Origin of the sequence: Ruminococcus sp. OM04-4AA, from assembly GCF_003462585.1 — a bacterium.
GTDB lineage: Bacteria > Bacillota > Clostridia > Lachnospirales > Lachnospiraceae > Mediterraneibacter > Mediterraneibacter faecis.
On record NZ_QTZH01000019.1, the window covers coordinates 1 to 52,392 of the forward strand.

The window sequence follows — 52,392 nt, forward strand, 5'->3', positions numbered from 1 at the left end:
CTTCAACTGCTACAATATCATCAGCAACTAATACATAATCGGTATGTCCCATATCCCCGATTGCGTAACCTCTGCCGTATAACTTCGGATTGACAAGTTTTACTTTCTGTTCATACTTGAAATGCTTTTCGCCAGCCTGCACAGGAATTTCCACCACAACATTTTCGCCTTTCTGTATGTCAGAATAAAGGTTATAGCTTCGTCTGGCTAAGACCCTGCGGTTATTTTTATCTCTTTCAAAGACTGGCTCGCTTTCGCCTGCAAATTCAAGAGTTCCAAAAGACTGTGTCATATCTGGCACGACATATTTCATTTCCATATTGTTTTACCTCGTTTCTTTCTATATTTGATAAGTTTTTTAATTGTGATTTCTTATTCTGGCGGTTTGGGAAGTACCAGCAATCCCCCAGATAGTAAAGGGTAAAATCAATGCTTACGCACCCTTGACTATCCGTGTTCTTGCAGGTTGTAGGCAGACAAGCCAGAATAAGCAAAAATCTGCCGTTTGACAGCTTCGGCGGAGAGCGTGATTTTTCTTTCCTCATACCGTTACCGCCTTATGATTTCTTCATTTTACGGCGTTTGTAAAGATATGTTCCAGCCAGTCCACCAGCAGACGCAAGCAACATCACGATAAATGCCATTACATTTGTACTGTCGCCCGTTTTGGGACTGTCGCTAGGTCTGCTAGGCTTTTCTGGTGTCGGTGGTGTTTCGGGTTTCTCTGGTTCTTCTGGCTTTTCCTTAAAGGTAATCGTCTGTCCCTTATCCTCAATATTCTTATGTTCGGTAACTTTCTTCGGTTCGTCTGGATTGCTTAAATCGTACAATTCCTCAAAAGTTACAAGCTGTTTGCTGTCAAGAGAAGTAGCGTCAAAGGTAAAGGCAACTTCCACTTTCATAGCTTCGCTGTCAGCGGTAAAGGTATAATCACTTTCCACACGCTTTCCATTGATAAGAAGTTCTGCATTTTCTTCTTTCAACATCTGCCAGCCCACAAGTTTGTACTGTGTACCGATTTCTAAGCCCTCTAAGGTTACGGTATCAATGATTGTTACCTCTTTTTCAGCTTCAAGCTCTTTGTTGCCGTCTTTATCGGTAGCGGTTGTATGTATCTTGATGATACGCTCTGTGATAAGTACCGTCTGCCCGTCGTCCTTAATGTCTTTATGCTCCGCAACTTTTACGGGTTCGTCTGAATTGCTCAAATCGTATAATTCCTCGAATGTTACCAGATTTTTACCGCCAAGCTCGGACGCATTGAATGTATATGTAATTTCTATTTTCATTTCCTCATCATCAGCGACAAAGGTATAGTCATTTTCTACACGCTTTCCGTCAATGACAAGCTCGGCGTTTTCTTCCTTTAACATCTGCCAACCTTTGAGCTGATATTTTGAGCCTTTTGTAAGTCCGTCTAATTTGACCGTATCAACGATTGTTACCTCTTTTCCTGCAAGGATAGTCTTTTCGCCGTCCTTGCTGGTCGCTGTGGTATGGATAGAGATTTCTTTTTCGTATTCATCAGTCAGCGTCCCTAAATCAATCACAAGGTTATTTCTTGATACCACGATTTCAAAAGGTGGGATAAGTTCAAAGCCTTTGTTACTATCACAACGCATTTCTTCAATGATGTAGGTATCATAAGGTAATGCACCCTTGCTGTCGTCTGGTTCAGAAGTTCCAAACCACACACCGTCCTCGCTGGTCTTTCCTGCGTTGGTATTATGCTTATGAGAAGCCCATTCAGCAGAAGTGGAGAATTGCCCGTTATCATCAGTTACCACGACGTGATTTTCGCCCGTTGTCTTGCTTGTGATCCTAAAAGGAACATCAGCAAGACGCTTGTGTGTGCCTGCACCGATTTTTACACCCTCAATATCTCCACGCTTAATCTGATTATAGATAGAATGGGCTTTTTCGGTTAAGTCCACGATTTTTCCATTTTCTGTGATTGTAAAATCAATCGGCTTTGCACCGTCAGTTAAGTAACCGTCGGGAGCTTCACTCTCAACGATACGGAATTTTCCATAAGGTAAGAGGTCAGAAGAAGTAGAAGCGACACCCTCAATATCTGTACGAATTGTCTTTACCACTTCATTTTTCTTGTATAACTTGCCCTCAACCAATACTGCATTATCATTTAAGGAAATGATGTCAAAGGCAGTATCTTTCAAAGTGGCACTTCCTTGTGGCTTTGTATCGCCCGTTTCTAAATCTCGTTTCTGAATTTTGACACCGCCACGGATAACCTTGTCTGATACGGAAAACTGGTTACTTCCAGATAATACGGCAAGGTCGCCGTCCTCGGTAATCTGTGTTGCATATAAGCCTTTTATCTGTTCGGACTTATCGCCAGCCTGCATATATGCACCCTCTAACAAGTAGCCGTTTGGAGCTTTTGTTTCTTCTACGGTTAGTGTTCCAAGTGGAAGAACCGCCTTGCCGTCCTGCATATAGAAGCTGTCGCCAGATACTTTGTATGTGTCCGCTAATTTTGTGATGTAATGAGTTGTCCCGTCGCTGTCTGTTTCAGCGATTGTCTTTGTAACCCATGTACGAGTAGCTTCGGCAGGGAGATTGTCTTTATTGTAGAAGCCAGCATAATACTTCCATGTAAATTCCGCACCTGCTAAAGAAGCGTTCCCTTGCGGATTGTCTTTCTGTGTTTCCATATCAATCTTGAAAAGCTCAATCAAAGTGTCCGTTACTTTTGGCGTATCTGATACTTTCAAAATTGCTGTCTTTCCAACTTCAACCTTTAAGGAATATACAGTTTTATCCACTTTATATCCTGCTGGTGCGTATAATTCCTTGATATAGACTGTGCCTGCTTTTACCTCTGCAATATCTGTGTTTCCGTTTTCATCAGTCGTAAGGGTGGCAAGCTGTTTTGTGCAGTCTTTATCAGAAAAGACACCGTATGTTGCACCAGCGATTGAGTAATTCCCGTTACCGTCTGTGATGCTGGCATTACTGGAAACCTTTTGCAGTTTCGTATTTCCGACATTCAGTTTCGCCCAGAATTGTCCCAATTCCTGCCCCTCGCCAGATAGATATAACCGCCACATTCATAGCGTCCTTTATTTTCTTTGACAAAGGCTTTCGCACCAGAGAAAACTTCGTCCTGCGTAGCCTTTGGAATTTCATCATAAGAAGCTCGCACGTTATCACATTGCCAGCCAAGATGTACGCTCAATCTCTGCCAGACTACAAGCTGTCTTAAAAGATAAGCGTGATTTTTGCTTATTCCGCTGTGGCTGTCTGTGTACTGTTTTACATATTCGATAGATAAGGCAACGTCGCTTATCTGGTCGGCACTCATACGGGTGCTTACGTCAGCTCTGGTCTTGTAACCATTCTTAAAGTCTGTGTTGATGTCAATACAGTAAGCGTCCTCGCCCTCAACGGTCAAATGTCCCTCATTAAAGGTAGAACCAATTGAACCGTCATTCATTACTTTTTCAACGATACCGACACGCTCTTTTGACTCCGTCCAGTATTGCTTACTTTCTGCATGAACGGGTGTAGTCGGTAAAGCAGTAACGACAGTTGCAAGAGCTAAGAAGCCCGTACACAATCGTTTCCATGTCTTTTTCATAAATCTAATGCTCCTTTCATTTTGGGTATAAAAATAGACGCTCATTTCTGAACGTCTACATTACTGAAAGGCTTGTCCTCTCACACATATTCTATTTTAATAGGTACAACAGTTGCCTTTCTCCTTGTATTTTCGTTGTTTTCATCACTTGCGTTATCTACAACCCCCATGGCCTGCATCAAGCATGATAGAATAAGACATATAATCACCTCATTATTTTGTGCTTCTATATATTATATGAAAGCGTGCATTGCCTGTGAAACGTCAAAAAATGCCGGCTGCGATAATACAGCCGACATTTCAAAAAGTTCTATTCATGTGAGTGTTTATCAGTTTCAGAAGAATCAGAAGTTTCTCCATCCGCTTCTTCTGTATCTGTTCTTTCAGGAAGATAAACATGTACCGTTTCTACGCGGTTCTTATCCAACTTCTCGACCACCAGACGAATTCCATCTTCAGTGACAACTTCATCACCCATCTGAGGTAAACGGTCCAGATGTTCGATGATCAGTCCTCCGAGAGAATCATAATCCTCAGAGTCAAGTTCTGTATGTAAGTGATCGTTCACATCATCCAGACTCATGGAGCCTTCGATAATATATTCATGATCAGAAATCTCTTTGATCAGTTCATCTTCATTCTCATCATATTCATCATGGATCTCACCAACAATCTCTTCCAGAATATCCTCCAAAGTGATGAGTCCTGCCATCTCACCGTATTCATCCAGAACAATTGCAATATTAAAAGTAGAATCTCTCATCTCTACAAGAAGTTCAGAGATATCTTTGAACTCATAAGTGAAATGAGGTTTTCTTAAGAATCCCGGATATTGAACGGTGTATCATGATCATAAAGAAGCAGATCCTTCATGTTAATAATACCGACAACGTTATCCTGTGTCTCTTCGTAAACAGGAAGTCTTGTGAATTTGTCTTCACGGAAAATATCAATCAATTCATCGAAGGTACTATTGACATCAGCAAATGTAACATGTACGCGAGGAACCATAATATCTTTCGCCTTGGCATCGCCGAGATCGAATACATTGTAGATCATCTCTTTTTCATCAGACTCGATTACACCATCCTCATGGCTGACATCCACAATTGTACGAAGTTCTTCTTCTGTCATAGCTTTGTTCGCTGCATCTGGATCTACGCGAAGGATCAGCATGATTCCGCGGGAAAACAAGTTAATGATGAAAATAACCGGAGTCATGACCGTCATAAAAAACTTGATGACCGGAATATAACGAAGCGTAAGTTTCTCAGCGTTGATCGTTGCATAATTCTTCGGTGTAATCTCTCCAAATACAAGGATTGCCACTGTCAGAATCAGTGTAGCGATGCTGACCATGTATCCGCCAAATGAATAAGCAAGGGTTGTGGCAAGAGAAGATGCTGAAACATTCACAATATTATTACCGATCAGAATTGCACTGAGCATCTTTGCTGTGTGATTCTCTGTGATATCAAGAGCCAGAGCCGCCCGTTTGTTCCCACCGTCTGCGAGAGAACGGAGTTTAATCTTATTCACTGACATCAGCGCAGTCTCGGTTGATGAAAAAAATGATGAAAACAATAGTAAAATTAACAGTATAATTAATAGGTACGTGTCACCTGCGTCCACTTTAAATATTCACTCCTTTGATTAAAAAATGTGCCTCTAAAGAGGCTTGGTTAATTTTAGATATACGCATTCATTATACATGGTTTATTAGTGTTTGGCAAGGCAATATACTTTACTTTATGAAGTGGGTGGTGTATGATGTTGATGACTGATAAGAATATTTAATACTATTATATAGAAGAAACGGAGTATAGATATGGAATTATACAATAGATTGTGCACTATTACAAAACAGGAAAATGTAATGAAAGATGAGCCGATGAAGAAACATACAACATTTCGTATTGGTGGTCCGGCAGATTATTTCGTGACACCTGAATCAAAGGAAGAGATCCAGGCAATTGTTGAGTTATGCAAAAAGGAGAAAATCCCATATTCAGTGATTGGAAACGGAAGTAATCTTCTTGTTGGAGATAAGGGATATCGTGGCGTAATTCTTCAGATTTTTAAGAAAATGAATCAGATCAGGGTAGAAGAGAACAAGATTTATGCCGGTGCGGGCGCACTTCTGTCGAAGATCGCGGCAACAGCACTGTCAGAATCTCTGACAGGTTTTGAATTTGCTGCCGGGATTCCGGGAACATTAGGCGGAGCCGTTCGCATGAATGCGGGTGCATACGGTGGAGAGATGAAGCAGGTTCTTGAGAGCGTGAAAGTGATGACAGCAGATGGCGGATTCCTTACGATTCCTGTAGAAGAGATGGGACTTGCTTACCGGACAAGTGTGGTAGAACAGAAGAATTATATTGTTCTTGAAGCAGTGATTTCTCTTGAAAAAGGAAATCCGGAGAAAATTAAAGAAGTGATGGATGATCTGAAAGAAAAAAGAGTGACAAAGCAGCCATTAGAGTATGCAAGTGCAGGAAGTACATTTAAGCGTCCAGAAGGATATTTCGCAGGAAAACTGATCGGAGATGCAGGACTTCGCGGATTCAGGGTCGGAGATGCACAGGTCTCTGAAAAGCATTGCGGTTTCGTGATCAACAGAGGAAATGCAAGCGCAGCAGAGATTATGGAACTGATGCGTCAGGTAGAAGATAAAGTAGAAGAAAATTCAGGAGTCCGCCTGGAAGCGGAAGTAAGAAGAATAGGAGAGTTTTGATATGCGTTTTGTTATCGTAACAGGGATGTCAGGAGCCGGAAAAACAACAGCACTTAAGATGCTTGAGGATATGGGATATTTCTGTGTGGATAATCTGCCAATCGCAATGTTTCCTGGATTTGTGCAGATGATCGAGAATTCAGAAACTCCAATGAAGAAAGTGGCATTGGGAGTCGATGTGCGAAGCGGACAGGATATTTCCGGATTAGAGAAAGATCTTGAGCAGATGGATCAAAAGGGGATCAAATATGAGATTCTGTTTCTGGACGCAAAGGATTCTGTACTTGTAAAGCGATACAAAGAAACGAGAAGACAGCACCCTCTGAGCGGATCGGGACGTGTGGATACCGGTATTGCGAAAGAACGTGAGAAGACCGCATTTTTGAAAATGAAGGCAACGTATATTCTTGATACAAGTAAGATGCTGACGAGAGAACTGAAGATTGAACTTGAGAAGATTTTTGTGAAAGGTGAGAGCTTTTGCAACCTCTATATCACAGTAATGTCCTTTGGTTTTAAATACGGAATTCCGCAGGACGCAGACCTTGTATTCGATGTGCGTTTTCTTCCGAATCCGTACTATATTGATACATTGAAAGAAAAAACAGGAAATGATCCGGAAGTCCAGGATTATGTCATGCAGAATGATAAGGGACCGATTTTCCTTGAAAAATTAAAAGACATGGTTGAATTTCTGATTCCAAATTATATTTTGGAGGGAAAAAACCAGCTTGTGATCGCAATTGGATGTACCGGCGGAAAGCATAGATCTGTAACGCTGGCGAATGCGTTATATCACACGCTTGAGACCGAGGAAAGTTATGGTGTCCGTATTGAACATCGTGATATTGGGAAGGATAGTATCACAAAGAGAAAGTAAAAGGTGGAAAATATGTCATTTTCTGGAAAAGTGAAGGAAGAGCTTGCAAGGAACATCAGTTCAGCCAGACATTGCCAGATTGCGGAACTGACGGCTTTTATTGGCATGTGCGGGACTGTTGTAATCAATAGTTTTGACCGGTGCAGTATCAAGATTCGTACAGAAAACATTTTAGTTGCAAGAAAGGTCTTTACATTAATAGAAAAAACATTTAATATAAGGAGTGATATTTCCGTTCGGAGGAATATAAAGAAGCAGACAGAGAACTATTCCGTTATCGTAAAAAAACATGAAGATGCGATACGTATCTTACAGGCTACGAAGATGATGGGGGAACAGCAGGAGAATGCGGAAGAGTTGCATGCCGTGAATCCGATGATTGTTCAACAGGTTTGTTGTCGAAGAGCATTTCTCCGCGGAGCGTTTCAGGCGTCCGGATCTATGAGTGATCCGAACAAGGCATATCATTTTGAGATTGTCTGTTCCACAGAAGAGATGGCACATCAGATCTGTGACCTGATCTGCAGTTTTTCTATGGACGCAAAGATCGTGCTCAGAAAGAAGTCGTATGTTGTTTACCTGAAAGAAGGAGCACAGATAGTAGATATTTTGAATATCATGGAGGCACATGTCTCATTAATGGAACTTGAGAATGTAAGAATTCTCAAAGAGATGAGAAATTCTGTGAACAGAAAAGTGAATTGTGAAACTGCCAATATTAATAAAACAGTATCAGCAGCAGTGAAACAGCTGGAAGATATTACATATTTGAGAGATCAGATAGGATTTGAGAATATACCGAAAGGATTAGTCGAGGCTGCTCTTGCCCGTCTCGAGCATCCGGAAGCAACACTGAAGGAACTGGGAGAATCCCTGAATCCTCCGGTTGGAAAATCGGGTATCAACCACAGGCTGCGTAAGCTGAGTGAGATGGCAGACAAAGTTCGGCAAGAACAAGGAGGATTATTATGATTAAGACATCTGTTGTAGTGAAAGCGGACCCAGGGTTTGATGGACGGCCGATCGCCCTTCTCGTACAGGAAGCCAGCCAGTATGCAAGCAAAGTGTACATTCAGGTAGCCGAGAAGAACATCAATGCAAAGAGTATTATGGGTATGATGAGTCTGAATCTGATCGGAGGCGAGGAGATTACCGTTGTGACAGACGGCGAGGACGAGCAGAAAGCAGCTGAAGGCATTAAGACATTTTTTGCTAACGTATAATAACAATAAGATGGTAATTGAAGTCACAGAGAGATAACCAAGTGATTACAAATGAATATAGAGGGGCTGTACTTTGAAGAGGAGTACAGCCATCTTTTTCTATGGGGGAGAGTTTGCAGCTGATGTGAACACAAATGATTTTTGAATAAGGAGGTATTTGTTTATGAAAAGAATGCTATTTGTTTACAATCCGAATTCAGGAATGGGACTTCTGAAGCCGAAACTTTCAGATGTGATTGACACTTTTGTGAAGGGCGGATATGAGGTGACGGTTTATCCTACACAGAGAAGTCAGGATGCTGTAAGAAAAGTCAGTGAGTACACAGAAGAATATGATCTCGTGACATGTAGTGGCGGAGATGGTACATTGGATGAAGTCGTGACCGGTATGATGATGCGAGAAAATAAGACGCCGATCGGATATATTCCGGCCGGAACGACGAATGATTTTGCAAGTAGTCTGCATATTTCCAAGAATATGCTGGAGGCCGCAGATACAATTGTAACAGGAACACCATTTTCTTTTGATATCGGTCAGTTTAACGATGACTACTTCGTATATATTGCAGCCTTCGGCATTTTCACAGACGTGTCATATGAGACGAAGCAGAGCATGAAGAATATTCTTGGTCATATGGCTTATATTCTGGAAGGAACCAAGAGACTGTTCAATATTCCGTCTTATAAGATCAAAGTCATACATGACGGAGAGACGATTGAAGATGAGTTTATCTTTGGAATGGTGACAAATTCACGCTCTGTAGGAGGATTCAAAAGAATCACAGGAGAAAATGTTATTTTTGATGATGGTGTTTTTGAGGTGACACTCTTTAAAACACCAAAGAATCCAGTCGAGTTGAACGAACTGCTTGGGGCAATTGTGATGCGTCAGATTAATTCAGACAGAATATACTCCTTCAAGAGTGGTGAAGTCCGTTTTGAATCTGTTGAGGCAATTCCATGGACGCTGGATGGAGAATACGGCGGTACTCATGAAGAAGTTGTAATTAAGAATAAAAATCAGGCACTTCAGATTATGGTCAAGGAAGAAGCCGTAGAAGATCTGAGTGAACAGTTGGTGGAAGCAGAGGAAGTCTGAACACATAATCTGAAATATTTTCAGTGATATTTTAGAAAATCACCCCTTTTTTGAATTTGAAGCTTGTTGAACAATCGCCGCAAACCGCGTAAAATCAAGGGAAAACGGCAATTTGAAAGAAAAATAATAATTTTTTGAAAAAATTAAAAAAAGGGGTTGCATTTTCTGAAAGCCTGGTATATAATAACTATTGTCTTGTGGCGGTAACAAAAAAGACACAGACGAAAATGAATAAGGCTCCGTGGTCAAGCGGTCAAGACGCTAGCCTCTCACGCTGGAATCAGGGGTTCGATTCCCCTCGGAGTCACTGAAAGAAGCTCGTATTTACGAGCTTTTTTTGTGCTTTGAAAATCTTTTAGCAAATTAAAAAGTGGGTGATATTATGCAAGTAACTTATATTGATCACAGTGGATTCATGGTTGAGTCTGGATCGTGCTATTACATTTTTGACTATTATAAAGGTGAACTGCCAAAGCTTGATAAAGACAAGGAAGTAATTGCCTTTTGCAGTCATTTTCATCAGGATCATTTTAATCCGCAGATTTTTCAAATCCTTAAAGATATGGGGCTGAATTATCAGGCGGTTCTGGCGAAGGATATCAACAAAAGAAAGTATCCGACAGGTGTGAAGATCACAACTGCTTATCATGATGAAAGTTATACTCTTGATAACGGCACACAAGTCAGTACGCTGCTCTCTACCGATAGTGGAGTTGCTTTTATTGTAAAAACAAAGGACAGTACAATTTATCATGCTGGTGATCTGAATGACTGGTATTGGGAGGGGGAACCGGATGCGGATAATCGCCAAATGACATCCAGGTATCGCGCAGAGATTGATAAGTTGAAAGGCATTCATTTCGATGCTGCGTTTGTTCCGCTTGATCCAAGACAGGAAGACCACTATGCGGATGGGATGATTTATTTTCTGGAAAATGTAGAGTGTGAAGCTGTTTTTCCGATGCATTATTGGGATGATCCGAAAGTCATTGACAGATTTATTGCGGAATATCCAAAATATAAATCACGAATCAGAAATACAGAGTTAGCAAAAGGAGAAAAGTGCGGTTATACCGAATAAATAATTATTGGTTATATTGTACAAAAATAAGAACAATCCACAGAGGGCAGAAGAAACCCTTGTGAAAATGTTAACGATAATTGTAACTGCGTACTGTTTTTTATGCAAAACATAAGATTGTCATTTATAAATTAATACGCTATAATATAGAAGAATTCTAAATAAATAATTCCTGATGGTTTTCACGGACGTCAGGATCTTTAAGAATTGGAGGAAAGAAATATGTTAGTATCAGCTACAGAAATGCTTCAGAAAGCAAAAGCAGGCCACTACGCAGTAGGACAGTTCAATATCAACAATCTTGAGTGGACAAAGGCTATTCTTACAACAGCACAGGAACTCAACTCACCAGTTATCCTTGGTGTATCTGAGGGTGCAGGAAAATATATGACAGGATATAAGACTGTTGTAGGTATGGTAAACGGAATGATGGAAGAACTTGGAATTACAGTTCCGGTTGCTCTTCACCTTGACCACGGCAGCTATGAAGGATGCCTGAAATGTGTAGAAGCAGGATTTTCATCTATCATGTTCGACGGATCTCATTATCCGATCGAAGAGAATGTTGAGAAGACAAAAGAACTCGTTAAGATCGCTCATGACAAAGGAATGTCAATCGAGGCAGAGGTTGGATCCATCGGTGGAGAAGAAGATGGAGTTATCGGAAGAGGCGAGTGTGCTGATCCGGAAGAGTGTAAGAGAGTAGCTGATCTGGGAATCGATTTCCTGGCAGCAGGTATCGGTAACATTCATGGTAAATATCCGGCAAACTGGGAAGGATTAAGCTTCGAGACTCTGGACGCTATTCAGCAGCGTACAGGAGATATGCCACTCGTACTTCACGGTGGTACAGGTATCCCGGAAGATATGATCAAGAAAGCAATCTCTCTTGGAGTTGCTAAGATCAACGTTAATACAGAGTGTCAGCTTTCTTTTGCAGCAGCTACACGTAAGTATGTTGAAGAAGGAAAAGATCTTGAGGGTAAAGGATTTGACCCACGTAAACTTCTCAAACCAGGCGCAGACGCAATCATGGAAACAGTAAAAGAGAAGATGGAGTTATTCGGATCTGTCGGAAAAGCCTGAGAAGAACTTTTTTAAAAAGCACTTGCGTTTTAAAGCAAGTTGAGGTATACTGACTCACGTAGACAGAACAAGGGCGTTCCAATTATAATTGGAGTGCCCTTTTTTATGTATTAGGAAAGTCCTTTCCTAATACATAAAAAACGCTCCGCTAAGGATGCGCACTGTGGCGTACAAGGTAGATGTCGCAAGCGACCGCCGCAGGCGCCAAAATGTGCCAAGGCACATTCTTTGTTATCCCTTGGGAAATGATCCGCATGATTGAATCAGATTGAATTTAATGAAATTAGATTTCATCCGACTGGATCAGACGGATGATTTCCTGAGAGGTGATCTATCAAAAGGGTTCCCGTAGTGAAATCGAGTTATTGCTCATTGCAGTGGGCGGTAATCGGAGGATTAAGAGAAAAGGAAGGTATAGGATATGAGCACAGAATTATTCAATGTAGCTGACATCTTTGGAGAGAACGTATTTAACGATACTGTTATGCAGGAGCGTCTGCCAAAGAAAGTTTACAAGAATCTGAGAAAGACAATTGAAGAAGGAAAAGACCTGGATCTCGAGACAGCAGATGTTATTGCTCACGAGATGAAAGAATGGGCAATTGAAAAAGGAGCGACTCACTATACACATTGGTTCCTGCCACTTACAGGAGTTACAGCAGAGAAGCATGATTCCTTTATCTCAGCTCCGCTTCCAAGTGGAAAAGTTCTGATGACTTTCTCAGGAAAGGAATTGATCAAAGGTGAGCCGGATGCATCTTCATTCCCGTCAGGAGGACTGAGAGCAACATTCGAGGCAAGAGGATATACAGCATGGGATTGTACATCACCGGCATTCGTAAGACAGGATGCAGGCGGAGCTACACTTTGTATCCCAACAGCATTCTGCTCCTATACAGGAGAGGCACTGGATCAGAAGACACCGTTGCTTCGTTCTATGGAAGCTATCAATAAAGAAGCATTAAGACTTCTTCGTTTATTTGGAAATACAACATCTAAGAAGGTTACTCCATCTGTTGGAGCAGAGCAGGAGTACTTCCTTGTAGATGCAGAGAAGTTTGAAGAAAGAAAAGACCTGATCTACACAGGACGTACACTTTTTGGAGCAATGCCTCCGAAAGGACAGGAGCTTGACGATCATTACTTCGGAACAATCCGTCAGAGAATCGCATCTTTCATGAGAGATGTAAATATCCAGCTTTGGAAGGTGGGTGTTCCATCAAAGACACAGCATAACGAGGTTGCACCGGCACAGCATGAGCTGGCTCCGATTTATACAGAAGCTAATATCGCTGTAGATCAGAATCAGCTGACAATGCAGACATTGAAGAGAGTAGCTTGTCAGCATGGGCTGAAATGTCTGCTTCACGAGAAACCGTTCGCAGGAGTTAACGGATCCGGTAAGCACAACAACTGGTCTATTACTACAGATGATGGAATCAATCTTCTCGAACCAGGTAAGACACCTCATGAGAATACACAGTTCCTTCTTGTACTTGCCTGCATTATGAAAGCGGTTAATGTACATGCAGATCTGCTCAGAGAATCTGCAGCTGATCCGGGAAATGATCACAGACTTGGAGCAAATGAGGCACCTCCGGCAATTATCTCTATCTTCCTTGGAGAGCAGCTTGAGGATGTTGTTGAGCAGCTGATCAGCACAGGAGAAGCTACACACAGTTTAAAAGGTGGAAAGCTGGAAACAGGTGTAAGTACACTTCCTGACCTGTTCAAAGATGCAACAGACAGAAACAGAACATCACCGTTTGCATTTACAGGAAATAAGTTCGAGTTCCGTATGGTTGGATCAAGAGATTCTATCGCAAACCCGAATATCGTACTGAACACAATCGTTGCGGAAGCATTTGCAGATGCATGTGATATTCTTGAGAAAGCAGATGACTTTGATCTTGCAGTACATGATCTGATCAAAGAATACCTGACAGAGAACCAGAGAATCATCTTCAACGGAAACGGATACTCTGACGCGTGGGTTGCAGAGGCTGAGAGAAGAGGACTTCCGAACATTAAGTCTATGGTTGAAGCAATTCCGGCAATCACAACAGACAAGGCTGTAGAATTGTTTGAGAGATTCAGCGTATTTACAAAAGCAGAGCTTGAGTCCCGTGCAGAGATTCAGTATGAGGCATATGCTAAGGCAATCAATATTGAAGCCCGTACTATGATCGATATGGCAAGCAAACAGTTCCTGCCGGCATTTATCAAGTATACAAAGACACTGGCAGATACAATTAATGCTGTGAAGGCAGCAGGTGTTGATGCGACAGTTCAGACAGAGGCACTTAAGGAAGTAAGTGCTCTGATGGCTGAGACAAAGGTAGCGCTTGATAGGCTTGTAAAAGTGACAGGTGAGGCAGCAGCAAAAGAAGAAGGCGAAGTACAGGCTACATACTATCATACAGAGGTTGTTCCGGCTATGGATGCACTCCGCACACCGGTTGACAAACTTGAGATGATCGTGGATAAAGAAGCCTGGCCAATGCCATCTTACGGAGATCTGATTTTCGAGGTATAAAATACATTACAGAAAAGTAATTTGAAGTAAATGATTGGAAGTCATTATTCGGATAAAGAGTCTGGATAATGGCTTCTTTTTGCTCCGAAAATCGGGAAAGCTGCATGACTATTTCATGCAAGAAAGCAAAAATTATTGTATAATGAGAAGTGGTTCGTGCAGCTTGAGCGTATTCTGCACGAATGAGAAAAAGAAAGAGTGGAATAAAAATGCAGTCAGAAGCAGAACTTAGAAGTTTATTATCAAGAATAGATCACCGGGGATATCCGGCTTATAAAGATACAAAAGGACAGTACCGATTTCCGGGATATGTTTTATCGATCGATCACGTACAGGGAGATCCGTTTGCGTCACCGTCAAAGGTAAGTGTACTGGTGAGTGGAAAGACAGCAGGATTCCCACAGGAATTATATTGTGGAAAATGTCAGAGAATCGCACTTCAGGATGAATTGCTGCGCCAGTTTGGAAGAAGGGCAGAGAGGTTTGCATTCAAGGCGAAAGGTTCAGGTAAGAGCGGACTGATCTCTGTCAGCAGATGCGGACAGGAAGTTTTGGAGAGAACAGCGTGTCAGATCCAGCCGGAGAACGGAAACATCCTTCTGAGAATGGAAATCGGATTTCCGGCAAATGGACGAACGATCAATGCAAGAGAATTAGAGAAGATTTTATTTGATTTTGTTCCGGAGTGTGTAAAGGCATCCTTGTTTTATAAGAATCTGGATGCAAAAAGATTGAGAAGAATCGTAGATCTGGCAGAAGATCAGGAGTATATCCGTAAAGAACTTCCGAAACGTGGTTTGTGTGTTTTCGTGGCAAACGGAAGTGTACTGCCAAGGGAATCCGGAATTTCATCCAGGCCGATGCGTGACGGAATTGCCTTCCAGTCTCCGACGGAGCAGGAAGTGACACTGGAACTTCCACATAAAGGAAAGATTACCGGTATGGGAATCCGTAAGGGGATTACTTTGATCGTCGGTGGAGGTTATCACGGAAAGTCAACACTTTTGAAAGCTCTGGAGCTTGGAGTGTACAATCACATCGCAGGGGATGGAAGAGAGTATGTGATCACAGATGCGACAGCAGTGAAATTGCGCGCGGAGGATGGAAGAAGTATCCAGAAGACAGATATTTCCATGTTCATCAACGATCTTCCGAACGGAAAGATACGACATCATTCTGTACAGAAGATGCAAGTGGAAGTACTTCACAGGCGGCAAATGTGATCGAAGGAATTGAGGCCGGAACATCCCTGTTCTTGATTGATGAAGATACGAGTGCAACGAACTTCATGATCCGTGATGAGCTGATGCAGCGTGTGATCCACAGAGAGATGGAGCCGATCACGCCATTTATTGAAAGAATCAGAGAATTGTATGAAAATTATGGAATCTCGACAGTGATCGTTGCAGGAAGTTCGGGAGCTTATTTCCATATCGCAGACAGTATTATCCAGATGGATCGTTATGTTCCGAAAGATATTACAGTACTGGCGAAAAAAGAAGCAGAGAACTTCCCGCAGATCAGCGTGCCGGAGCAGCTAGCAAAAAAGCCGGCTTATGACAGAGTGCCGCGACCGGATCAGGCATTTCACGGAAATGACAGGATCAAGATGAAGACGATGGGAAAAGAATCTGTGATGATCAACAGGGATACGATCGATCTGAGGTATTTGGAACAGATCACGGATAGCGAACAGGTGGCAGCACTTGGATACTGTGTACGATATGCACAGAAACATTTGATTGACGGAAAGAAGAATCTGATCCAGATTGTAGATGAGCTGGAAGAAGTGATGCAGAATAAATCGCTGGCGGAATTATGCGAGAGTACATCCAGTGTATCCTGTATGGCAGTGCGAGAAGACAGGAAATATTTGCATGTTTTGACAGATATAGAGCACTTAGGTTAGTATGATATAGGAGTTGATAATATGAAATTAGAGAATGGAAGACCAGAAAACACAGAAGGAAGATTAGAAAAGGAAATCAGGGTATATGATTTCCTCGACAAGCTTGGTGTGGAATACCAGAGAGTAGACCATGAGGCGGCAATGACGATGGAAGCCTGTGAAGAGATCGATAGAACACTTGGAGATGGAACCGCAATCTGCAAGAACCTGTTCCTTTGCAATCGACAGGAAACAGACTTTTATCTGCTTCTGATGCCGGGTGACAAGCCATTCAAGACAAAGAATCTGTCGGCACAGATCGGTTCTGCCAGACTTTCCTTTGCAAAGCCGGAGTATATGGAGAAGTATCTGGATATTACACCGGGATCTGTCAGCGTTATGGGACTTATGAATGATACAGAGGGGAAAGTGCAGCTTCTGATCGATGAGGATATAATGAAAGATCCGTATTTTGGCTGTCATCCGTGCATCAACACATCCAGCTTGAAGATTCGTACATCTGATTTGATCGCAAAGATCATTCCGGCGCTGAAGCATGCACCGAAGATGGTGAAACTTCCGGGAGCGGAGAAGCAACAGTAACTATTAATCGACACTAGGTCCATTTCCTGTTGGTTGTATATTTTTCGTGAATTTGCTATAATCTATATGTTGATATGATACAAGGATCAAAAGCTCATGCGTTTCTTGCTTGCATGAAAAAGCATGACTTATTGACCCGCAAAACACCGAAAAGTAGCCATTTTTTGTAGAAAAAATGAGCGGATTTGAGGTGTTTTAGGATTGCGAGAGCATGAAATGCGAAGCAATCCGTGTATCATAGGGGTCAAAATACCTTTTGACCCCAACATCTTGATATATGAAGAGCAGGTATCATTTTCAGGATTAATGCGGAGAAGATAAAAGGAGAACTATAGTGTCTGAAGAAAATAAAGTGATAGATAAAGTGAATACATCAGAAATAGTCGAGCAGCCGGTGGATGCGGAGGAGATTCCGCCAGTGAAGACAGAGGCGATACCACCGGTGAATACGGAACCAACACATCCTTTACAGCCACCGGTAGAACCGGCGCAGAAGCTGGAAGATTATTACAAAGAGACTGTGGAGGATCGTGCAGCTGAGGAAGAGTACGAGCAGGCGGTTAAAGATCCGCAGAACCGGAAGGAAAAGATCGATCAGATCAAGAGTATTTTCCACCGCAGTGGGGAGAAGAAATTTTCCAGAGAAGAAGTGATTCTTTCTAAGATTCGACCGGAGGATATGCTGGAATATCTGACGTTGGAACAGCGCAGACTGGAATGCTTACAGAAAGCAAGACAGAGCCGGAATGAGAAGCTTCTCAAGGTGCTTCAGCTTGCGGCGATACTTGCAGCAATTGTAGCGGTTGTCGCTTTACTGAAGGATAATCCGGTCGTTCTTGTGAACATTCTGTATATGCTTGGTATTGTAGCAGCAATCTGGATCTGGAAGAATCCGGGAAAGAAGTAAATTTACTGTAATGAGGTGATGATATGAAGTTTTTTCATTTATCAGACCTGCATATAGGAAAGCAATTACATCACTATAACCTCCGGGAGGATCAGGAACATATCCTTGCGGAGGTTCTTTCATATGCAGAGTCTATACATCCGGATGCAATTGTTATCGCTGGAGATATCTATGATAAATCCGTGCCATCAGCAGAAGCCGTCAGCTTGTTTGATGAATTTCTGACAGCTTTGGCTAAGATTGAACCGGTGATTCCGGTGCTTATTATATCGGGAAATCATGATTCGGCACAGCGGCTTGATTATGCCAGCCGTTTGCTTGGAAGTCATCAGATTTATATTGCGGGGCAGGCACCGGAGGAAGAAGCAGATCGTCTGAAAAAGATTACTTTGACGGATGAGTTTGGTGAAGTGGATTTTTGGCTGCTTCCGTTTTTGAAGCCGGGATATGTGCGTAAAATCTTTGGCGGAGATGTGCCGGAGAGTTATACGGCAGCTGTACAAGGACTTCTGGAGAGGGAGAAGATTGATTTCTCCAGAAGAAATGTACTGGTTTCCCATCAGTTTTATACAGGAAAAGGAGAGACTCCGGTAACTTGTGATTCAGAAGTATTATCTGTCGGAGGCATTGATAATGTAGATATTTCCGTAGTACAGGAGTTTGACTATGTGGCTCTTGGACATTTACATGGAGCACAGAGAGTCGGACAGGAGAAGATCCGTTACTGCGGAACATTGTTGAAATATTCAGTCAGTGAAGCAAATCAGAAGAAGACACTTCATGTAGTCGAATTGAAAGAAAAGGGGAGCGAGCCGGAGATTCAGAAGCTGCCGTTACATCCGCTTCGTGATGTACGGAAACTGCGTGGAACTCTGGAAGAGATCCTTGAAGCGGAGGACGGAACCGGGAGCGAAGATTATGTCAGTGTAACGCTGACAGATGAGGTTGATCCGTACAAACCGAAGGAACAGCTGGAGAGAAAGTTCCATCATATCCTCGAAGTGCGGATGGATAATGAAAGGACGAGACAGAAGCTGGAATTTTCTGAAGAACAGATACGGATCGGTACTCCGTTTGAAACATTTTGTGATTTCTACAAAGAGATGCAGGGGCAGGAAATGTCTGAACAGGAACAAAAGATCTTAAGAGAGATTCTAAGTGAAATGAAAGGGGAGGACGTATGAGACCGGTGAGATTGACGATGTCCGCATTCGGATCTTATGCGGGCGTCCAGGAGATAGATTTTACAAAGATTCACAGCGGATTATTTCTGATTACCGGAGATACGGGTGCAGGAAAAACAACCATCTTTGATGCAATCATGTATGCGCTGTATGACCGGACGAGTGGCGGACGCAGAGATGGAAATATGATGCGCAGCCAGTATGCATCAGAAGACACAGACACTTATGTTGAATATGTGTTTTCTTATCGGGGACAGGAATATACCGTGCGCCGTAATCCGGAATATCTCCGGGTAGGGAAGAGAAGAAAAGCAGATGGAAGCCTCCGGTATGTGAAAGAGACAGCGAAGGTAAGTCTCCTTCTTCCGGATGGAAGGGAATATCAGGGGAAGAAGCGAGAGACAGACCAGAAGATTCAAGAAATCATTGGTCTTGATGCGGGACAGTTTACACAGATTGCCATGATTGCGCAGGGAGATTTCTTGAAGCTTCTTCATGCAGAATCAAAAGAACGAAAAAAGATCTTCTCACAGATTTTCCAGACACAGATCTACTGGCGGATTCAGGAAGCACTGAAAGAAAAAGGAAAAGATCTGTATATTGCGCTGAAGGAAAGTGAATCAGACATTCGGCGTGAGATGGAGCGTGTGGAATCGGAGGACACAGATCAGCAGGATCTGGCAGACCAGTGGAAAGAACTCTGTGAGTTATCCATGCCGGAAGGGGAAAAGGTTCTGAAGGCTGTGAAAAACTTTCTCGAATATGAAGAAAGTTGTGGAAAAGTCTTAAAGAAAGAATCAGAGGAACTTAAGAAACAGTCAGAAACACTTCGAATGCTGATTCAGAAGAAAGAAGAGAAAAATAAGATATTTGACCGTTTGGAAATGGAAGAGAAGCAGCTGAGTATTCTGAATGCAAAAAAGAAAGAGATGGAAACCTGTCGGGTTCAGGCAGGGCTTGGACACCGGGCAGAGCAGGCGAGACATCTGGAAGTGCAGGCTCTTCGAACAGCGAAATCCGTGCGACAGATACAGGGCGAGATCGAGCAGATCACTGTATGGCAGAAGGAACAGGAAAAGGAACTTTCTGAGGTTAAAGAAAAAGCGGAAGAATTGGAAGAAGTTTTTGCAAAGGAAGAACCGGAAATGCTGAAAAGAATTTCACAGTTATCGGATCTCCTTCCACATTACGCAAATGTGCGTAAGTATTCGAAAGAATATGAAAATCAGACAGGGGCAATGCAGCGTTGTATACAGAATTGTCAGGAAGCATCAGCTCAGTATGAGGAAGCATATGCGAAATTCTTTCAGGAGCAGGCGGGAATCCTGGCAAAGGAATTACAGGAAGGCACGCCGTGTCCGGTCTGCGGATCAGTAGAACATCCGCATCCGGCAAAGATTTCCGGAGAAGCACCGGATAAAGAGACGGTAGAGAAACTGAAGCAAAGACGTGATCTGCTGGAACAAAAAAGAATACAGCAGCAGGAAAAGTTTCAGATATGTAAAGCACAGCTGGAATCAGAACAACGTATTCTCGGAGATAATCCTGTGAAAGAAGAGCAGGTGAAAGAAGAGCTTCAGAAGATGCAGGTTGAACTGGATCGGAAGAAGAATGAAACAAAGCAGGCACAGGAACAGTGCCGTAAGATGACGGAGGAAAGCAGACGTCAGGCAGGAAAACTGGAGGGACTTCGAGGCCAGAAGGCAGAACTTGAGAAGCGTTTTGTAAAAGAGCAGGAAGAGTTCCGAGAGGAGATCAGCCGACAGGAATTTACTTCACAGGAAGAATTCCGTGAGGCGAAACAGTGGATCGAAGGGTGGCGGGAGAAAGACAAAGAAGTGAAAGAACATGACCGCCAGCTGTTAGAGAAAAAGGCAAAGATCGAGACGCTGAAGGAACAGACTGCAGGCGAAAAGCGGGAAGATCCGCAGCAGGAGATAGAAAAGCGAAATGAAGTAGAACATCTGTTGAAAGAAAAACAGGATCATCAGATGCAGCTTCACAGCAGATGGACAGGTAACCAGAATGCGTACAAGAATCTGAAACAATATTTTTCTTCGCAGGAAGCTCTGCGAAAAGAATATGAGGTACTTTCCAACCTGAGCAAGACTGCAAATGGCAATTTGAGCGGCAGTGTGAAACTTGATTTTGAGACGTATGTACAGCGGACTTATTTCCGGCAGATCATTCAGGCGGCAAACCGCAGGCTGGCGCGGATGACATCAAATGAATTTATTTTACAGTGCAGGGAGATTCAGGATCTGAGCAGTCAGGGACAGGCCGGCCTTGATCTGGATGTCTATGATCTGGTGACAGATTCTGTCAGAGATGTGAAGTCTCTTTCAGGAGGAGAATCCTTTATGGCAGCCTTATCAATGGCATTGGGACTTGCAGATATTATCCAGAATACGGCGGGAGCTGTAAGTCTGGAGACGATGTTTGTAGATGAAGGATTCGGATCTCTGGATGATGCATCAAGAGATCGTGCGATTCAGATTCTCAAAGAACTTGCAGGAGAGAAAGGACTGGTTGGAATCATTTCCCATGTAAATGAATTGAAAGAGCAGATTGACTGGAAATTAAATATTACAAAGACGGAGCATGGAAGTCAGGCAAAATGGGAAATCTAAAAGCATAAGGCAATAATAGGGACAGCTACGAAGAAGGACAGAATACAGGCAGGTGCGGAAAATGAAACAAAATGGAATGAGAGAAAGAAAAGGAAGGATTTCAAGATACGGAAGAAGGATGTTGGCAGTTCTGCTCAGCACAGGGATGCTGCTGACAGGGACTCTTCCAGTATCCGGAACAGAAAATACGGAGGAAACAGCACGCCCACATCAGCTTTATTGCACAGTACTTGGAGACAGTATTGCGAAAGGTTACACTTGCGATAAATCCTGGATGGAGAATTATGGAAGTCTGGCAGCAAAGGAAATAGCATATAGCGAAGGGTGCAGATATATTTATCACAATTATGCAAGAACAGGTCTTGATACGGCAGGATTGAACGAAAAGTATTTGTCAAAGCAGGATGTGCAGACGAATCTTGCAAAAGCAGATGTTATTTTTATAACAATTGGTTCGAATGACCTGCTCAACGAATGTAAGCGTGTGGTTCAGGAAATCCTGAAGACAGATACAAAATTTAAAAGTGCGGATGAGGCACTTGCATCTTTGAAAGAGTCTGTAAAGAAGAATCCGCTGCTTGTGCTGAGTGCGATCAACGCGTTGAACAACTGGGATTATAATTCCTTTGAAAAAGAATGGATCCAGATGATGAAGACAGTAAATTCATTGAAAAAGGACGATGCAAAAGTGATCGTGACTACAATTTATAATCCGGCAGGAAATATGAAGCTTCCATCTACGCTGAATAAAATTGTAGAAGACATTATTGAAAATATGAACGCGATCATTGAAAAACGTGCGGGAAAATACGATTATGAAGTTGCGGATGTGTATCAGTCATCTGTGACATCTCATCTGCAGAAAGACGGAGTACATCCGGATTTTCAGGGGCAGCAGATCATTGCAGATCTGGTTTGTAAGGAATACGAAAAGTAAAAAAGAAGCATTCTTTGTGTTGGTTCTTATATGGAACAATGCAGAGAATGCTTTGTTGTATATTAGGAAAGTCCTTTCCTAATATACAACAAACGCTCCGCTCAGGATGCGCACTGCGGCGTACAAGGTAGGTGTCGCAAGCGACCGCCGCAGGCGCAAGAATGTGCCGAGGCACATTCTTTGTTCTTTTTGTAAGAAATAGAACTGTCACATTTATAACACAAAACATTCACAGAATCCTGATACTTTTGAAAGGTCAAAAATCTCGGTTTGTCTGCATAGATATAGACTGGAAGAAATATAGGGAGGTAAGACTTTGATAGAAGTAAAGAATCTTGTGAAGAAGTATGGAAACCATACAGCAGTAGATCATTTGAACTTCACAATAGAGGAAGGGCATGTCTACGGCTTTCTTGGACCGAATGGGGCGGGAAAATCAACAACGATGAATATTATGACAGGATATCTCGGTGCTACCGAAGGAGAAGTACTGATTAATGGACATGATATTCTGAAAGAACCTGAGGAGGCGAAAAAGCAGATTGGTTATCTGCCGGAATTGCCACCGTTATATATGGAGATGACAGTCCGTGAATATCTGGAATTTGTAGCGGAGTTGAAAGGAATCGCTAAGAATAAAAGAGAAGAGTCTATCAATGAAGTAGAGAAGATGGTGAAGATCTGGGAAGTGGAAAACCGTCTGATCAGGAATCTGTCGAAAGGATACCGTCAGAGAGTCGGACTGGCACAGGCAGTGCTTGGATTTCCGGAGATTATTATTCTTGATGAACCAAGTGTCGGACTTGATCCAAAACAGATCATAGAGATCCGTGAACTGATCCGTCAGCTTGCGAAGAAACATACGGTGATCCTGAGTTCTCATATTCTGGCGGAAGTCCGTGAAGTCTGCGATTATATTTTGATTATTTCCAAAGGAAAACTGGTCGCAAGTGACACACCGGAGAACCTGGAACGGAATCTGGGAGATTCTGATCTGATTGAGATCGAGACGAAAGCAAGCCCGGACGAAGTTCGAAGAATTCTTGAGACAGTAGATGGAATTCGAAGTATTTCTACAAAGTATCTGGAAAATGGAATCACATGGGCTCAGATTCAGGAGAAGAAAAATACAGATATACGTGAGAAAGTATTTCAGGCATTTGCACAGAATCATCAGCCACTGCTGAAACTGAATCCGCTGCAGGTAAGTCTTGAAGATGTCTTTATGGAACTGACGCAGAGTGACAGGGCAGCAGAAGAATATGCAGAAAAGGCGAAGAAGAAGGAAACGGAGGACATGAAAGATGCTGGCGATTTATAAAAGAGAAGTACGCTCCTATTTTCAGTCTATGGTGGGATGCGTGTTTGTTGCATTTCTTATTGCATTTACAGGAATCTACTTTATGGCATATAACCTGACAGCCGGATATCCATACTTTTCCTATACGCTTTCAGGTACACTGATCGTATTTATCGTAGGGATTCCGCTGATCACGATGCGCAGTTTTTCAGAAGAGCGTAAAAATAAGACGGATCAGCTGCTTCTGACAGCTCCGGTCAGTCTGTGGAAGGTTGTGCTTGGAAAATATCTTGCAATGGTAACGGTAATTGGAATTCCGAATGTGATCTTCTGTGCGTTCCCATTAATCATTAAGGCACAGGGAACTGCATATCTGAAAGTAGATTACATATCCATCGGGGTATTCTTCCTGTTGGGTTGTGTATATGCGGCAATCGGCATGTTCCTGTCTGCTCTGACGGAAAGTCAGATGATCGCATTTATCAGTACATTTGGTATTCTGCTTATCTTGTATCTTTGGAATGGAATTCTTTCCATGCTTCCAAGCAGTGCAGTCAGCGGATTGGTCGGTGTGCTTATCATTCTGACTCTGATTGTTGTTTATATTTATCAGATGACAGGAAATATAGTGATTGCCGGTGTGATCGAAGCAGTTGGTGTGATCGCCGGTGTGGTCGTGTACTTTGTGAAATCAAGTCTTTATGAAAACCTGCTGACAAAGATGCTTGGAAGACTGGCACTTGCAGATGTATTTACGGATATCACTTCGAACAGTATTGTAGATATAACAGGAATCGCGCTGTATCTTTCACTGATCGTAGTCTTTGTGTTCCTGACAGTACAGGCAATCCAGAAGAGACGTTGGAATTAGGAGGGCATGAAAGTGGATAGAAGAAAGAAAACAACAGGAAAGATCAAAGGGATGTTCCACACCTCCGGTACAAAGCACGGATCTTACAGTGTGGGGCTGACAGTACTTGTAATCGCGATTGTTATTGTGTTTAATCTGGTAATCGGACAGATCCCGGAAGCTTATCGCAATCTGGATATGAGCAGTACAAAGATTTATGAAATTTCAGATACAACAAAGGATCTGCTGGGCGGATTGAATGATAAAGTCGATATGAAAGTTCTTGCGGTAAAGAAAGACACGGATGACAGGATTAAGACATTTATCAGTAAATATGCAGCACTTTCAGATAAGATCAATGTTGAGTGGATCGATCCGGTTCTGCATCCGTCAGCATTGACAGAGTATAATACATCCGAAAATACAATCGTTGTATCTTGTGAAGCAACAGGAAAGACAACAACTATTTCTTTTGACAAGATTCTTGTTATGGATATGTCTTCCTATTATTCAGGAAATGCATCTTATTCAGAATTTGACGGAGATGGCCAGTTGACAAGTGCGGTGAATTATGTGACAAGTAATGTGCAGAAGACAATCTATAAAGTAAGCGGGCATGGAGAGGCGGAACTGTCATCTACAGTTACAGATTTGATGAGTAAAAATAATTACACGCTGACAGAACTGAACCTTCTGATGGCAGATTCCATTCCGGATGATTGTGATCTTCTGCTTATGAATGCACCGACGAATGACCTTTCAGAAAATGAAGTGACACTTCTGACAAATTATCTGGCAGCAGGCGGAAAAGTGATGTGTCTGCTTGGGGATACCTCTCTGACGGATTTCCCAAATCTGGCAAGTGTGCTGAAGGTGTATGGAATTGAAGGTGTAGATGGTTATATTGCGGATCCGACAAGATGTTATCAGAACCAGCCATATTATATCTTCCCACAGCTGAATGTATCCGGTGATCTTGCGAACGGAATCAGTTCTCAGATGGTGCTTTTGACGAATGCACATGGAATGACATTGACAGATCCGACACGAGATACGATAACAACAAGTGCATTTATGGAGACATCGGAAAATGGATACGCAGTAACAGAGTCCGAACAGAAACAGGGAACGTATGAACTTGGAGTTGTCGCAACAGAGACAATTTCTTCGGGAGATGATTCTGAGGAAAGCAGTACAACAGAAGCCCGTCTGACTGTGATCTCCGCAGGAGCCTGATCGACCAGAATATTACAGATGCATTTTCACAACTTGAGAATGCACAGATCTTTATGAATGCAGTAAGTGCAAACTTTGATGGAGTGCAGAATCTTTCTATTGAGGCAAAGAGTCTTGGAACAGAGTATAATACGATACAGCATGCCGGTCTGTTCAGCCTTCTTGTAATCTTTGGAATCCCGGCAGTGATTCTGATTGCCGGATTCAGCGTATGGTTCAGAAGAAGAAAAGCTTAAGGAGGAAGAAATCAGAATGAAGAAAAAGAAAGGACCATTGATTTTAATCTGTGTTCTGGTGTTGCTCCTGATCCTCTATTTTGTCTTAAGCACATGGAATAAGAAGCAGGATTCCAAGGAAGAAGAAACGGTGAAAGTAACAGACCTGAAGACCTCAAAGATTACCGGAGTGAAATATGACTTAGGAACAGGTGAAATGAATTTTGAGAAAGATGAAGATACCTGGTACTATACTGCAGATAAAGATTTTCCATTGCGTCAGAGTTATCCGAAGACAGTAGCTGATGCCATGGGACAGTTGAATGCGGATCGAGAACTTGAGGATGCGGATGCACTGGAAGAATATGGATTAGATCACCCGACTTATACGGTTACACTGACAGATGAAGATGGAACTGTGACAACGATCAAGGTTGGGAATGCGACCGGAAATGATTACTATGCGACAGTGGACGATACGGAAAAGGTTTATACAATTCCGGCGACTTCATTGGATGATATCCAGACAGAACTGGATCAGATCGCTCAGCTGGATACTTATCCAAGTATCGGAAGTGGAAACCTGAAAAAAGAAGTGATCACACAGAATGGTGAGACGATAACCTATGATTCCGAAAATGAGGATCAGGCAGAAGATGTTGCGGCAGTAGCCGGAGGACTTGGTGCAGCAACGCTGTCAGAGGTAGCGGATTATTCTGTAGATGATGCGGATCTTACAGGGTATGGTCTGGATGAGACTTCCAAAATCACAGTAGAAGTTACTTATACAAGCGATGATGAAGATCAGACAATGACGCTTTACATCGGAGGAGAAAATGGAAGTGGGGACAGATATGTCAGGATTAATGATTCCAGGATTGTGTACCTGATCTCAGATGAAATCTGTAATAATATATTGAATCAATAAAGACTGGTAACTGTTCGGAGAAAACGAAGAAAATTCGCTGTATTTCCTCTGGACGGTTACCACATTTTATATTTATTTAATTGACTTTTGAATGAAAACAGCGCAGAATATAGCACATATCATTTTAGTAGGAAACTCAACGGAAGAGTACACGATAAGTTACAGATATCGTGAAAATAATGTGTGTAGACAGAGTTATTGAGAAAGAAGGATTTTGTATGAAAGAAAAATTTTTACGTTTTATGCAGGGAAGGTATGGCGTGGATCAGTTTTCTAAAGCGCTGCTCATTGCAGGATTGGTAGTAGTGCTCCTGTCTTCTTTTTTTACAGGGAAAGGAGTGGGGACGCTATTTTATTTCCTTGGATGGGTATTGATCATTTATTGTTATTTCCGGGTCTTTTCCAGAAATATATCGAAACGGTATGCAGAAAATCAGAAGTATCTTGCGAAGACTTATAAACTCAGAACCTATATTCAGCAGCAGAAGAACAGTTTGGCACAGAGAAAGGTATATCATATCTATAAGTGCCCGGGATGCAAGCAGAAGATCCGTATTCCGAAAGGAAAGGGAAAGATAGAGATTCGCTGTCCGAAGTGCGGAACAACATTTATTAAAAAGAGTTGATGCATTTACCAGAGACGCAACATCTGCTATGATATGCAGGTGGTATTTATAGAATGAGGATGAGAGAAAGAACGAGGGAATAAGAAGGATGTCAGATCCATACAGTATATTAGGTGTAGACAGGAATGCTACGGATGAAGATGTGAAGAAAGCTTATCGAAAGCTGAGCCGACAGTATCATCCAGATGCGAATATCAATAATCCGAAGAAAGATGAGGCTGAGGCGAAGTTTAAGGAAGTGCAGCAGGCTTATCAGCAGATTATGGATGAACGCGAAAAAGAATATAATTCCGGGTATGGTTCAAGTGATGGCTCAGGTTATGGTAGTTACGGTCCGTTTGGAGGATTCGGCGGTTTTGGTTCTTATGGATATGGTTCAGCAGGAAGTACGGGCGGAACTTCCGGGATGAGTGAGGAAGATGCACATCTGAATGCGGCAGCTAATTATATACGAAGCGGACATTATAAAGAAGCTCTTAACGTACTCGCCGGAATCAGCCAGCATAGTGCAAGATGGTATTTCTACAGCGCATCGGCGAATTCCGGATTAGGAAATAACGTGACTGCATTGGAAGATGCGAGAGAAGCAGTTCGTCTGGAACCACAGAATATGCAGTATCAGATGTTGCTTCAACAGCTGGAAGGTGGCGGAAACTGGTATCAGACAAGGCAGACAATGTACGGATATCCGGGAACCTACAATAGTAGCTGGTGTGTGAAACTATGTATTGCCAATCTGATGTGCAATATTTGCTGTAACAGTGGCGGACTGTGCCTGGGAGGCGGTCCGGGCGGCGGAACATTTATGTAAGATGAATAGAAGAGGAGAATCGAGAATGTTAACACAGTTTTCGAGAACAGAACTGCTTTTAGGTAAGGAAGCAATGAACAAGCTGGAAGGCGCCCGCGTTGCCGTGTTTGGTATTGGTGGTGTCGGTGGATATGTATGTGAAGCGCTTGTGAGAAGCGGAGTCGGAAAGCTTGATCTGATTGATAATGATAAAGTATGCATGAGTAATCTGAATCGCCAGATTATTGCGACGAGAAATACAGTTGGCAAATACAAAACAGAAGTAATGAAGAGTCGTATCCTTGAGATTAATCCCGAGACGGAGGTGAATATCCATAATTGTTTCTTTCTGCCGGAAAATGCGGAAGAATTTCCTTTTGAAGAATATGACTATGTAGTAGATGCAGTTGATACGGTAACAGCTAAGATTGCGCTTGTAATGAAATGTAAAGAAATGGATGTGCCGATCATTAGCAGTATGGGTGCAGGAAATAAGCTGGATGCGAGCGCCTTTCGCGTGACAGATATTTATAAGACAAAGGTGTGTCCGCTTGCGAAAGTGATGCGACGTGAATTGAAGAAACGCGGCGTAAAGAAGCTGAAAGTAGTATATTCGGAAGAGGAGCCGATCCGTCCAATGGAAGATACTTCGGATAATTGTAGCACAGAGACGGTTTGTCAGGACGGTGTAGAATATAAAGCTGCAAAACGCAGATCCACTCCGGGCAGCGTGGCATTTGTACCGTCAGTGGCAGGTCTGATCATTGCAGGTGAAGTAATTAAGGACCTTGCGAGATAAGAAAGAACGACAGGGGAAGAGAGATGAGTAAATCAAAGAAAGAATTAAGTTTTGCCGAAGAAGTAGAACAGAGTCTGCGTAAAAAATTCAGAAAGAATATATGGTGCAAATTTACAAAGGCAATCAACGAATATGAACTTGTGAAACCGGGAGACAGAATTGCGGTCTGCATTTCCGGGGGGAAAGATTCTATGCTACTGGCGAAACTTTTTCAGGAACTGAAGCGTCATAATAAATTTGATTTTGAGGTGAAATTCCTTGTGATGGATCCCGGGTACAGTCCGGTCAATCGTCAGGTGATAGAAGAGAATGCGAGACGTCTGGAGATTCCGATAGAGATTTTTGAGTCAGAGATTTTTGAATCAGTTTTTAATATAGAAAAATCCCCATGTTATCTCTGTGCAAGAATGCGTCGTGGATATTTGTACAGTCATGCGCAGAAGATGGGATGTAATAAGATTGCGTTGGGACATCATTATGATGATGTGATCGAGACGATCCTTATGGGAATGCTTTATTCAGCGCAGGTGCAGACAATGATGCCGAAGCTGCATAGTACAAATTTTGAAGGAATGGAACTGATCCGACCGCTATATATGGTTCGCGAAGAAGATATCAAAGCATGGAGAGATTATAATGATCTGTATTTTCTTCAGTGTGCATGTAAGTTTACGGAAGCGTGCGCTACAAGTGAGAATAATGAAGAGAATCTTTCTAAGCGTAAAGAAATCAAAGAATTGATCGCTACATTGAAAAAAGTAAATCCATATGTGGAAGGGAATATTTTCAAGAGTGTCGAAAATGTAAATCTGGATACTGTGGTTGCATATAAGTTAAAAGGGATGAAACATCATTTCCTTGATACTTATGATCTGAAAGAAGAAATTTAGCCGATAGTTCAGATATATAGTTGAAATAGGTATAAAACAATTTAAGAAAGAGGCTTGACTTCCGTTTGTTCCCATGATACAATGTTTGGGCGAATGGAAGTAGGCTTTTTTTTATGCCTAAAAATTGATGGCTCGCAACCATCAGCAACACGTAGGTGAATATATTAAAAGCGAGGTGGAAGTTGTGCGCACAAGAATTACTCTGGAATGTACGGAATGCAAGAACCGTAACTACAACATGACAAAGGATAAGAAGACTCATCCGGAACGCATGGAAACCAAGAAGTACTGCAGATTCTGCAAATCACACACACTGCACAAAGAGACAAAATAATTGTTGTCGAAAGGAAGTGGAATTATGGGTGAGAATACAAAAACTCAGAAGAAGAGCTGGTTCAAAGGACTTAAGACAGAGTTCAGGAAGATCGTTTGGCCAGACAAGAATACACTTGCTAAACAGACCACGGCAGTTGTTGCTGTCTCCGTAGTGCTTGGAGCGCTGATCTCAGTAGTTGATGCGCTTTTGAGATATGGAATTGACTTTTTAGTGAAGTAGTTGATCGCAGCAGAAAGGTGATTTTATGTCAGAGGCAAAATGGTACGTCGTTCATACCTATTCAGGGTATGAGAACAAAGTAAAAGCAAACATTGACAAGACAATTGAGACTCGTCATCTGGAAGACCAGATTTTGGAAGTTCGTGTTCCACTTGAGGAAGTACCTGAGATACGTAATGGAGTGGAAAAGGTCGTACAGAGAAAGATGTTTCCTGGATATGTTATGATCCACATGATCATGAATGATGATACTTGGTATGTTGTAAGAAACACAAGAGGTGTTACAGGATTTGTCGGACCTGGATCCAAGCCGGTACCGCTTGATGAGAGTGAGATGGAGAACCTTGGAATCAAACAGGATGAGGTGATCCTTGATCTTGAGATCGGTGATGTTGTAACTGTACTTAGCGGTGCATGGGAAGGAACAGTTGGAGCTGTTCAGACAATCAACGAACAGAAGAAGAGTCTGACAATCAATGTTGAGCTGTTTGGCCGAGAAACTCCGGTTGAACTTGGTTTTTCAGAAGTGAAGAAAATGGATTAAAATTGCGTGGGAGGGATGAGAATCCCGCCAATACCACAAGGAGGTAATTGAAATGGCAAAAAAAGTAGAAGGATATATCAAATTACAGATTCCTGCTGGAAAGGCAACTCCGGCACCACCGGTTGGTCCTGCACTTGGACAGCACGGTGTAAACATCGTAGAATTTACAAAACAGTTCAATGCTAGAACAGCAGATCAGGGAGATCTTATCATCCCTGTAGTAATCACTGTTTACAATGACAGAAGCTTCAGCTTCATCACAAAGACACCACCGGCAGCAGTTCTTATTAAGAAAGCTTGTAAGATTCAGTCCGGTTCTGGTGTACCGAACAAGACAAAAGTTGCTACAATCACAAAAGCTCAGGTTAGAGAAATCGCTGAAATGAAGATGCCAGACCTGAACGCAGCATCCGTAGAGGCTGCTGAGAGCATGATCGCTGGAACATGCCGTTCCATGGGTGTAGTTGTAGAAGACTAATCCGGATCATATAAAGATTATATTGTAGGATACAATCAGCCGACCTTTTCCGGTGTCCTCGGGGGAGAGAGCGCTGAGAGTTCAATTGTTTAGTAAATTCATAAAGTGGGAGGGGCAAGTTCCCGCCAATACCACAAGGAGGTTATTGTAAAATGAAACGAGGAAAAAAATATATCGAAGCTGCAAAACTGATCGAAAGAGGAAATCTCTATGATCCTGCAGAAGCAGTAGCATTAGTAAAGAAATCAGCAACAGCAAAGTTTGACGAGACAATCGAGGCTCATATCAGAACAGGTTGTGACGGACGTCACGCTGATCAGCAGATCCGTGGTGCTGTAGTTCTTCCACACGGAACAGGTAAGAAGGTTCGCATCCTTGTGTTCGCTAAGGACGCTAAGGCAGAGGAAGCAAAAGCAGCAGGCGCTGACTTTGTTGGAGGAGACGAACTGATCCCGAAGATTCAGAACGAGGGATGGCTTGACTTCGACGTTGTAGTTGCTACACCGGATATGATGGGTGTTGTTGGACGTCTTGGACGTGTACTCGGACCTAAAGGACTTATGCCAAACCCGAAGGCTGGTACAGTAACAATGGACGTTACAAAAGCTATCAACGATATCAAAGCTGGTAAGATTGAGTACAGACTGGACAAGACAAACATTATCCATGTTCCGATCGGAAAAGCATCCTTTACAGAGGAGCAGTTAGCGGACAACTTCCAGACGCTTATCGATGCAATCAACAAGGTTAGACCAGCCGCTGTTAAAGGTCAGTACCTGAAGAGTGTAACTCTTACATCTACAATGGGACCTGGCGTGAAGATTAACCCGGTTAAGCTTGCATAATAAAATGTAAAAGAGACAGTTGCGAGACTGTCATAGAGGAGGATCTGCTTTCGGCGGATCCTCTTTTGAAAAAGAAAAAATAAAAAAGATAAAAATGGGCTTGACATATAGAAAATAACATGGTATTATAGCCTAGCAACTGCCGAAGACAGTAGGTGCTGAAAAGCGTAAGTTATGAACGCCTACCGAGGAAGAATGAATTTTTACATGCGTATGAATTTGTAGAACCTCCACGTCTTTGGACCTGGAGATTTTTTTAGTTTCAGCAGAAGATTCTGCTGAGAACTTTGGCAGTACACGAATAATATAAGGAGGTGTACCGAAAAGTGGCAAAGGTTGAAGTAAAACAGCCAATCGTTGACAAGATTGCAGAAGAGATTAAAGACGCTCAGTCAGTAGTTCTCGTTGACTACCGTGGACTTACAGTTGCTCAGGATACAGAGCTTCGTAAACAGCTTAGAGAAGCTGGTGTGATCTACAAAGTTTACAAGAACACAATGATGAAGAGAGCTTTCGAGGGTACTGAATTTGCAGCCCTTGATGACTGCCTGGAAGGACCAAGCGCTATCGCTATTTCTAAAGATGACGCAACAGCACCGGCAAGAATCCTTTACAAATTTGCACAGGATGCTCCGGCACTTGAACTTAAGGGTGGTGTAGTTGAAGGAACAGCATATGATGTAGCAGGTATTTCTGAACTTGCTAAGATCCCTTCAAGAGACGAACTGCTTTCCAAGTTGCTTGGAAGCTTGCAGTCACCTATTACAAACTTTGCTCGTGTTATCAAACAGATCGCAGAGCAGGGTGGAGAAGCGGCTCCAGCAGAAGCAGCAGAGGAGACAGCAACAGACGCAGAGTAATGTGCGTCAGCTGATCTGGATACAGACAGCATATATGAGCAGATGCTCATCCAATTAATTAAGAATGAAAAGAAAAATGGAGGATATTTAAAATGGCTAAATTGACAACAGCTGAAATGATCGAAGCGATCAAAGAGTTATCAGTATTAGAGTTAAACGAGCTTGTTAAAGCTTGTGAAGAAGAGTTCGGCGTATCTGCAGCAGCAGGCGTTGTAGTTGCAGCAGCAGCTGAGGGTGCAGGAGCAGCAGAGAAAGATGAGTTCGACGTAGAACTTACATCCGCTGGAGCATCTAAAGTAAAAGTTATCAAGGCTGTTCGTGAGATCACAGGTCTTGGACTTAAAGAAGCTAAAGAGCTTGTAGACGGAGCACCGAAGGTAGTTAAAGAGGCAGTTTCCAAAGCAGAGGCTGAGGAAATCAAAACTAAACTTGAGGAGCAGGGAGCAGAGGTTACTCTTAAATAATTTTCCTGAACATAAGTTTATTATGACCGCAGAAGATGATATGCTTCTGCGGTTTTTTTAAAAGAGGCGAAAGAAATGGATGCAGTTGAACTTACAAGAGAGCTGATTAAAATTGAGAGCACAGATCCTGGAAGCTGGGAAACCAGGGTTGGGGAATATATCTGCAACTATTTGAAAGAGAGTGGAGCAGATACAGAGACTTACGAAGTAGAGCCGGGAAGAAAAATTGTAAAAGGCGTCGTGAAAGGTGCGAAAGCGCATCCGGCACTGGTGTTTATCTGTCACATGGATACGGTTGTTAAGGGCGAAGGATGGACAAAGAATGCATTCAGCGCAGAAGTTTCAGATGGGAAAATCTGGGGACGAGGAGCCTGTGATATGAAGTCAGGACTTGCAAGTGCTTTGACAGCATTTGCGGAGGTGGCAAAATTACAGAAAGAGAATGCTGAGGATATAGAAAAACTTCCGGGAACATTAGTCTTTATCGGAACTGTAGACGAGGAAGCAGATATGAAAGGGTCAGAAGCAGTAGTGCAACAAGGATGGATTCAGAAGGAAGACTGGGTTCTTGATATGGAACCGACTTCCGGAATGATTCAGATGGCTCATAAAGGGAGAACCTGGTTTGAACTGAGTGTGGAAGGTATTACTGCACATGCGAGTATGCCGGAGAAGGGCGCAGATGCAATCGCCGGAATCGCATTTATGATCGCAGAGATCCGAAAAGCAATGGGAGAAGTACCGACACATGAAGAACTTGGAAAGTCTACAGTTACATTTGGACAGATTTCCGGGGGATACAGTCCGTATGTAGTATCAGATCACAGCATGGTGACGATAGATATGCGTCTTGTTCCGCCGATGAATACACAAGAGGCAGAAAAGATTGTTCGGAAAGCAATTGAAATTGGGGAAAATGCAGTTCCGGGTGTAAAGGGTTCTTATAAGATTACAGGTGACAGACCACCGGTGGAGACACACATGGAGTCAGGTCTTATGAAAGCCTTATCTGAATCAGTGAAAAAAGTTACTGGAAAAGATCCGGTTGTATCAGCGTTCACGGGTTACACAGACACAGCAGTTGTGGCAGGTCTTTTAGGAAATCTGAATTGTATGTCTTATGGGCCGGGAAATCTTGCACAGGCTCATAAACCGGATGAGTATGTTGAAATTGCGGATATTGAGCGGTGTGTTCAGGTTTATCGTGAACTGATCTGTCTTTATGAAGATATGATATAGAAGTTATTTCTGAAAAAAAGATACTGTTCAAAAGGAAAAAGCTTAGAATAGCGGAAGATATAACATATCTTGAGAAAAAAGTCAAGAAAAATATAAAAAAACACAAGAATCATGTTGACAATAAAAAGAGCTTTGTGATATAGTAGAAAATGCGCTATTGTGGAAAGGTATGCCATATAGTGACAGAGAATACTGTCGCAAGGCTCTTTTCATTTTTATATAACTGGAACTCGTAAAAGGCAGTTTATTGCCTGCAAAAACAATAAATGAGGAGTGAAACGTCAATGGAGAAAAACAGAATTCGTCCCATCAAAACCGGAAAAAGCTTCCGCATGAGCTATTCCAGGCAGCAAGAAGTATTGGAGATGCCTAACCTCATTGAAGTTCAGAAAGATTCCTATCAGTGGTTTCTTGACAAAGGACTGAAAGAGGTATTCGATGATATTTCCCCGATCGCAGATTACAATGGTCATCTGAGTCTGGAATTTGTGGATTTTACACTCTGTGAGGAAGATGCAAAATATACGATTGATGAGTGTAAAGAACGTGATGCAACTTATGCAGCACCTCTGAAAGTCAGAGTAAGGCTTTATAATAAGGAAACTGATGAGATTAACGAGCATGAGATCTTTATGGGAGATCTTCCGCTGATGACAAAGACAGGTACTTTTGTTATCAATGGTGCTGAGCGTGTTATCGTCAGCCAGCTTGTGCGTTCCCCAGGTATTTATTACGGAATCGCACATGATAAGTTCGGTAAGAAGCTTTATTCAGCAACTGTTATCCCGAACCGTGGAGCATGGCTGGAATATGAGACTGACTCCAATGACGTTTTCTATGTACGTGTAGACCGTACAAGAAAAGTGCCGATCACAGTTCTGATCCGTGCACTTGGAGTAGGTACAAATGCAGAGATCATTGAACTCTTTGGTGAAGAGCCAAAACTTCTTGCAAGTTTTGGAAAAGATACTTCTGAGAACTACCAGGAAGGTCTGTTGGAACTCTATAAGAAGATCCGTCCGGGTGAGCCGCTGGCAGTAGACAGTGCAGAAAGCCTGATCACAAGCATGTTCTTTGATCCAAGACGTTATGATCTTGCTAAAGTTGGACGTTATAAGTTTAATAAGAAGCTTCTTCTTAAGAACCGTGTATCAGGACAGATCCTCGCTGAGGATGCTGTAAGTGCAATCACAGGTGAAGTTGTTGCTGAAAAGGGAACAAAGATTACTCGTGAGATCGCTGATATGATCCAGAATGCGGCAGTACCGTACATTTGGGTAGAGGGTGAAGAGACTTCCAGAAATATCAAGGTTCTTTCCAATATGATGGTTGACCTCCAGGCTGTTGTTGATATTGATCCGGCCGAGGTTGGTGTGACAGAGCAGGTATATTATCCGGTTCTTGCAGGAATCATTGAAGAATCTGCAGGTGATGTAGATGAGATGAAGAGACTGATCAAGAGAGATCTTCATGATCTGATTCCGAAGCACATCACAAAGGAAGATATTTTTGCATCTATCAACTACAACATGCATCTTGAGTATGGCATGGGAAATGATGATGATATCGACCATCTGGGTAACAGACGTATCCGTGCGGTTGGAGAACTTCTTCAGAACCAGTACAGAATCGGTCTGTCCAGACTGGAAAGAGTTGTTCGTGAGAGAATGACAACACAGGATCAGGATGGTATTTCACCACAGTCCCTGATCAATATTAAGCCTGTAACAGCAGCAGTGAAGGAATTCTTCGGATCTTCCCAGCTGTCACAGTTCATGGATCAGAACAACCCGCTTGGAGAGCTGACACATAAGAGACGTCTTTCCGCACTTGGTCCTGGAGGTCTGTCAAGAGATCGTGCAGGATTTGAGGTCCGCGACGTTCACTACTCTCACTATGGAAGAATGTGTCCTATCGAGACTCCTGAAGGTCCTAACATCGGTCTGATCAACTCTCTTGCATGTTACGCAAGAATCAACGAGTATGGATTTATCGAAGCACCATATCGTAAAGTTGACAAGACAGATCCGATGAACCCGGTCGTTACAGATGAAGTTGTATATATGACTGCTGATGAAGAGGATAATTACCATGTAGCACAGGCGAATACACCTCTTGATGAAGAAGGTCATTTCATTAATAAGAACGTATCCGGTCGTTACCTTGAGGAAACACAGGACTACGAAAGAAATAAATTTGATTACATGGACGTATCACCTAAGATGGTGTTCTCCGTGGCTACAGCGTTGATTCCGTTCCTTCAGAACGACGATGCTAACCGTGCGCTGATGGGATCTAACATGCAGCGTCAGGCAGTACCGCTTCTTACAACAGAAGCTCCGGTAGTTGGAACAGGTATGGAAGTTAAGACAGCTGTTGACTCCGGTGTGGCTGAAGTTGCAGAGCAGGCTGGTGTAGTTGAAAGCTCTACATCTACAAGCATTACGATCAGACATGATGACGGAACAAAGAAAACATATAAACTGACAAAATTCCAGAGAAGTAACCAGAGCAACTGCTACAACCAGAGACCGATCGTTGATAAAGGTGAACGCGTTGAGGCAGGACAGGTTATCGCTGATGGACCGTCTACATCCGGTGGAGAGATGGCTCTTGGTAAGAACCCATTGATCGGATTCATGACATGGGAAGGTTACAACTACGAGGATGCTGTTCTCTTAAGTGAGAGACTGGTTCAGGATGACGTCTACACATCTGTTCATATTGAAGAATATGAAGCAGAGGCAAGAGATACAAAGCTCGGACCAGAAGAGATCACAAGAGACATCCCAGGTGTTGGTGATGATGCACTGAAAGATCTGGATGAGAGAGGAATCATCCGTATCGGTGCTGAGGTTCGTGCCGGAGATATCCTTGTCGGAAAAGTAACTCCAAAGGGAGAGACAGAGCTGACTGCTGAAGAGAGACTGCTTCGTGCAATCTTCGGTGAGAAAGCACGTGAGGTAAGAGATACATCTCTGAAAGTACCTCATGGAGAATATGGTATCGTAGTAGATGCCAAAGTATTTACAAGAGAAAACGGAGATGAGCTGTCACCTGGAGTAAATCAGGCAGTTCGTATTTACATCGCTCAGAAGAGAAAGATCTCCGTTGGTGATAAGATGGCCGGACGACATGGAAACAAGGGTGTTGTTTCCCGTGTACTTCCAGTAGAAGATATGCCATTCCTTCCGAATGGACGTCCTCTGGATATCGTGCTGAACCCACTGGGTGTGCCTTCCCGTATGAACATCGGACAGGTGCTCGAGATTCATCTGAGTCTTGCAGCAAAAGCACTTGGATTCAACGTATCAACTCCTGTATTCGCAGGTGCGAACGAGAACGATATCATGGATACACTGGATCTGGCAAATGATTATGTAAACCTTGAGTGGGATGAGTTCGAGAAGAAACATGGCGAAGAGCTTCGTCCGGAAGTTCTCCAGTTCCTGTCTGAGAACAGAGATCACAGAGAACTCTGGAAGGGTGTTCCGCTGTCAAGAGACGGTAAGGTTCGTCTTCGTGACGGACGTACAGGAGAGTACTTCGACAGCCCGGTAACAATCGGACACATGCATTATCTGAAACTGCATCATCTGGTAGACGACAAGATCCATGCTCGTTCTACTGGTCCTTACTCTCTCGTAACACAGCAGCCGCTGGGTGGAAAAGCTCAGTTCGGTGGACAGCGTTTCGGAGAGATGGAGGTATGGGCCCTGGAGGCTTATGGTGCATCTTATACACTGCAGGAGATCCTGACAGTGAAGTCTGACGACGTTGTAGGACGTGTGAAGACATATGAGGCAATTATTAAGGGAGAGAATATTCCTGAACCAGGAGTTCCTGAGTCATTTAAGGTTCTTCTTAAAGAGCTCCAGTCACTTGCTCTGGATGTCCGCGTACTGCGTGATGACAATACAGAGGTTAAGATCATGGAGAGCGTTGATTACGGTGAGACAGACCTGCGTCATATCATCGAAGGAGACAGAAAGTATCGTGATGAGAATGAATCTTTCGGAGATCATGGATTCACAGAGAAGGAGTTTGTCGGAGAAGAACTGGAAGATGTTGAACTGGACGAAGAGCCGGACGACAGCGATCTTGAGAACTTAAGTTTGATGATGATTACCTGGGTGAGGAATAATAAGGAGGAGCCGTTTTTATGCCAAATAACAATGAACAACAATATGAACCGTTAACATTTGATGCGATTAAGATCGGCCTGGCTTCACCTGAAAAAATCCTGGAGTGGTCCAGAGGTGAGGTGACAAAGCCGGAGACCATCAACTACAGGACTTTGAAGCCGGAGAAGGACGGACTTTTCTGTGAGAGAATCTTCGGACCAAGCAAAGACTGGGAGTGTCACTGCGGTAAATACAAAAAGATCCGTTATAAGGGTGTTGTATGTGATCGCTGTGGTGTTGAAGTTACAAAGGCCAGTGTTCGTCGTGAGCGTATGGGACACATCGCTCTGGCAGCACCGGTATCCCATATCTGGTACTTCAAAGGAATTCCGAGCCGTATGGGTCTGATCCTTGATATTTCTCCAAGAACACTGGAGAGAGTACTTTACTTTGCTTCTTATATCGTGCTTGATAAGGGAGAGACAGATCTCTCTTACAAGCAGATCCTTTCAGAGGCAGAGTATCAGGAAGCAAAGGAAAAATGGGGAAGACATGCATTCCGTGTAGGATGGGTGCTGAATCCATCAAAGAGCTTCTTGAGTCTATTGACCTTGAGAAAGAATATGCAGAACTTCAGGCAGGACTGGAGAATGCAACAGGACAGAAGCGTGCGAGAATCGTAAAACGTCTGGAAGTTGTAGAAGCATTCCGCGAGTCCGGAAACAGACCGGAGTGGATGATCCTTACAGCTATCCCGGTTATCCCGCCGGATCTGCGTCCTATGGTACAGCTGGATGGAGGACGTTTTGCAACATCTGACCTGAATGATCTGTACAGAAGAATCATTAACAGAAATAACCGTCTGAGAAGACTCCTTGAACTGGGAGCACCAGATATTATCGTAAGAAACGAAAAGCGTATGCTTCAGGAGCTGTTGATGCGCTGATCGATAACGGACGTCGTGGACGTCCGGTAACAGGACCTGGAAACAGAGCACTCAAGTCTCTGTCTGACATGCTGAAAGGTAAGTCCGGACGTTTCCGTCAGAACCTGCTTGGAAAACGTGTTGACTATTCAGGACGTTCTGTTATCGTCGTTGGACCAGAACTGAAGATCTATCAGTGTGGTCTGCCGAAAGAGATGGCAATCGAGCTGTTCAAGCCATTCGTTATGAAAGAGCTTGTAGCGAATGGAACAGCACACAACATCAAAAATGCAAAGAAAATGGTCGAGAGACTTCAGCCAGAGGTATGGGATGTGCTTGAAGAAGTAATCAAAGAGCATCCGGTTATGCTGAACCGTGCCCCTACTCTGCATAGACTTGGTATCCAGGCATTTGAGCCAATCCTTGTAGAAGGTAAGGCAATCAAGCTTCATCCACTGGTATGTACAGCTTACAATGCCGATTTCGATGGAGACCAGATGGCTGTCCATGTACCGCTGTCACAGGAAGCACAGGCAGAGTGCCGTTTCCTTCTTCTTTCACCAAACAACTTGCTGAAACCATCTGATGGTGGTCCGGTAGCCGTTCCTTCACAGGATATGGTACTTGGTATTTACTATCTGACTCAGCTTCGTCCTGGTGCAAAGGGAGAGGGCATGTTCTTTAAGAGCGTGAACGAGGCTATTCTTGCATACGAGAATGGATATATCACACTTCACTCACAGATTAAAGTACGTGTGACAAAGACTCTTGCAAATGGAGCAGAGAAGACAGGAACTATCGACGCAACACTTGGTCGTCTCCTGTTTAACGAGATCATTCCACAGGATCTTGGTTTTGTAGACCGTGAGGTTGAGGGAAATGAACTTAAGATGGAAATTGACTTCCATGTTGGTAAGAAACAGCTGAAGCAGATCCTTGAGAAAGTTATCAACACTCATGGAGCTACACAGACAGCAGAAGTTCTTGATGATGTTAAGGCAATCGGATACAAGTTCTCTACAAGAGCAGCTATGACAGTATCCATTTCCGATATGACTGTACCACCGCAGAAACCGCAGATGATGCAGGAAGCACAGGATACAGTAGACAAGATCACAAAGAATTACAAACGTGGTCTTATCACAGAGGAAGAGCGTTACAAAGAAGTTGTTGAGACATGGAAAGCAACTGATGATAAACTGACAGAGGCACTGCTGACAGGTCTTGATAAATACAATAACATCTTCATGATGGCAGATTCCGGAGCCCGTGGATCTGACAAGCAGATCAAACAGCTTGCAGGTATGCGTGGACTTATGGCTGATACAACAGGTCGTACGATCGAGTTGCCTATCAAGTCAAACTTCCGTGAAGGTCTTGACGTACTGGAATACTTCATGTCTGCCCATGGAGCTCGAAAAGGAATGGCCGATACAGCTCTTCGTACAGCCGATTCCGGTTACCTGACAAGACGTCTTGTAGACGTATCTCAGGAGCTTATCATTCACGATGCAGATTGTGCAAAACCGGGTCAGCCGCTTCCGGGAATGTATGTATCTGCATTCATGGATGGAAATGAAGAGATTGAGAGCCTTCAGGATCGTATCACAGGAAGATTTGCTGCTGAGGATCTTAAAGATAAAGACGGAAACGTCCTTGTAAAAGCAAACCATATGATTACACCTCGTCGTGCAGAGCGCGTGATGAAGAAAGGTGTTGACGAGAACGGAAATCCTCTTGAGCAGGTTAAGATCCGTACAATTCTTACATGTAAATGTAAGAACGGTGTATGCTCCAAATGTTATGGTGCGAACATGGCAACAGGTGAGGCAGTTCAGGTTGGTGAGGCAGTCGGAATCATGGCCGCTCAGTCAATCGGAGAACCAGGTACACAGCTTACTATGCGTACATTCCATAATGGTGGAGTTGCCGGTGACGATATCACACAGGGTCTTCCTCGTGTCGAGGAGCTTTTCGAGGCAAGAAGACCTAAGGGACTTGCCATCATCACAGAGATCGCAGGACGTGCAACACTCAGTGATACAAAGAAGAAACGTGAGGTTATCGTTACAAACGAAGAGACAGGAGAATCCAAATCCTATCTTATTCCTTACGGATCACGTATCAAAGTACAGGACGGCGTTATGCTTGAAGCCGGAGATGAGCTTACAGAAGGTAGCGTAAATCCACATGATATCCTGAAAATCAAAGGACTTCGTGCAACACAGGATTATATGCTCCAGGAAGTACAGCGTGTATACCGTCTCCAGGGTGTTGAGATCAACGATAAGCATATCGAGGTTATCGTTCGTCAGATGCTGAAGAAGATCAGAATCGAAGAGAAGGGAGATACAGAGTTCCTGCCTGGAACAATGGTAGACGTTCTTGACTTCGAAGAAGTAAACGAGCAGCTTGTTGCAGAAGGAAAAGAGCCGGCTACCGGAGAACAGATTATGCTTGGTATCACAAAGGCTTCTCTGGCAACAGAATCCTTCCTGTCAGCCGCTTCCTTCCAGGAGACAACAAAGGTTCTGACAGAAGCAGCTATCAAGGGTAAAGTTGACCATCTGGTTGGTCTGAAAGAGAACGTTATCATCGGTAAACATATTCCTGCCGGAACAGGTATGAAGAAGTACCGTGATGTAAAACTCAACACAGATATTAAGATGGAAGATGAACTGGATCTTGAAGATGATCTGAATCTGGATGAAGATTTTGACATGGACGAAAATGTTGATCTGACAGATGAGTTCGTAGAAGAGAACACAGAAGATGCTGCAGAAACATCCGTAGAAGAACCAGCAACAGAAGAATAAAACATTATCGTAGAAATCATTTTACTGATATACGGACGAAAACAGAAAATATTATTTTAGAAAGTCGATTGTTAGAAGAATGATACAGGAACGCCGACTCAGGGTTACGCATACTGTTCATACTAGGAAAAACAACAGACTGCTAAAAACAAAGAAAGGATTGACAAACTCGCTGTCGCTCAGACAGCTGTCAATCCTTTCTTTAACGCAATCTATTGCTTTTCAAGTATGAGCCAAGCATGCTACACATTCGTCTTCGTCCCTGTACCATCCTTCTAACATGAAACTTCTCGAAGTTCATATTTTCTGTTTTCTGTTTATTGAAAAAGATAGACTTCTACGCTAAATTTTATTAAATACAAACACGTTTGAGATAGGGATATCATTCTATAGAACATCCGGTTCCTTTCCGTCTCAAGTAAAGTTCTTCTTTCGAGAGCGTAGAAATCAGATAGCGCCGAAAAACTTACTGATAGATAGATGTCGAGGGTTTGATTCAGGTGACTGTTCTGTGTGCTTGGAAAGACTTAAAAAACGAAAGATTACGTTAAAGCAGTGCGAGGCTACTGTCTGAAGCGGCAGCAAGTTTGCCGAGCACTGCTTTGCTCTTAGTAAGCTTTCGTTTTTCTTAGTCTTTCCTGTATACAGAACCCGGAGCCTGCATCAAACCCTCGACATCTGTCTATTCGAATAAACTCTATATGCGATATCTGATTTTGTTCGAACTCGAAAAAGAATCTCTACGATAAATCTTTATTTAAATAGTCTCTCCATTTTTGTATTTCTGAAGTACATTCTGAATACGCTCGTTCGGGCTGAGAATTTCACTCAGGGAACCATCGTGATTCAGAGTATCAATGATCAGAGCAATGTACTTACTCATGTCACAGTTGATATAATATGGTTTTGAAAGAAGGTTTGGTGTCTGATAAATCAGGTTTGTTGTCAGGATACCGTTGATGATACCTTCTTCATAAGCTTTGTCAAATTTTTCCATTCCGTTTGTGAACAGACCAAATGTAGCAGCAGCAAAGATACGGTTTGCTTTACGTCTCTTTAACTCTGTAGCAACTTCAATGATACTGTCTCCGGAAGAAATCATATCATCAATAATAATTACATCTTTGCCCTCTACAGAGCTTCCGAGGAATTCATGAGCAACGATAGGGTTACGTCCGTTTACAATCTGAGTATAATCACGACGTTTGTAGAACATACCCATATCTAAACCAAGAACGTTGGCAAGATATACAGCACGGTTTGTACCACCTTCATCCGGACTGATTGCCATCATATGCTCACTGTCAATCTGCAGGTCCTTTACATTGCGAAGAAGACCTTTAATGAACTGGTAAGTTGGTGAGATTGTCTCAAATCCACTCAGCGGAATTGCATTTGATACACGTGGGTCATGTGCATCAAAAGTAATAATGTTGTCTACACCCATGCGAACAAGCTCCTGAAGCGCAAGCGCGCAGTCAAGAGATTCACGGGAAGTTCTCTTATGCTGACGGCTTTCATAAAGGAATGGCATAATAACGTTAATACGACGTCCCTTACCACCTACAGCAGCAATGATTCTCTTTAAGTTCTGGAAATGGTCATCCGGTGACATATGGTTTGTGTTTCCTGTCAGAGAGTAAGTAACATTATAATTACATACATCAACCATCAGGTAAATATCTTTTCCTCGTACGGATTCTCCAAGGATACCTTTGGCTTCACCAGAACCAAAACGCGGTACACTGGCATTGATCAGATAATTATCTTTCTCATATCCCGAGAAAGCAACGTCATTCTTGTGCTCGTGAGCACTTTCACGACGCCATTTAACAAGGTAATCATTTACCTTATTTCCAAGCTCTTCGCAGCCAAGTAAAGGAATGATTCCAAGGCTTCCTACTGGTATGTTCTCCAAGATACGTTCTGAACGACTTAACATGAGTCATAATCCTCCTAATGTTCTAACTTCTTTTTAATACGTATATCATCACCGACTATTTTCAACAGACTATATCTGCTTGTAATTCTGGAGAAAGAACGCTCAGTATAAAGATCAGCGAGTGACTCCAAAGAAAGGTTTGTTGAAATAATCGTTGATTTCCTATGCAGTAGCCTTTCGTTGATGCAAGTAAAAAACTGTGATGCAATAAAGGCATTTGTGTACTCTGTACCAAGATCATCAATAATAAGCAGATCACAGTCAAAAATGTATTCACACATGTTATGTGCATCAATGTCATTTTTGTCAAATGCATTCTTGGCAAGAGTATTAAAAAGCTGTGGAGCAGAAAAATACAAAACAGAATATTCTCTGTTCATAATCTCTTTTGCGATACAGGTGGAGAGAAAGGTTTTCCCAACACCGACATCTCCATAGAAAAAGAGATTGTTGAACTCTGTCCCAAAGCTGTCGATAAAATGATGGCAGATGCGTAAAGTGTCTTCCATCATGGAACGAGAAGAACGTCCCGTTTTCTTATCGTAATGTGAAACCGGATAATAGTCAAGTCTGAAATTGCTAAAATCTGTTTCTACAGGGAATTTTTTAATATTTGACTGGTCATAAAGCAATCCAATGATTGCTTTTTTGAAACAATGGCATTTTTGATTACCAATATATCCGGTGTCTTTACAATCCGGACAGTCGTAAACCGGCTCCAGATAATCTTCTGGGAAGCCGGCTGATTTGAGCAGATGAATCTTACGATTACGTAATTCTGCAAGATCTTTCTTTAAAGCATCAACTGCACTGGTATCTCCATCAAGTAGTTTCTTTCCATACTGAATAGACAGTGAGGCAATGGAGTCATCAAGTGCTTTGAAGTCAGGGAGCTTTTTATAGACTTCTTCATACCGAGCCACCTGAATGTCATGGCTATGTAATTGTTTTTGCTCATATTTACGCATGATTGCATGGTACTGTGAATTTTTTAATCCCATGAAAAGACTCCTTTTAATTTCTCTTTAAAATAATTGACCTTCTAAATCATTGCTTTTTCGTTAGTTGCTCTTCAGAAGCTGCTCTTCTAGAGAATCCATGTCGTAGGAACGTCTCTCAAAATTATTCAGATTTCTTGTGACATTCTTTGGTTTTGTGACAGGACTTCTATGTAAGGAACGTTCTTTCTGGAATTCATGATCCAAAGCATTGATATCAGTCAGATGATGAATATTGCATTCATACCATTTTGTGAGAATGGAGTCAGCATATTCAAAACTTGGCTGATGTGTGGCAGAGATTGTTCTGCGGCAGGCCTCCTGAATGATGTCAGCGGAAAAGCCATAAGTATCAGCCCATTTATTAATATATTCCAGTTCAGAAGAGGCAGGTCCTCTGTTCTTAATACCGAATGCATTCAAAACCGTGTAGCAGTTACGGCTGTATGCAGCAGCCTGTTCTTTAGCCTGTGATACGGTTTCAACTCCGTTCTCTACCCAGGAAATGGCAACCTTCTGGATGTAATGCATACTCTTATGTCCGTTCTCTACACAGGATTCAATCAGATATTCAATCAGATCAGCAGACATATGCAGTGTATCATAGAAATAAGTAATTGTGTCGACATCCGTATGCGTCAGTGTCTTGCCAAGGTACTGTTCCGTGATGAACAGGAGAGACTTGATCTCCTTCTGGGCACGGAATGTATCAAGAGGAACCGCATTGGAAACCGGAGTCTGGATATTGCTTTCTACCGGTGCAGAAACAGCTTCTGATCGGAACTCTGTTACCGGAGCTACAGGAGTCTGAGCAGGGATTGATCCTGAGGATAGCTTGATGTACAGCCGGAAAAATCAGTTGTATCTCCACAAGTATTCTCTTCCTCATCGCGAAGAAATTCAACGGCAGTGATTCCACCGTCCGGTCCGTGTCCAAGTCTGAGAAGACCGACAGATTCCCAGTAACGGAAAGCGCGAAGAACATCATTCTCTGTATTATTCAGATAATCTGCGATCATGGAGATGCTCAGAGAAGATGCAGCATCCTCAACATGACGGAGAAGAAAAAGGTATACTTTTACAAACTCTCCGTTCGCATTCGCCATATAATGATCTACAAAGCTGTTCGGCAGCATTGTCATATTCATCTGAAAATTATTCTTTAAAACCAAAGTCTTCATAACTTATCCTGCTTTCTCTATGTATTAACCAATTGCCACTTGCTCTGTCTGATGAGGGCAACCTGAAATCTATATCTTCTTCTCTTTAGTGTGAATATTATAACATCATATGAGAATCTTAAAAAGAATTTTCGAGTGGGTAACTAGGACTTTTTTGTAGATAACTATGTGGAGAAAATGTGGATAAAGTGTGGAAAAGTTCACATGCATGTGGATATCTATGTGAACTTTTCCACAGAATAGTTTAGCAAAATTATTGGGAAAGCCTTATTTTAAAAGGTCTTCGCCGATCTTAACAACATCTCCGGCTCCCATTGTAATCAGGAGGTCTCCGGATTTGCAGTTTTCCTTAAGGAAATCTTCTATTTGTTCAAAACTTGGAAGGTAATGTGCATCTGTTCCAAGTTTGCGCGCTTCCTCTGCAAGACCGGCAGAAGAAACTCCCAGAGTATCTGTCTCACGGGCTGCATAGATATCTGCAAGAACCAGATGATCCGTGTGAGAAAGAGCCTCTGCAAATTCATGGAAGAAAGCTTTTGTTCTCGTATAAGTATGTGGCTGGAAGACACACCATACCTGATTGTGTGGGTAGTGCTGTGCAGCCTTCAGAGTAGCGGCAATCTCTGTCGGATGATGTGCATAATCATCGACAACAGTTACACCGTTAAATGTTCCCTTGTATTCGAAACGACGGTCTGTTCCGCTGAAAGAAAGAATTCCTTTTTTAATTGTTTCCATTGGAATCTGAAGCAGTTCAGCAGTAGCAATAGATGCAAGTGCATTTGACACATTATGATCACCTGTTACAGAAAGCTGGATATGGTCAACCGCTTTTCTGTTCTTTATAAGATCAAATGCAACAAGCCCTTTTTCATCATAAGTGATGTTAGCAGCACTGTAGTCAAGCATATCAGAAGAACCATAAGTGATCACATTACAGTCAAGACCTTCATAAATCTCCTGATAATTGTCGATATCACCATTGATGATCAAAGTTCCATCAGAAGGAAGAAGTGCCGCAAACTGATGGAAAGAATGTCTGATGTCTTCAAGATCTTTGAAGAAGTCCAGATGATCTTCCTCAATATTGAGAATGACACTGATCTTCGGATAAAAATGAAGAAAACTGTTTGTATACTCACAGGCTTCTGTGATAAAAGTCTCGGATTTTCCAACGCGGATGTTACCACCGATCGCCTTGAGAATACCACCGACAGAAATTGTAGGATCCAGATCGGCTGCAAGTAAAATATGAGAGATCATGGATGTAGTAGTAGTTTTTCCATGAGTACCGGATACAGCGATCGGTGTCTTGTAATTTTTCATCAGCTGTCCAAGCAGCTCTGCGCGTGTAAGCATTGGAATTTTGCGGGCAACAGCTTCCATAAGCTCCGGATTAGCTTTATTGATCGCAGCAGTGTATACAACACAGTCAATTCCGTCAGAAATGTTCTCGGCACACTGTCCGTAATGGATGATGGCACCTTCAGACTCCAGCTTCTTTGTGAGTGGAGACTCCTTTGAATCTGAACCGGATACAGTAAATCCTTCTTCCAGAAGAATCTCAGCAAGACCGCTCATACTGATTCCGCCAATTCCAATAAAATGAATATGTATCGGCTTTTCAAAATTGATTTTATACATTGAGATACGCCCTTTCTTTAATAGATTTTATAAAATAACTTGTGATTTTAGTCATAAATCTTCTATATCGTTTATATTATACTATATATCGAAAAAAAAGAAAGAAGATCTTTTTGGTAGAAATTGATAAAAAGGAGAAAAAAGTATGAAAAAATTTGTAAAATATGTTTGTTATTTCTAAATATATGGTATAATGATTTTAGCTTACTTGAAATGAGGTGACGTAATGTATAAGAAGGAAATGATTGCCATGCTGCTGGCGGGTGGACAGGGCAGTCGACTTGGAGTACTTACATCAAAAGTTGCAAAACCAGCAGTTGCTTTTGGTGGAAAGTACCGTATTATTGATTTCCCGCTTAGCAACTGTATTAACTCGGGAATCGATACGGTTGGTGTACTGACACAGTATCAGCCGCTTCGCCTGAATACACATATTGGAATTGGAATTCCGTGGGATCTGGACCGCAACGTTGGAGGGGTATCAGTTCTCCCACCATATGAGAAGAGTACAAACAGTGAGTGGTATACAGGAACAGCGAATGCCATTTATCAGAATCTGAATTACATAGAGACTTATAATCCGGACTATGTACTGATTCTTTCAGGAGATCATATTTATAAGATGGATTATGAAGTGATGCTTGATTTCCACAAGGCAAACGATGCTGATGTGACAATTGCAGCGATGCCGGTGCCGATGGAAGAAGCAAGCCGTTTCGGAATTGTAGTGACAGATCAGGACAGCAGGATCAAAGAATTCGAAGAGAAGCCTGAGAAGCCAAGCAGTAATCTGGCATCAATGGGAATCTATATCTTCAGCTGGCCGGTTCTTAAAGAGGCACTTATCAAGCTGAAAGACCAGCCAAACTGTGATTTCGGAAAACACATTATTCCATATTGTCATGAAAAAGGGGACAGGCTGTTTGCGTATGAGTACAACGGATACTGGAAAGATGTTGGAACACTCAGCTCTTATTGGGAAGCGAATATGGAACTGATCGATATCATTCCGGAGTTTAATCTTTATGAAGAATTCTGGAAGATTTATACGAACAGTGCGAATATTCCTCCACAGTATATTGCAGAGAATGCTGTTGTAGACAGATGTATCATTGCAAACGGAACAGAAATTTACGGAGAAGTCCACAGTTCTGTTCTTGGAGGAAGTGTTACTGTAGGAAAAGGCAGCGTAGTCCGTGACTCAATTATTATGCAGGGAGTTACGATCGGAGAAAACTGTGTGATCGAGAAAGCAATCATAGCAGAAGACACGGTGATTGGAAATGATGTTTCTATCGGAATCGGAAGTGAAGTTCCGAATAAGATGAAGCCGAATATTTACAGCGGTGGACTGGCTACAATCGGAGAGAATTCAGTGATTCCGGGAGGAGTACAGATTGGAAAGAATACCGCCATCAGTGGAGTGACATCATCCGAGGATTACATAGATGGAGTACTTGCAAGCGGTGAGACATTGATAAAGGCAGGTGACAGAGCATGAGAGCAGTAGGAATTATTTTAGCCGGCGGTAACAGCAGAAAGATGAAAGAGCTGACTTCAAGACGTGCGGCAGCAGCAATGCCGGTTGCCGGAAGCTATCGCGCAATTGACTTTACATTAAGTAATATGACAAACTCTCATATCCAGAAAGTTGCTGTGCTGACACAGTACAATGCCCGTTCTTTGAATGAGCATCTGAATTCCTCCAAATGGTGGGATTTTGGAAGAAAACAAGGTGGATTATATGTATTCACACCTACGATCACAGATGATAACGGTTACTGGTACAGAGGAACTGCGGATGCGATTTATCAGAATCTGGATTTCCTGAGAAGATGTCATGAACCTTATGTAATCATTACATCAGGTGATGCAGTCTATAAGATGGATTATAATAAAGTGCTGGAATATCATATTGCGAAGAAAGCAGATATCACTGTTGTTTGTAAAGAACTTGGAGCAGGAGAAGATGCGACAAGATTCGGAACCGTTAAGATGAATGAATCTTGCAGAATCGAAGAATTTGAAGAAAAACCGATGATTGCAAGATCACAGACAATCTCTACAGGAATTTATGTGATCCGCAGAAGACTGCTGATCGATCTTGTAGAACAATGTGCGGAAGAAGAGAGACATGATTTCGTAAATGATATCCTGATCCGTTATAAGAATGTAAAGAAGATTTATGGTTATAAGATTGAAAGCTATTGGAATAATATTTCAACAGTAGATGCATATTACAAGACGAATATGGATTTCCTGAAACCGGAAGTGAGAAAATATTTCTTCAAGGATCTGCCAAGTGTATATTCTAAGGTGAGTGATCAGCCACCGGCAAAATATAATCCGGGTGCGATCGTGAAGAACAGTCTGGTTGGAAGCGGAAGTATTATTAATGGAACGATAGAGAACTCAGTTATTTTCAAGAAAGTATTTGTTGGAAATAATTGCGTGATCAAGAACTCTATCATATTGAATGATGTATATCTTGGAGATAATACATACATTGAGAACTGTATTGTAGAGAGCAGGGATACGATCCGTGCGAATACAAGACATGTAGGGGAAGACGGAATTAAAATAGTTATTGAAAAGAATGAAAGATATGCATTATAAGCCAAGATAAGCACAAAAACCCTGAAAAAGGGTGTTTATATTCCGTGATAATGCAAAAGAGAAAGGGGAACTGTAATATGCAGATTACAGATGTACGTGTACGTAAAGTTACGAAAGAGGGAAAGTTAAAAGCAGTAGTATCTATCACAATTGATGAGGAGTTTGTTGTTCATGATATCAAAGTGATCGAAGGTGAAAAGGGGCTTTTCATTGCAATGCCAAGTAAAAAAGCATTAGATGGAGAGTATCGTGATATCGCACATCCGATCAATTCAGGAACAAGAGAACGAATTCAGTCAACAATTCTTACAAGATATCAGCAGGCACTTGAAGAAGAGCCGGAGCCGTTGGTTGTTGACGAGATGTAGGGTATTGTGGTGCTGCTCTTATCTTGGATAAATGACAAGTAAAGGCAGGGCTAATACAATAGATAGGAAACAGGCGAAAGGAAAAGTGCAATGATTGCCCGATCACTGCACTTTTCCTTTTTGTCTTATAAATGAAAAACCATTTTTTCACCGGTTGTCGGATGTGTGAATTCCAGCCGGCAGGCACAAAGCATTAACTGTCGTGAAGTGCATGCGGCAGTGCCATATTTCCGATCCCCGATCAGAGGGTGTCCGGCATGTGCAAACTGCACGCGAATCTGATGATGACGCCCGGTATCCAGATGAATTTCCAGTTGGGAAAAAGGTTCACCAGAAGGAAGTGTACCTGTATGGATTACTCTATAATGAAGTCGTGCATACTTTGCATCAGGCACATTTTCTTCACAGACACGGGAGGTGTTGGTTCGTCCGTCTTTTACAAGATAGTCTTCCAGAGTTCCTTCGTTGTGTTCGAAAATGCCTAAAGCCTGTGCACGGTAATATTTCCCAAAACCAGATGTGGTAAGCTGGCGGGAAAGTTCCTTTGCGGCAGCAGGTGTTTTGCAAAACAAGAAGTCCTTCTACCGGTTGGTCCAGCCGATGGATGACAGCAAGATAAGGTTCGCGTGAAGCGGTTTTTTAGCAGTATTTTTTATCAGATGATTTTTAAAATTACTGACCATATCTTTTGTGCCAATGCGGTTGCTCTGGGTAGGAACTCCAGCAGGTTTATGACAGACGATAATATCCTTGTCCTCATATATTATTT

General features: G+C 42.5%; 43 protein-coding genes, 1 tRNA gene, 5 pseudogenes and 1 other annotated feature. Of the genes and pseudogenes, 38 read left to right on the forward strand and 11 right to left on the reverse strand.

Going from position 1 to position 52,392, the window contains the following annotated elements; translation table 11 throughout:
• The 4 genes and pseudogenes from DXB52_RS07435 to DXB52_RS16930 all read right to left on the reverse strand — a co-directional run.
• The coding region (locus DXB52_RS07435; protein ID WP_118106877.1) for a YdcP family protein at positions 1–319 on the reverse strand (319 nt) is incomplete at its 3' end.
• 238 nt (positions 320–557) lie between these two features.
• Positions 558–3,601: pseudogene (locus DXB52_RS07445) on the reverse strand (SrtB-anchored collagen-binding adhesin).
• A 310-nt stretch (positions 3,602–3,911) separates the two neighbouring features.
• Positions 3,912–4,364, reverse strand: coding sequence for a transporter associated domain-containing protein (locus DXB52_RS16925; protein WP_472520027.1), 453 nt, complete (start codon positions 4,362–4,364; stop codon positions 3,912–3,914).
• A gap of 53 nt (positions 4,365–4,417) precedes the next feature.
• A complete protein-coding gene (locus tag DXB52_RS16930) occupies positions 4,418–5,146 on the reverse strand; it encodes a CNNM domain-containing protein (RefSeq protein WP_472520028.1) in 729 nt (242 codons plus the stop codon).
• Between the two features lie 283 nt (positions 5,147–5,429).
• On the opposite strand from DXB52_RS16930, the gene murB reads away from it, so the two are divergent.
• From murB to rpoC, 34 genes and pseudogenes are all read left to right on the forward strand, one after another.
• Positions 5,430–6,335: a UDP-N-acetylmuramate dehydrogenase gene (gene murB, locus DXB52_RS07455; RefSeq protein WP_118106869.1), complete on the forward strand. Its 906-nt coding sequence runs from the start codon at positions 5,430–5,432 to the stop codon at positions 6,333–6,335.
• A 1-nt stretch (position 6,336) separates the two neighbouring features.
• Positions 6,337–7,215 (forward strand): RNase adapter RapZ, encoded by an 879-nt coding sequence (rapZ, locus tag DXB52_RS07460; protein WP_117569738.1) that lies wholly within the window; start codon positions 6,337–6,339, stop codon positions 7,213–7,215.
• Positions 7,216–7,227: 12 nt separating this feature from the next.
• Entirely contained in the window at positions 7,228–8,187 is a 960-nt protein-coding gene (gene whiA, locus DXB52_RS07465; protein WP_117836570.1) for a DNA-binding protein WhiA, read from the forward strand.
• A complete protein-coding gene (locus DXB52_RS07470) occupies positions 8,184–8,438 on the forward strand; it encodes an HPr family phosphocarrier protein (RefSeq protein ID WP_015528640.1) in 255 nt (84 codons plus the stop codon). Before whiA ends, DXB52_RS07470 begins: the two co-directional genes overlap by 4 nt.
• Positions 8,439–8,601: 163 nt before the next feature.
• Positions 8,602–9,537: a diacylglycerol/lipid kinase family protein gene (locus tag DXB52_RS07475; protein WP_117836566.1), complete on the forward strand. Its 936-nt coding sequence runs from the start codon at positions 8,602–8,604 to the stop codon at positions 9,535–9,537.
• A gap of 235 nt (positions 9,538–9,772) precedes the next feature.
• Positions 9,773–9,844, forward strand: a tRNA-Glu gene (locus tag DXB52_RS07480).
• Between the two features lie 75 nt (positions 9,845–9,919).
• A complete protein-coding gene (locus tag DXB52_RS07485) occupies positions 9,920–10,618 on the forward strand; it encodes an MBL fold metallo-hydrolase (RefSeq protein WP_118106878.1) in 699 nt (232 codons plus the stop codon).
• 222 nt (positions 10,619–10,840) lie between these two features.
• Positions 10,841–11,704 carry a class II fructose-1,6-bisphosphate aldolase gene (fba, locus tag DXB52_RS07490; protein WP_117541577.1) on the forward strand — a complete coding sequence of 288 codons (864 nt, stop codon included), beginning with the start codon at positions 10,841–10,843 and terminating at the stop codon, positions 11,702–11,704.
• A 421-nt stretch (positions 11,705–12,125) separates the two neighbouring features.
• On the forward strand, positions 12,126–14,240 hold the full coding sequence (locus DXB52_RS07495) for a glutamine synthetase III family protein (protein ID WP_055147934.1): 2,115 nt from the start codon (positions 12,126–12,128) through the stop codon (positions 14,238–14,240).
• A 209-nt stretch (positions 14,241–14,449) separates the two neighbouring features.
• Positions 14,450–16,154, forward strand: a pseudogene (locus tag DXB52_RS07500) (ABC-ATPase domain-containing protein).
• Positions 16,155–16,170: 16 nt separating this feature from the next.
• Positions 16,171–16,731, forward strand: coding sequence for a prolyl-tRNA synthetase associated domain-containing protein (locus DXB52_RS07505; RefSeq protein WP_055147928.1), 561 nt, complete (start codon positions 16,171–16,173; stop codon positions 16,729–16,731).
• Between the two features lie 334 nt (positions 16,732–17,065).
• A complete protein-coding gene (locus tag DXB52_RS07510) occupies positions 17,066–17,638 on the forward strand; it encodes a hypothetical protein (protein ID WP_055147925.1) in 573 nt (190 codons plus the stop codon).
• Positions 17,639–17,661: 23 nt separating this feature from the next.
• On the forward strand, positions 17,662–18,822 hold the full coding sequence (locus tag DXB52_RS07515) for an exonuclease SbcCD subunit D (protein ID WP_118106870.1): 1,161 nt from the start codon (positions 17,662–17,664) through the stop codon (positions 18,820–18,822).
• Positions 18,819–21,452: an SbcC/MukB-like Walker B domain-containing protein gene (locus tag DXB52_RS07520; RefSeq protein ID WP_118106871.1), complete on the forward strand. Its 2,634-nt coding sequence runs from the start codon at positions 18,819–18,821 to the stop codon at positions 21,450–21,452. The genes DXB52_RS07515 and DXB52_RS07520 overlap by 4 nt, the downstream gene beginning before the upstream one ends.
• A gap of 76 nt (positions 21,453–21,528) precedes the next feature.
• Positions 21,529–22,389, forward strand: coding sequence for an SGNH/GDSL hydrolase family protein (locus DXB52_RS07525; protein ID WP_472520029.1), 861 nt, complete (start codon positions 21,529–21,531; stop codon positions 22,387–22,389).
• A 316-nt stretch (positions 22,390–22,705) separates the two neighbouring features.
• Positions 22,706–23,710: an ABC transporter ATP-binding protein gene (locus DXB52_RS07530; protein WP_055147913.1), complete on the forward strand. Its 1,005-nt coding sequence runs from the start codon at positions 22,706–22,708 to the stop codon at positions 23,708–23,710.
• Positions 23,694–24,560, forward strand: a complete 867-nt coding sequence (locus DXB52_RS07535) for an ABC transporter permease subunit (protein ID WP_020437221.1) — start codon at positions 23,694–23,696, stop codon at positions 24,558–24,560. Before DXB52_RS07530 ends, DXB52_RS07535 begins: the two co-directional genes overlap by 17 nt.
• A 12-nt stretch (positions 24,561–24,572) precedes the next feature.
• Positions 24,573–25,775 (forward strand): Gldg family protein, encoded by a 1,203-nt coding sequence (locus DXB52_RS07540; protein ID WP_472520030.1) that lies wholly within the window; start codon positions 24,573–24,575, stop codon positions 25,773–25,775.
• A 53-nt stretch (positions 25,776–25,828) separates the two neighbouring features.
• The gene (locus DXB52_RS16935; RefSeq protein WP_472520031.1) at positions 25,829–26,011 is read left to right on the forward strand and encodes a hypothetical protein; all 183 of its coding nucleotides are present in this window, start codon (positions 25,829–25,831) and stop codon (positions 26,009–26,011) included.
• Between the two features lie 16 nt (positions 26,012–26,027).
• Positions 26,028–26,918, forward strand: coding sequence for a DUF4340 domain-containing protein (locus tag DXB52_RS07545; protein ID WP_117569746.1), 891 nt, complete (start codon positions 26,028–26,030; stop codon positions 26,916–26,918).
• A 218-nt stretch (positions 26,919–27,136) separates the two neighbouring features.
• Positions 27,137–27,544 carry a zinc ribbon domain-containing protein gene (locus tag DXB52_RS07550; RefSeq protein ID WP_117569745.1) on the forward strand — a complete coding sequence of 136 codons (408 nt, stop codon included), beginning with the start codon at positions 27,137–27,139 and terminating at the stop codon, positions 27,542–27,544.
• Positions 27,545–27,632: 88 nt separating this feature from the next.
• Positions 27,633–28,355 carry a J domain-containing protein gene (locus DXB52_RS07555; protein WP_117569729.1) on the forward strand — a complete coding sequence of 241 codons (723 nt, stop codon included), beginning with the start codon at positions 27,633–27,635 and terminating at the stop codon, positions 28,353–28,355.
• A 25-nt stretch (positions 28,356–28,380) separates the two neighbouring features.
• On the forward strand, positions 28,381–29,133 hold the full coding sequence (locus DXB52_RS07560; protein ID WP_117569728.1) for a tRNA threonylcarbamoyladenosine dehydratase: 753 nt from the start codon (positions 28,381–28,383) through the stop codon (positions 29,131–29,133).
• Between the two features lie 50 nt (positions 29,134–29,183).
• A pseudogene (locus DXB52_RS07565) lies at positions 29,184–30,023 on the forward strand (tRNA 2-thiocytidine biosynthesis TtcA family protein); the annotation flags it as partial.
• Positions 30,024–30,207: 184 nt separating this feature from the next.
• The gene (gene rpmG, locus DXB52_RS07570; RefSeq protein WP_054753150.1) at positions 30,208–30,357 is read left to right on the forward strand and encodes a 50S ribosomal protein L33; all 150 of its coding nucleotides are present in this window, start codon (positions 30,208–30,210) and stop codon (positions 30,355–30,357) included.
• 24 nt (positions 30,358–30,381) lie between these two features.
• Positions 30,382–30,579 carry a preprotein translocase subunit SecE gene (gene secE / locus DXB52_RS07575; protein WP_117569727.1) on the forward strand — a complete coding sequence of 66 codons (198 nt, stop codon included), beginning with the start codon at positions 30,382–30,384 and terminating at the stop codon, positions 30,577–30,579.
• Positions 30,580–30,604: 25 nt separating this feature from the next.
• On the forward strand, positions 30,605–31,123 hold the full coding sequence (gene nusG, locus DXB52_RS07580) for a transcription termination/antitermination protein NusG (RefSeq protein ID WP_015528660.1): 519 nt from the start codon (positions 30,605–30,607) through the stop codon (positions 31,121–31,123).
• Positions 31,124–31,175: 52 nt separating this feature from the next.
• Entirely contained in the window at positions 31,176–31,601 is a 426-nt protein-coding gene (rplK, locus tag DXB52_RS07585; RefSeq protein ID WP_117541551.1) for a 50S ribosomal protein L11, read from the forward strand.
• A gap of 152 nt (positions 31,602–31,753) precedes the next feature.
• Positions 31,754–32,446 (forward strand): 50S ribosomal protein L1, encoded by a 693-nt coding sequence (rplA, locus tag DXB52_RS07590; protein WP_117541549.1) that lies wholly within the window; start codon positions 31,754–31,756, stop codon positions 32,444–32,446.
• Between the two features lie 124 nt (positions 32,447–32,570).
• Positions 32,571–32,712 (forward strand) — a sequence feature (ribosomal protein L10 leader region).
• Between the two features lie 60 nt (positions 32,713–32,772).
• A complete protein-coding gene (gene rplJ / locus DXB52_RS07595; protein ID WP_020437213.1) occupies positions 32,773–33,306 on the forward strand; it encodes a 50S ribosomal protein L10 in 534 nt (177 codons plus the stop codon).
• 101 nt (positions 33,307–33,407) lie between these two features.
• The gene (gene rplL / locus DXB52_RS07600; protein WP_172675356.1) at positions 33,408–33,770 is read left to right on the forward strand and encodes a 50S ribosomal protein L7/L12; all 363 of its coding nucleotides are present in this window, start codon (positions 33,408–33,410) and stop codon (positions 33,768–33,770) included.
• Positions 33,771–33,845: 75 nt separating this feature from the next.
• Complete coding sequence (locus DXB52_RS07605; protein ID WP_117961642.1) at positions 33,846–35,009, forward strand: M20 family metallopeptidase; 1,164 nt, start codon at positions 33,846–33,848, stop codon at positions 35,007–35,009.
• 284 nt (positions 35,010–35,293) lie between these two features.
• On the forward strand, positions 35,294–39,208 hold the full coding sequence (gene rpoB / locus DXB52_RS07610; protein WP_318546127.1) for a DNA-directed RNA polymerase subunit beta: 3,915 nt from the start codon (positions 35,294–35,296) through the stop codon (positions 39,206–39,208).
• A pseudogene (gene rpoC, locus DXB52_RS07615) lies at positions 39,172–42,874 on the forward strand (DNA-directed RNA polymerase subunit beta'). The gene rpoB and the pseudogene rpoC overlap by 37 nt, the downstream one beginning before the upstream one ends.
• A gap of 757 nt (positions 42,875–43,631) precedes the next feature.
• Here the strand turns inward: rpoC and DXB52_RS07620 are convergent.
• From DXB52_RS07620 to DXB52_RS16940, 3 genes are read right to left on the reverse strand one after another with little or no spacing between them, the layout of a single operon-like run.
• Positions 43,632–44,816, reverse strand: a complete 1,185-nt coding sequence (locus DXB52_RS07620) for a ribose-phosphate pyrophosphokinase (protein WP_117541541.1) — start codon at positions 44,814–44,816, stop codon at positions 43,632–43,634.
• Positions 44,817–44,830: 14 nt separating this feature from the next.
• Positions 44,831–45,817 carry an ATP-binding protein gene (locus DXB52_RS07625; RefSeq protein WP_118106873.1) on the reverse strand — a complete coding sequence of 329 codons (987 nt, stop codon included), beginning with the start codon at positions 45,815–45,817 and terminating at the stop codon, positions 44,831–44,833.
• A 60-nt stretch (positions 45,818–45,877) separates the two neighbouring features.
• A complete protein-coding gene (locus DXB52_RS16940) occupies positions 45,878–46,489 on the reverse strand; it encodes a DnaD domain protein (RefSeq protein WP_472520035.1) in 612 nt (203 codons plus the stop codon).
• On the opposite strand from DXB52_RS16940, the gene DXB52_RS16945 reads away from it, so the two are divergent.
• Positions 46,406–46,591, forward strand: a complete 186-nt coding sequence (locus tag DXB52_RS16945; RefSeq protein ID WP_472520032.1) for a hypothetical protein — start codon at positions 46,406–46,408, stop codon at positions 46,589–46,591. The genes DXB52_RS16940 and DXB52_RS16945 overlap by 84 nt on opposite strands.
• 20 nt (positions 46,592–46,611) lie before the next feature.
• On the opposite strand, the gene DXB52_RS16950 is transcribed toward DXB52_RS16945, so the two are convergent.
• Together DXB52_RS16950 and murC are read right to left on the reverse strand one after the other, a co-directional pair.
• Positions 46,612–46,995 carry a hypothetical protein gene (locus tag DXB52_RS16950; protein ID WP_472520033.1) on the reverse strand — a complete coding sequence of 128 codons (384 nt, stop codon included), beginning with the start codon at positions 46,993–46,995 and terminating at the stop codon, positions 46,612–46,614.
• A 267-nt stretch (positions 46,996–47,262) separates the two neighbouring features.
• A complete protein-coding gene (murC, locus tag DXB52_RS07635) occupies positions 47,263–48,639 on the reverse strand; it encodes a UDP-N-acetylmuramate--L-alanine ligase (protein WP_118106874.1) in 1,377 nt (458 codons plus the stop codon).
• Positions 48,640–48,865: 226 nt separating this feature from the next.
• Between murC and DXB52_RS07640 the strand changes: the two genes are divergently transcribed.
• The 3 genes from DXB52_RS07640 (at position 48,866) to spoVG (ending at position 51,623) form a co-directional block, all read left to right on the forward strand.
• The gene (locus DXB52_RS07640) at positions 48,866–50,140 is read left to right on the forward strand and encodes a glucose-1-phosphate adenylyltransferase (RefSeq protein ID WP_118106875.1); all 1,275 of its coding nucleotides are present in this window, start codon (positions 48,866–48,868) and stop codon (positions 50,138–50,140) included.
• Positions 50,137–51,255 carry a glucose-1-phosphate adenylyltransferase subunit GlgD gene (gene glgD, locus DXB52_RS07645; protein WP_020437201.1) on the forward strand — a complete coding sequence of 373 codons (1,119 nt, stop codon included), beginning with the start codon at positions 50,137–50,139 and terminating at the stop codon, positions 51,253–51,255. Before DXB52_RS07640 ends, glgD begins: the two co-directional genes overlap by 4 nt.
• Before the next feature lie 77 nt (positions 51,256–51,332).
• Positions 51,333–51,623, forward strand: a complete 291-nt coding sequence (spoVG, locus tag DXB52_RS07650; RefSeq protein ID WP_118106876.1) for a septation regulator SpoVG — start codon at positions 51,333–51,335, stop codon at positions 51,621–51,623.
• Positions 51,624–51,748: 125 nt separating this feature from the next.
• Here spoVG and DXB52_RS07655 read toward each other — a convergent pair whose 3' ends face one another.
• The gene (locus DXB52_RS07655) at positions 51,749–52,195 is read right to left on the reverse strand and encodes an RluA family pseudouridine synthase (protein WP_472520034.1); all 447 of its coding nucleotides are present in this window, start codon (positions 52,193–52,195) and stop codon (positions 51,749–51,751) included.
• 9 nt (positions 52,196–52,204) lie between these two features.
• Positions 52,205–52,392: pseudogene (locus DXB52_RS16955) on the reverse strand (hypothetical protein); the annotation flags it as partial.

What these genes read in the sequence shown, in the direction of transcription:
- DXB52_RS16925 (WP_472520027.1), bottom strand. Translation starts at nt 4,364, where the DNA reads ATGAGAGATTCTACTTTTAATATTGCAATTGTTCTGGATGAATACGGT.
- DXB52_RS16930 (WP_472520028.1), bottom strand. Translation starts at nt 5,146, where the DNA reads ATGTCAGTGAATAAGATTAAACTCCGTTCTCTCGCAGACGGTGGGAAC.
- murB (WP_118106869.1), top strand. Translation starts at nt 5,430, where the DNA reads ATGGAATTATACAATAGATTGTGCACTATTACAAAACAGGAAAATGTA.
- rapZ (WP_117569738.1), top strand. Translation starts at nt 6,337, where the DNA reads ATGCGTTTTGTTATCGTAACAGGGATGTCAGGAGCCGGAAAAACAACA.
- whiA (WP_117836570.1), top strand. Translation starts at nt 7,228, where the DNA reads ATGTCATTTTCTGGAAAAGTGAAGGAAGAGCTTGCAAGGAACATCAGT.
- DXB52_RS07470 (WP_015528640.1), top strand. Translation starts at nt 8,184, where the DNA reads ATGATTAAGACATCTGTTGTAGTGAAAGCGGACCCAGGGTTTGATGGA.
- DXB52_RS07475 (WP_117836566.1), top strand. Translation starts at nt 8,602, where the DNA reads ATGAAAAGAATGCTATTTGTTTACAATCCGAATTCAGGAATGGGACTT.
- DXB52_RS07485 (WP_118106878.1), top strand. Translation starts at nt 9,920, where the DNA reads ATGCAAGTAACTTATATTGATCACAGTGGATTCATGGTTGAGTCTGGA.
- fba (WP_117541577.1), top strand. Translation starts at nt 10,841, where the DNA reads ATGTTAGTATCAGCTACAGAAATGCTTCAGAAAGCAAAAGCAGGCCAC.
- DXB52_RS07495 (WP_055147934.1), top strand. Translation starts at nt 12,126, where the DNA reads ATGAGCACAGAATTATTCAATGTAGCTGACATCTTTGGAGAGAACGTA.
- DXB52_RS07505 (WP_055147928.1), top strand. Translation starts at nt 16,171, where the DNA reads ATGAAATTAGAGAATGGAAGACCAGAAAACACAGAAGGAAGATTAGAA.
- DXB52_RS07515 (WP_118106870.1), top strand. Translation starts at nt 17,662, where the DNA reads ATGAAGTTTTTTCATTTATCAGACCTGCATATAGGAAAGCAATTACAT.
- DXB52_RS07520 (WP_118106871.1), top strand. Translation starts at nt 18,819, where the DNA reads ATGAGACCGGTGAGATTGACGATGTCCGCATTCGGATCTTATGCGGGC.
- DXB52_RS07525 (WP_472520029.1), top strand. Translation starts at nt 21,529, where the DNA reads ATGAGAGAAAGAAAAGGAAGGATTTCAAGATACGGAAGAAGGATGTTG.
- DXB52_RS07535 (WP_020437221.1), top strand. Translation starts at nt 23,694, where the DNA reads ATGCTGGCGATTTATAAAAGAGAAGTACGCTCCTATTTTCAGTCTATG.
- DXB52_RS16935 (WP_472520031.1), top strand. Translation starts at nt 25,829, where the DNA reads ATGAATGCAGTAAGTGCAAACTTTGATGGAGTGCAGAATCTTTCTATT.
- DXB52_RS07545 (WP_117569746.1), top strand. Translation starts at nt 26,028, where the DNA reads ATGAAGAAAAAGAAAGGACCATTGATTTTAATCTGTGTTCTGGTGTTG.
- DXB52_RS07550 (WP_117569745.1), top strand. Translation starts at nt 27,137, where the DNA reads ATGAAAGAAAAATTTTTACGTTTTATGCAGGGAAGGTATGGCGTGGAT.
- DXB52_RS07555 (WP_117569729.1), top strand. Translation starts at nt 27,633, where the DNA reads ATGTCAGATCCATACAGTATATTAGGTGTAGACAGGAATGCTACGGAT.
- DXB52_RS07560 (WP_117569728.1), top strand. Translation starts at nt 28,381, where the DNA reads ATGTTAACACAGTTTTCGAGAACAGAACTGCTTTTAGGTAAGGAAGCA.
- secE (WP_117569727.1), top strand. Translation starts at nt 30,382, where the DNA reads ATGGGTGAGAATACAAAAACTCAGAAGAAGAGCTGGTTCAAAGGACTT.
- nusG (WP_015528660.1), top strand. Translation starts at nt 30,605, where the DNA reads ATGTCAGAGGCAAAATGGTACGTCGTTCATACCTATTCAGGGTATGAG.
- rplK (WP_117541551.1), top strand. Translation starts at nt 31,176, where the DNA reads ATGGCAAAAAAAGTAGAAGGATATATCAAATTACAGATTCCTGCTGGA.
- rplA (WP_117541549.1), top strand. Translation starts at nt 31,754, where the DNA reads ATGAAACGAGGAAAAAAATATATCGAAGCTGCAAAACTGATCGAAAGA.
- DXB52_RS07605 (WP_117961642.1), top strand. Translation starts at nt 33,846, where the DNA reads ATGGATGCAGTTGAACTTACAAGAGAGCTGATTAAAATTGAGAGCACA.
- rpoB (WP_318546127.1), top strand. Translation starts at nt 35,294, where the DNA reads ATGGAGAAAAACAGAATTCGTCCCATCAAAACCGGAAAAAGCTTCCGC.
- DXB52_RS07620 (WP_117541541.1), bottom strand. Translation starts at nt 44,816, where the DNA reads ATGTTAAGTCGTTCAGAACGTATCTTGGAGAACATACCAGTAGGAAGC.
- DXB52_RS07625 (WP_118106873.1), bottom strand. Translation starts at nt 45,817, where the DNA reads ATGGGATTAAAAAATTCACAGTACCATGCAATCATGCGTAAATATGAG.
- DXB52_RS16945 (WP_472520032.1), top strand. Translation starts at nt 46,406, where the DNA reads ATGCAGTGTATCATAGAAATAAGTAATTGTGTCGACATCCGTATGCGT.
- DXB52_RS16950 (WP_472520033.1), bottom strand. Translation starts at nt 46,995, where the DNA reads ATGAAGACTTTGGTTTTAAAGAATAATTTTCAGATGAATATGACAATG.
- murC (WP_118106874.1), bottom strand. Translation starts at nt 48,639, where the DNA reads ATGTATAAAATCAATTTTGAAAAGCCGATACATATTCATTTTATTGGA.
- DXB52_RS07640 (WP_118106875.1), top strand. Translation starts at nt 48,866, where the DNA reads ATGTATAAGAAGGAAATGATTGCCATGCTGCTGGCGGGTGGACAGGGC.
- glgD (WP_020437201.1), top strand. Translation starts at nt 50,137, where the DNA reads ATGAGAGCAGTAGGAATTATTTTAGCCGGCGGTAACAGCAGAAAGATG.
- spoVG (WP_118106876.1), top strand. Translation starts at nt 51,333, where the DNA reads ATGCAGATTACAGATGTACGTGTACGTAAAGTTACGAAAGAGGGAAAG.